The organism is Terribacillus sp. JSM ZJ617, assembly GCF_044383785.1.
In the GTDB taxonomy this organism is placed as follows: Bacteria; Bacillota; Bacilli; order Bacillales; family Amphibacillaceae; genus Terribacillus.
Map to the genome: position 1 here is coordinate 922,745 of NZ_JBISEQ010000001.1, position 57,671 is coordinate 980,415.

The 57,671-nt window shown below is 44.1% G+C and carries 53 protein-coding genes (2 of these 53 running past the window's edge); 44 read left to right on the plus strand and 9 right to left on the minus strand.

The features are described from left to right. Nucleotides 1–660, plus strand: the 3' portion of a protein-coding gene (locus tag ACH6C1_RS04460) for an ABC transporter ATP-binding protein (RefSeq protein WP_374074955.1). It extends 48 nt beyond the left edge of the window; the window shows 660 of its 708 coding nt (coding positions 49–708); the start codon falls outside the window, past its left edge; the stop codon is at nucleotides 658–660. A gap of 149 nt (nucleotides 661–809) precedes the next feature. Here ACH6C1_RS04460 and ACH6C1_RS04465 read toward each other — a convergent pair whose 3' ends face one another. Next, nucleotides 810–1,061, minus strand: a complete 252-nt coding sequence (locus tag ACH6C1_RS04465; protein ID WP_095224170.1) for a hypothetical protein — start codon at nucleotides 1,059–1,061, stop codon at nucleotides 810–812. 313 nt (nucleotides 1,062–1,374) lie between these two features. On the opposite strand from ACH6C1_RS04465, the gene ACH6C1_RS04470 reads away from it, so the two are divergent. Genes ACH6C1_RS04470 through ACH6C1_RS04485 form a run of 4 tightly spaced genes read left to right on the plus strand, consistent with a single transcriptional unit; the run spans nucleotide 1,375 to nucleotide 5,652 of the window. Next, nucleotides 1,375–2,256: a MurR/RpiR family transcriptional regulator gene (locus tag ACH6C1_RS04470; RefSeq protein WP_374074958.1), complete on the plus strand. Its 882-nt coding sequence runs from the start codon at nucleotides 1,375–1,377 to the stop codon at nucleotides 2,254–2,256. A gap of 9 nt (nucleotides 2,257–2,265) precedes the next feature. Further along, on the plus strand, nucleotides 2,266–3,156 hold the full coding sequence (gene murQ, locus ACH6C1_RS04475; protein ID WP_374074960.1) for an N-acetylmuramic acid 6-phosphate etherase: 891 nt from the start codon (nucleotides 2,266–2,268) through the stop codon (nucleotides 3,154–3,156). A 15-nt stretch (nucleotides 3,157–3,171) separates the two neighbouring features. Continuing rightward, nucleotides 3,172–4,548, plus strand: a complete 1,377-nt coding sequence (locus ACH6C1_RS04480) for a PTS transporter subunit EIIC (protein WP_374074962.1) — start codon at nucleotides 3,172–3,174, stop codon at nucleotides 4,546–4,548. Between the two features lie 51 nt (nucleotides 4,549–4,599). Beyond that, nucleotides 4,600–5,652, plus strand: a complete 1,053-nt coding sequence (locus ACH6C1_RS04485) for a DUF871 domain-containing protein (RefSeq protein ID WP_374074964.1) — start codon at nucleotides 4,600–4,602, stop codon at nucleotides 5,650–5,652. Nucleotides 5,653–5,674: 22 nt separating this feature from the next. Here ACH6C1_RS04485 and ACH6C1_RS04490 read toward each other — a convergent pair whose 3' ends face one another. Then, a complete protein-coding gene (locus ACH6C1_RS04490; protein ID WP_374074966.1) occupies nucleotides 5,675–6,952 on the minus strand; it encodes a cation:dicarboxylate symporter family transporter in 1,278 nt (425 codons plus the stop codon). Nucleotides 6,953–7,074: 122 nt separating this feature from the next. Beyond that, on the minus strand, nucleotides 7,075–8,352 hold the full coding sequence (locus ACH6C1_RS04495) for an Nramp family divalent metal transporter (RefSeq protein WP_374074969.1): 1,278 nt from the start codon (nucleotides 8,350–8,352) through the stop codon (nucleotides 7,075–7,077). 233 nt (nucleotides 8,353–8,585) lie between these two features. Here ACH6C1_RS04495 and ACH6C1_RS04500 point away from each other — a divergent pair, with 233 nt between their 5' ends. Together ACH6C1_RS04500 and lhgO are read left to right on the plus strand one after the other, a co-directional pair. After that, entirely contained in the window at nucleotides 8,586–9,281 is a 696-nt protein-coding gene (locus ACH6C1_RS04500; protein WP_374074971.1) for a FadR/GntR family transcriptional regulator, read from the plus strand. Nucleotides 9,282–9,296: 15 nt separating this feature from the next. Further along, the gene (gene lhgO, locus ACH6C1_RS04505; protein WP_374074973.1) at nucleotides 9,297–10,478 is read left to right on the plus strand and encodes an L-2-hydroxyglutarate oxidase; all 1,182 of its coding nucleotides are present in this window, start codon (nucleotides 9,297–9,299) and stop codon (nucleotides 10,476–10,478) included. Between the two features lie 27 nt (nucleotides 10,479–10,505). Here lhgO and ACH6C1_RS04510 read toward each other — a convergent pair whose 3' ends face one another. Next, on the minus strand, nucleotides 10,506–11,102 hold the full coding sequence (locus tag ACH6C1_RS04510) for a class D sortase (RefSeq protein WP_374074975.1): 597 nt from the start codon (nucleotides 11,100–11,102) through the stop codon (nucleotides 10,506–10,508). Between the two features lie 180 nt (nucleotides 11,103–11,282). Between ACH6C1_RS04510 and ACH6C1_RS04515 the strand changes: the two genes are divergently transcribed. Further along, entirely contained in the window at nucleotides 11,283–11,786 is a 504-nt protein-coding gene (locus ACH6C1_RS04515; RefSeq protein ID WP_374074977.1) for a VanZ family protein, read from the plus strand. Between the two features lie 316 nt (nucleotides 11,787–12,102). Here the strand turns inward: ACH6C1_RS04515 and ACH6C1_RS04520 are convergent, their stop codons facing one another. After that, nucleotides 12,103–12,825 (minus strand): GntR family transcriptional regulator, encoded by a 723-nt coding sequence (locus tag ACH6C1_RS04520; protein ID WP_374074979.1) that lies wholly within the window; start codon nucleotides 12,823–12,825, stop codon nucleotides 12,103–12,105. Nucleotides 12,826–12,965: 140 nt separating this feature from the next. On the opposite strand from ACH6C1_RS04520, the gene nagA reads away from it, so the two are divergent. Beyond that, nucleotides 12,966–14,132, plus strand: a complete 1,167-nt coding sequence (gene nagA, locus ACH6C1_RS04525; RefSeq protein WP_374074981.1) for an N-acetylglucosamine-6-phosphate deacetylase — start codon at nucleotides 12,966–12,968, stop codon at nucleotides 14,130–14,132. Continuing rightward, the gene (gene nagB, locus ACH6C1_RS04530; RefSeq protein WP_374074983.1) at nucleotides 14,126–14,881 is read left to right on the plus strand and encodes a glucosamine-6-phosphate deaminase; all 756 of its coding nucleotides are present in this window, start codon (nucleotides 14,126–14,128) and stop codon (nucleotides 14,879–14,881) included. Before nagA ends, nagB begins: the two co-directional genes overlap by 7 nt. Nucleotides 14,882–14,935: 54 nt before the next feature. Here the strand turns inward: nagB and ACH6C1_RS04535 are convergent, their stop codons facing one another. Beyond that, nucleotides 14,936–15,568, minus strand: a complete 633-nt coding sequence (locus ACH6C1_RS04535) for a YigZ family protein (RefSeq protein WP_374074985.1) — start codon at nucleotides 15,566–15,568, stop codon at nucleotides 14,936–14,938. Nucleotides 15,569–15,706: 138 nt separating this feature from the next. Here ACH6C1_RS04535 and ACH6C1_RS04540 point away from each other — a divergent pair, with 138 nt between their 5' ends. The 31 genes from ACH6C1_RS04540 (at nucleotide 15,707) to ACH6C1_RS04690 (ending at nucleotide 48,681) form a co-directional block, all read left to right on the plus strand. After that, nucleotides 15,707–16,846 (plus strand): sensor histidine kinase, encoded by a 1,140-nt coding sequence (locus ACH6C1_RS04540; RefSeq protein ID WP_374074987.1) that lies wholly within the window; start codon nucleotides 15,707–15,709, stop codon nucleotides 16,844–16,846. A gap of 173 nt (nucleotides 16,847–17,019) precedes the next feature. Beyond that, on the plus strand, nucleotides 17,020–17,700 hold the full coding sequence (locus ACH6C1_RS04545) for a response regulator (RefSeq protein WP_038564508.1): 681 nt from the start codon (nucleotides 17,020–17,022) through the stop codon (nucleotides 17,698–17,700). A 213-nt stretch (nucleotides 17,701–17,913) separates the two neighbouring features. Then, on the plus strand, nucleotides 17,914–18,756 hold the full coding sequence (locus tag ACH6C1_RS04550) for a DegV family protein (RefSeq protein WP_374074989.1): 843 nt from the start codon (nucleotides 17,914–17,916) through the stop codon (nucleotides 18,754–18,756). Nucleotides 18,757–18,803: 47 nt separating this feature from the next. Next, nucleotides 18,804–20,198 carry an ATP-dependent helicase ComFA gene (locus tag ACH6C1_RS04555; protein ID WP_374074991.1) on the plus strand — a complete coding sequence of 465 codons (1,395 nt, stop codon included), beginning with the start codon at nucleotides 18,804–18,806 and terminating at the stop codon, nucleotides 20,196–20,198. A gap of 140 nt (nucleotides 20,199–20,338) precedes the next feature. Then, complete coding sequence (locus ACH6C1_RS04560; RefSeq protein WP_374074993.1) at nucleotides 20,339–20,872, plus strand: ComF family protein; 534 nt, start codon at nucleotides 20,339–20,341, stop codon at nucleotides 20,870–20,872. Nucleotides 20,873–20,989: 117 nt separating this feature from the next. Beyond that, nucleotides 20,990–21,409: a TIGR03826 family flagellar region protein gene (locus ACH6C1_RS04565; RefSeq protein WP_095224151.1), complete on the plus strand. Its 420-nt coding sequence runs from the start codon at nucleotides 20,990–20,992 to the stop codon at nucleotides 21,407–21,409. Nucleotides 21,410–21,492: 83 nt separating this feature from the next. Further along, nucleotides 21,493–21,750: a flagellar biosynthesis anti-sigma factor FlgM gene (gene flgM / locus ACH6C1_RS04570; RefSeq protein ID WP_374074996.1), complete on the plus strand. Its 258-nt coding sequence runs from the start codon at nucleotides 21,493–21,495 to the stop codon at nucleotides 21,748–21,750. A gap of 18 nt (nucleotides 21,751–21,768) precedes the next feature. Beyond that, nucleotides 21,769–22,260, plus strand: coding sequence for a flagellar protein FlgN (locus ACH6C1_RS04575; RefSeq protein ID WP_095224149.1), 492 nt, complete (start codon nucleotides 21,769–21,771; stop codon nucleotides 22,258–22,260). 39 nt (nucleotides 22,261–22,299) lie between these two features. Continuing rightward, nucleotides 22,300–23,817, plus strand: coding sequence for a flagellar hook-associated protein FlgK (gene flgK, locus ACH6C1_RS04580; protein WP_374074998.1), 1,518 nt, complete (start codon nucleotides 22,300–22,302; stop codon nucleotides 23,815–23,817). A 7-nt stretch (nucleotides 23,818–23,824) separates the two neighbouring features. After that, nucleotides 23,825–24,709, plus strand: coding sequence for a flagellar hook-associated protein FlgL (flgL, locus tag ACH6C1_RS04585; protein ID WP_095224147.1), 885 nt, complete (start codon nucleotides 23,825–23,827; stop codon nucleotides 24,707–24,709). Between the two features lie 57 nt (nucleotides 24,710–24,766). Next, nucleotides 24,767–25,360 (plus strand): DUF6470 family protein, encoded by a 594-nt coding sequence (locus ACH6C1_RS04590; protein WP_374075000.1) that lies wholly within the window; start codon nucleotides 24,767–24,769, stop codon nucleotides 25,358–25,360. A gap of 11 nt (nucleotides 25,361–25,371) precedes the next feature. After that, the gene (gene fliW, locus ACH6C1_RS04595) at nucleotides 25,372–25,809 is read left to right on the plus strand and encodes a flagellar assembly protein FliW (RefSeq protein WP_374075002.1); all 438 of its coding nucleotides are present in this window, start codon (nucleotides 25,372–25,374) and stop codon (nucleotides 25,807–25,809) included. Further along, on the plus strand, nucleotides 25,809–26,027 hold the full coding sequence (gene csrA / locus ACH6C1_RS04600) for a carbon storage regulator CsrA (RefSeq protein WP_095224144.1): 219 nt from the start codon (nucleotides 25,809–25,811) through the stop codon (nucleotides 26,025–26,027). Before fliW ends, csrA begins: the two co-directional genes overlap by 1 nt. A 135-nt stretch (nucleotides 26,028–26,162) precedes the next feature. Then, a complete protein-coding gene (gene hag / locus ACH6C1_RS04605) occupies nucleotides 26,163–26,999 on the plus strand; it encodes a flagellin Hag (RefSeq protein WP_095224143.1) in 837 nt (278 codons plus the stop codon). A gap of 89 nt (nucleotides 27,000–27,088) precedes the next feature. Next, complete coding sequence (locus tag ACH6C1_RS04610; RefSeq protein WP_374075005.1) at nucleotides 27,089–28,990, plus strand: glycosyltransferase; 1,902 nt, start codon at nucleotides 27,089–27,091, stop codon at nucleotides 28,988–28,990. A 59-nt stretch (nucleotides 28,991–29,049) separates the two neighbouring features. Next, nucleotides 29,050–30,375 (plus strand): glycosyltransferase, encoded by a 1,326-nt coding sequence (locus ACH6C1_RS04615; RefSeq protein ID WP_374075007.1) that lies wholly within the window; start codon nucleotides 29,050–29,052, stop codon nucleotides 30,373–30,375. An 18-nt stretch (nucleotides 30,376–30,393) separates the two neighbouring features. Beyond that, entirely contained in the window at nucleotides 30,394–32,898 is a 2,505-nt protein-coding gene (locus ACH6C1_RS04620) for a CDP-glycerol glycerophosphotransferase family protein (RefSeq protein ID WP_374075009.1), read from the plus strand. A gap of 223 nt (nucleotides 32,899–33,121) precedes the next feature. Next, nucleotides 33,122–33,967, plus strand: a complete 846-nt coding sequence (locus ACH6C1_RS04625; RefSeq protein WP_374075011.1) for an STAS domain-containing protein — start codon at nucleotides 33,122–33,124, stop codon at nucleotides 33,965–33,967. A 297-nt stretch (nucleotides 33,968–34,264) separates the two neighbouring features. Then, nucleotides 34,265–34,621, plus strand: coding sequence for a flagellar protein FlaG (gene flaG, locus ACH6C1_RS04630; RefSeq protein WP_374075013.1), 357 nt, complete (start codon nucleotides 34,265–34,267; stop codon nucleotides 34,619–34,621). Nucleotides 34,622–34,636: 15 nt separating this feature from the next. Then, nucleotides 34,637–36,163 carry a flagellar hook-associated protein 2 gene (locus ACH6C1_RS04635; protein WP_374075014.1) on the plus strand — a complete coding sequence of 509 codons (1,527 nt, stop codon included), beginning with the start codon at nucleotides 34,637–34,639 and terminating at the stop codon, nucleotides 36,161–36,163. A gap of 22 nt (nucleotides 36,164–36,185) precedes the next feature. Continuing rightward, a complete protein-coding gene (gene fliS / locus ACH6C1_RS04640; protein ID WP_095224134.1) occupies nucleotides 36,186–36,584 on the plus strand; it encodes a flagellar export chaperone FliS in 399 nt (132 codons plus the stop codon). Further along, complete coding sequence (gene fliT / locus ACH6C1_RS04645) at nucleotides 36,584–36,937, plus strand: flagellar protein FliT (protein ID WP_374075016.1); 354 nt, start codon at nucleotides 36,584–36,586, stop codon at nucleotides 36,935–36,937. The genes fliS and fliT overlap by 1 nt, the downstream gene beginning before the upstream one ends. Before the next feature lie 174 nt (nucleotides 36,938–37,111). Next, nucleotides 37,112–37,684 (plus strand): ribosome hibernation-promoting factor, HPF/YfiA family, encoded by a 573-nt coding sequence (gene hpf / locus ACH6C1_RS04650; RefSeq protein WP_095224132.1) that lies wholly within the window; start codon nucleotides 37,112–37,114, stop codon nucleotides 37,682–37,684. Nucleotides 37,685–38,406: 722 nt separating this feature from the next. After that, complete coding sequence (gene secA / locus ACH6C1_RS04655; protein ID WP_374075018.1) at nucleotides 38,407–40,923, plus strand: preprotein translocase subunit SecA; 2,517 nt, start codon at nucleotides 38,407–38,409, stop codon at nucleotides 40,921–40,923. Between the two features lie 92 nt (nucleotides 40,924–41,015). Next, nucleotides 41,016–42,114, plus strand: a protein-coding gene (gene prfB, locus ACH6C1_RS04660) for a peptide chain release factor 2 (RefSeq protein ID WP_141234170.1) whose coding sequence is annotated in 2 segments (ribosomal slippage) — nucleotides 41,016–41,078 and nucleotides 41,080–42,114 — 1,098 coding nt in all. Because the reading frame shifts where the segments join, the coding sequence is not laid out codon by codon here. 74 nt (nucleotides 42,115–42,188) lie between these two features. Beyond that, nucleotides 42,189–42,494: a c-type cytochrome gene (locus ACH6C1_RS04665; RefSeq protein ID WP_374075022.1), complete on the plus strand. Its 306-nt coding sequence runs from the start codon at nucleotides 42,189–42,191 to the stop codon at nucleotides 42,492–42,494. Nucleotides 42,495–42,769: 275 nt separating this feature from the next. Continuing rightward, entirely contained in the window at nucleotides 42,770–43,456 is a 687-nt protein-coding gene (ftsE, locus tag ACH6C1_RS04670; protein WP_374075024.1) for a cell division ATP-binding protein FtsE, read from the plus strand. Next, entirely contained in the window at nucleotides 43,446–44,333 is an 888-nt protein-coding gene (gene ftsX / locus ACH6C1_RS04675; protein ID WP_374075033.1) for a permease-like cell division protein FtsX, read from the plus strand. The genes ftsE and ftsX overlap by 11 nt, the downstream gene beginning before the upstream one ends. A 48-nt stretch (nucleotides 44,334–44,381) precedes the next feature. Beyond that, the gene (locus ACH6C1_RS04680; RefSeq protein WP_374075035.1) at nucleotides 44,382–45,797 is read left to right on the plus strand and encodes a murein hydrolase activator EnvC family protein; all 1,416 of its coding nucleotides are present in this window, start codon (nucleotides 44,382–44,384) and stop codon (nucleotides 45,795–45,797) included. A gap of 147 nt (nucleotides 45,798–45,944) precedes the next feature. Further along, the gene (locus ACH6C1_RS04685; protein ID WP_374075567.1) at nucleotides 45,945–47,372 is read left to right on the plus strand and encodes a S41 family peptidase; all 1,428 of its coding nucleotides are present in this window, start codon (nucleotides 45,945–45,947) and stop codon (nucleotides 47,370–47,372) included. A 112-nt stretch (nucleotides 47,373–47,484) separates the two neighbouring features. Then, nucleotides 47,485–48,681 carry a PDZ domain-containing protein gene (locus ACH6C1_RS04690; protein ID WP_374075037.1) on the plus strand — a complete coding sequence of 399 codons (1,197 nt, stop codon included), beginning with the start codon at nucleotides 47,485–47,487 and terminating at the stop codon, nucleotides 48,679–48,681. 82 nt (nucleotides 48,682–48,763) lie between these two features. Here the strand turns inward: ACH6C1_RS04690 and ACH6C1_RS04695 are convergent, their stop codons facing one another. Continuing rightward, nucleotides 48,764–49,579, minus strand: a complete 816-nt coding sequence (locus ACH6C1_RS04695) for a lipid II flippase Amj family protein (protein ID WP_374075039.1) — start codon at nucleotides 49,577–49,579, stop codon at nucleotides 48,764–48,766. Between the two features lie 186 nt (nucleotides 49,580–49,765). On the opposite strand from ACH6C1_RS04695, the gene ACH6C1_RS04700 reads away from it, so the two are divergent. Next, the gene (locus tag ACH6C1_RS04700; protein ID WP_374075042.1) at nucleotides 49,766–50,560 is read left to right on the plus strand and encodes a sporulation protein; all 795 of its coding nucleotides are present in this window, start codon (nucleotides 49,766–49,768) and stop codon (nucleotides 50,558–50,560) included. Between the two features lie 33 nt (nucleotides 50,561–50,593). Here the strand turns inward: ACH6C1_RS04700 and ACH6C1_RS04705 are convergent, their stop codons facing one another. Next, nucleotides 50,594–53,797 carry a DEAD/DEAH box helicase gene (locus ACH6C1_RS04705; protein ID WP_374075044.1) on the minus strand — a complete coding sequence of 1,068 codons (3,204 nt, stop codon included), beginning with the start codon at nucleotides 53,795–53,797 and terminating at the stop codon, nucleotides 50,594–50,596. A 115-nt stretch (nucleotides 53,798–53,912) separates the two neighbouring features. Further along, complete coding sequence (locus ACH6C1_RS04710) at nucleotides 53,913–54,407, minus strand: PTS sugar transporter subunit IIA (protein WP_374075047.1); 495 nt, start codon at nucleotides 54,405–54,407, stop codon at nucleotides 53,913–53,915. A 255-nt stretch (nucleotides 54,408–54,662) separates the two neighbouring features. Between ACH6C1_RS04710 and ACH6C1_RS04715 the strand changes: the two genes are divergently transcribed. Both ACH6C1_RS04715 and uvrB read left to right on the plus strand, forming a co-directional pair. Further along, nucleotides 54,663–56,252: a peptide chain release factor 3 gene (locus tag ACH6C1_RS04715; RefSeq protein ID WP_095224121.1), complete on the plus strand. Its 1,590-nt coding sequence runs from the start codon at nucleotides 54,663–54,665 to the stop codon at nucleotides 56,250–56,252. 171 nt (nucleotides 56,253–56,423) lie between these two features. Further along, nucleotides 56,424–57,671, plus strand: partial view of an excinuclease ABC subunit UvrB gene (gene uvrB / locus ACH6C1_RS04720; RefSeq protein ID WP_374075049.1) — the 5' portion only. 741 nt of this gene lie beyond the right edge of the window; the window shows 1,248 of its 1,989 coding nt (coding positions 1–1,248); it begins with the start codon at nucleotides 56,424–56,426; its stop codon lies beyond the right edge, outside the window.

Here is a 57,671-nt window from a genome sequence, read left to right on the forward strand (position 1 = left end):
CAAGCACTGAAGCAAATTGACCTGACGGTAGAGGAAGGGGAAATCGTTACGCTGATCGGCAGTAACGGAGCCGGAAAATCTACTACTCTGAAAACTATCAGCGGACTCATGCCGATAAAGGAAGGTTCTGTCATGTATAAGGGCCAAGATATCACCTCTCGAAAAGCCCACCAGACGACGAAGCTTGGTGTAGCGCATGTACCGGAAGGAAGAAGGATCTTCCCGAAGCTGACGGTGAAGGAAAATCTGCAGATTGGCGCATTCGGGGTAAGGGATAAAAAGCTGATTGAACAAAGGATGGAGAAGGTATTCGGCTATTTCCCGCGAGTAAAGGAACGGCTTCATCAGCTCGGCGGTACGATGAGCGGCGGCGAGCAGCAAATGCTAGCCATCGGCCGGGCTCTGATGATGGACCCTGACCTGCTCATGCTCGACGAACCATCCATGGGCTTAGCCCCAATCATCGTTGAACAGATATTCGATATTATCAAAGAACTCAATGACGACGGTATGACCATCCTGCTCGTCGAACAAAACGCCTTCCAAGCACTCAAAGTCGCCCACCGCGGCTACGTCCTCCAAACCGGCAGCATCTGGCGCAGCGGCAAAGGCCAGACACTGCTGGCGGATCCGACGATTACGGAAGCGTATTTGGCATAGAAAGGACTCGCCGGGAGGCGGGTCTTTTGTTATGAATTTATTGTCTTTTACACTATTGGATTTAAACTTCACTTTAATGACCACGTAGATTTATACTTCATAAATTATGTAACTATTTATATACTAACCACACAATCTACTGAAGAAAATTATTGTTCCTTATTATTTATCTTCTTCATACTGAAAAATTTTGAACGTACAAATAATGCAATGGCGCAAGTCCCATAAAGATACACAGCCATCATTACGAGGGGTTCAATTAAATAAGGTAAATCTTCCTGTGGAATCACGAAGAAGATAGCGGTTATGAAACAGATAGTACTGGCTAATCCTATTAAAGTACTGTATAGAAGCAATGAAAAGCGTACTGCTTTATTTAAATCTTTCTTATTTAAAGGCATAATTTGAAAGCTCCTGATCTAAAGGGATCCTTTTCTGCAGATATAGTAGATTACAACAGTCTGTCATTCGATGGACCGAACCATACAGAGGAATTTTAACATTACTATAAGGATGGTAACAAATAGTGGACGCTATTATAAACAGGAAAAAGTTACTAAAGATTTAAAATTCTAAATTATGTAAGCGACTTTCAATACCCACATTGTCTATTCCCTTAACCATGCGCAGGAAAAAATATGTAAATAATTCTCACAAAACACTTCATGAAATTTTATTTTAGTAATATAATCTAAATATGAATTAAAATTTTAAATGAAAGCAGGTGATCTGACAGTGAAGGGCGGTTTAACACTGCTTCGAGAAAGCTTACCTTCGATCAAGCCCTCTGAAAAGAATGCAGCCAACTACATACTTGCTCATCCATCTGAAGTGGTAAAGCTTTCAGTGCAGGAGCTGGCAGGGAAAAGCGGGTCCAGTGAGGCGGCCGTTATCCGTCTTTGTAAATCAATCGGTGTGACAGGATACCGGGAACTGAAGCTGAAGATTGCGGGAGATTTGCAAAATGAAAGCGGTAACAAAAATGTATTTGGTGAGATCAAGCCGAATGATTCTGTTGCACACTTAATTGAGGCGATTGCCGAGAAGCATACACAATCGATTAGCCAGACGATGCAGGTAAATGAAGCAGCAGCAATAGAGCAAGCAGTATCTATGATTTCCAGAGCAAGGAAAATTGATTTTTATGGAGTTGGAGCTTCCTATCTTGTCGCACAGGATGGTGAGCAGAAATTTGGCCGGATTGGCAAATGGTGCACGGCTTACAGTGATGCACATCAGCAGTTGGCTTCAGCAGCAAATCTGACGTATGGAGATGTTGCTTTTGCAATCAGTTACTCCGGAGAAACAGAACAGCTGCTACCTGTCTTAAAACAGGCGAAGGAAGCAGGAGCTACGACAATTGTGATGACAAAGTTAGGTCCTAATCGTCTGCAGGAGCTGGCTGACATTCAGCTGTTCACAGTGGCAAAAGAAGCCCGCATCCGCAGTGCGGCTACTAGCTCTCGGATCGTGCAAATGTACTTGATGGATATCATTTACACAGCAGTAGCAGGACAAGATTATGATCATACGATCGAGGCATTGGAAAAATCACGGCAGGCAATTCAGCAAGCATTCCAAACAGAGCAAAAGTGAGGGGAAACAATGCTAGATAAACTGACGACAGAAAAGCGTAACGAAAGTACGATGAAGCTGGATCAGCTTTCCACTAAGGAAGTACTACAGCTGATGAATAAGGAAGATAGAACAGTACCGGACGCGGTCGAGGCAGCGCTGCCGGAAATTGAAGCAGCAGTGAAACAAGTGATCTCTACATTTCAGGCTGGCGGCAGGCTCATTTACACTGGTGCAGGTACAAGCGGCAGGCTTGGTATTTTGGATGCAGTAGAGTGTCCGCCGACTTTCAGTACACCCGATGACATGGTGCAAGGTCTGCTGGCAGGAGGAATGTCCGCTTTTCGAAAGGCAAAAGAGGGAGCGGAGGATAATCCAGAGCTTGGTGCAAGAGAGCTGGAGGAGATTGGATTAACAGCAAAAGATACCGTAATTGGGATTGCTGCAAGCGGCAGAACACCGTATGTGATCGGGGCGCTGGATTATGCTGCCGCCGTAGGTGCAGCAACCGTCAGCATAGCTTGTAATAAAAATGCAGCTATTTCTAAACATGCGAAAATCAGCATTGAGATAGAAACAGGGCCGGAAATACTGACAGGCTCGACAAGACTGAAGGCTGGAACAGCACAAAAGCTAGTGCTCAATATGATTTCCACTGCCAGTATGGTAGGTGTCGGAAAAGTATATAAAAATTTGATGGTCGATGTGAAGCCGACGAATGACAAACTGCAGGAGCGTGCCAAACGTATCATCATGGAAGCAACTGGTGCGAACTATGATGCAGCTGAGAAGATTTTTGATCTAGCAGACGGTCAGGTGAAGACAGCGATTGTCATGCTGCTGCTTGATGTTACAAAAGAGGAGGCAGAGTCGAAGCTTCTTAATGCAGAAGGATTTGTCCGTTCAGCGATAAAAGCGTAAAGGGGAGGAATCAGAATGGCGAAGATGAAGCAATTGGCAGAAGACATTCTCCGCGAAGTTGGCGGAGAGCAGAATGTCGTTTCATTGACACATTGTATGACACGAGTGCGTTTACGGGTTAAGAATGATAACAAGGTGAATTTTGATGCTCTGAAACGAATTGACGGCGTCATGGGCGTAGTGGCAGATGATACGATTCAAATCGTAGTCGGACCTGGTACTGTAAACAAAGTCTCCGATGAAATCAGCCGAATCACTGGTCTCGGTGTCGGGGAAGAAGCAGCCGAAATCGACGACCTTACCTTTGAAGAAAAAGCCCAGCTCAAACGGGAGAACATGAAGGAAAAAAATAAAACGCCGATTAAATTCCTATTAAAGCGTATCGGTAATATATTCATTCCGCTTATCCCTGGGTTGATTGCTTCCGGTATCATCAATGGAGGCGTCAGCTTCGCTGTCAATGCTGGTGCGGATCCTACGCTTAGTATCATCCAGATCCTGCAGCTGATTGGCGGCAGTTTGTTCAGTTTCCTAGCGATACTAGTCGGTTGGAATACAGCGAAGGAATTCGGCGGATCTCCGGTACTAGGTGCCATTGCCGGTATGATTTTGTTCAATCCAGCGCTGGCGAATATTACATTATTCGGTGAAGCGCTCGTTCCGGGCCGAGGCGGATTATTCGGCGTCATCTTTGCAGCTTGGTTGATGAGTTTCATTGAGAAACGTGTAAGAAAATTCATGCCTAATAGCATTGATATTATTTTTACCCCTATCTTAACTGTTCTGTTTGTCGGCATTGCATCTTTGCTAGTCATTATGCCGGTTGCCGGTGTGCTGTCAGATGGCATTACTACCGGAATCAACGCTATTCTTGATGTTGGTGGTGTCGTAGCAGGTGCCTTGCTGGCTGGATTCTTCCTCCCGCTCGTCATGGTTGGTTTGCATCATGGATTGACACCGATTCATATGGAGCTGATCCAGACGTTCACCTTTACAGCATTGCTTCCAGTGCTGGCGATGGCTGGCGGCGGGCAGGTCGGAGCTTCTATTGCTGTCTTCGTCAAAACGCGCAATAAACGTCTGCGGAATATTATCAAAGGGGCCTTGCCAGCCGGATTCCTTGGTATCGGTGAGCCGCTACTGTACGGGGTAACCTTGCCGCTCGGACGTCCGTTCTTAACAGCTTGTCTTGGTGCCGCTGTCGGTGGAGCTACGCAGGCATTGTTTGCGACAGGGGCGACTTCAATCGGTGTTTCCGGACTTTCCTTAACGCCGCTCATCGCAGAAGGAAAGTACCTGCAGTATTTGATTGGTATATTTGTCGCTTATATTGCCGGTTTCGTGTTTACGTACTTCTTCGGGTTTAAGGAAGACATGGCAAAGGATATATAACTATAACAGGGCGTCTTTAGGACGCCTTTTTTGTACATAGGAGGGATAAGGGTGTTAGGGATATCTGTGTATTTGCAGGAACGGATAGAGGAAGAAAAAATCAGGCGATTTCATGCAGCTGGCTTCCGGAGTTTGTTTACATCGCTTCACATCCCGGAGGAAGATGCCTCCGCTTATCGAACAAAACTGCAGCTTCTTGGTTCCATTGCTTCTGCCCTGGATATGGAGTTGATTGCAGATATTTCAACGGCTTCGATGGAAAAGCTCGATTTGGATTGGGATACTGCAGAATCGGTATTGGATTGGGGACTGACAGGTTTGCGGATAGATTACGGGATTGAGGATGATATTATTGTCAGCTTATCTCAAAAGATGAAGGTCGCTTTGAATGCTAGTACACTTACAAAAGACCAGCTAGAGCGACTTATTCAACTGGGGCTGCGTACTACCCGCACAGAAGTTTGGCATAATTTTTATCCTCGGCCGGAAACAGGGCTTGCACTCGGTGATTTTCTGACGAAGAATCAGCTGTTTCAATCATATGGCTTGAAGGTGCAAGCCTTCGTACCAGGCGACCGTAATCTTCGAGGACCGCTTCATCTAGGATTGCCAACATTGGAACAGCATCGTATGTATGGAACGTATGCAGCCTTCACCGAACTGAAAGCGTACAATGTGGACAAAATCCTGATTGGAGATCCAGATGTGACAGATGGGGCTTTGATGCAGCTGAAGGATGCATCAACTACGTTTACCCTTCGTGCGCAACCTTATGGTGAATTAACGGAAGCGCATCATTTACTGGAAAAAGGGACACATAATCGTCCGGATCGGGCTCGGGATGTAATCCGATCAGAGGAGTCCCGGATGAGCGGGATGTTCGAGGATGCAGATGTGACACCTTTCAACTGTATCGAACGAAACGAAGGCAGCATAACCATCGATAACGATCTGTATATGCGTTACAAAGGTGAAATCCAAATCACTAGGAGAAGCTTGCCGCAAGACGATAAAGTCAATGTGATCGGACAGGTTGTATCAGAGGATGTGCCGCTTTTGAATTATATTGAAGGCAGCAGTCATTTTAAGATCATATGGGTATAAAAAAAGTAGGCGAGGAAAATCCTCAGCCTACTTTTACTTCTTCAGAACCGCCATTGTTCAAGTACTCTTTATTCAAATTGAATTTACCTTCCCATTTGGAAACAACGATAACAGCAAGACTGTTACCCACAACGTTTACCACAGTACGGCCCATATCAAGGATACGGTCGATACCAGCGATGAAAGCAAGTCCTTCGACTGGCAATCCTACAGAGCTCAATGTTGCAAGCAATACGACAAAGCTTGTCCCAGGTACCGCTGCGATACCTTTGGATGTAACGATCAGCAATGCCATGATTCCGAGCTGCTCCCAGATAGTCAAATCGATACCATACATCTGTGCGATGAATAGAGACGCAAGTGCCTGGTACATGGTTGATCCATCCAAGTTGAATGTGTAACCAGTCGGCAGTACGAAGGAAACAATGGATTTTGGTGCACCCATGCGTTCCATTTTATACATGACACGAGGCAATACTGTTTCACCACTGGAAGTGGAGAATGCAAGCAATAGCTCATCTTTCAATACTTTCAGCATCTTGAACAAGTTGATGCCTACAATCTTAGCAATGATAGTGAAAATGACAAGGATGAAGAACGCCATCGCACCATATGTTACAAGTGCAAGTTTACCTAATGGAACTAAAGACGAAATACCAAATTTCGAAACGGTAACACCGATAAGTCCGAATACACCGATTGGCGCTAATTTCATAACAAGGTTCGTTACCCAGAACATGGTCTGACTGACGCCTTCGAAGAAGTTCAGTACAGGCTGTCCTTTTTGACCGATGGCTGCTACCCCAAGGCCGAATAGAGCGGAGAAGAATACGATAGCGAGCATATCGCCCTCACCGATTGCTTGGAAGACGTTCGTCGGGATGATTTCAAGAATCGTATCTACAATCGTTCTGTCTTCCTGTGTTTCAGCAGTTTCTTCATATTGGGAGATGCTTGTTGTTTCAAGAGAAGAACGGTCGATGCCTTCACCAGGCTGGAACACATTGGCGAACACAAGGCCGATCGCGAGTGCAATGATCGTAACGATCTCGAAGTAAACTAGTGTTTTAAATCCAAGTCTACCGACCGATTTACCATCACCAGTACCTGCAACACCAACAATGATAGAGGCGATAACGATTGGTATAACAATCATCTTGATCGCGCGTAAGAATAAATCGCCAAGAGGCTGTAGAATACTAACGGCAGTTTCATTGCCGTAGAAGATTGAACCAACAATAACACCTAGCACTAAACCAATTAAAATCTGATAGGCTAGTCCAATTTTAAAACGCTTCATGTTGTACCCCCACGTTGTAAGATTAATAAATCCATAAGTGTAATAATAGCATAGCTTACTAGAATCATGTCAACTTTCCTGACAAGGAAAGCAAGGGCACAGATGTGCCCTCCCCCGGCGAATCAGAATAAATTGATTAATTCGTTGACCATTAATGCACCGAATAACAAAATACTGATCCCCAATACGCCATTTGTGATCCAGCCATTCCTGTAATCTGGTTCAACGCGCTTCGAGTTGAGCAGCCATATGAGTGTAATGGCCAGGAACGGCATGAGCAATGCTCCCAGTGCTCCTTGAATCAATACAAGTCCGACCGGTTCGCCGAAGAATAACAACAGCATTGGCGGAAATGTAAGCCAAACAAGATAAAAACGATAAGCAGGGTCTTTTTCGGAGACAGGTTTGTCATCTGACTGCCCTTTTTTTCGAATGGTACGGATGAAATCCGCAAACAAGTATGGAACACCATTCCATACACCGATTAACGAGGAGAATGCAGCTGACCATGCACCGATCATAAACATCCAGGAAACAACCCCGTTGAATTCCTCTCCCAGCATGCCAGACAGTGTGATTAAGCCTTCTTCTCCATTAATCTGGATATTGGAGCTGTGCAAGAACTCTGCCCCGATGACCATCAAGGAAAGTGTGAAGATGGCAGTTACGATGTAGGCGACGCTGTTGTCGACGCGCATCATGGAGACCCAAGCTTTTCCTTGCCATTTCTTCTCCTGCAGCCAGTAGCCATAGGAAGCCATCGTAATCGTTCCTCCGACGCCGCCTATCAGACCCATGACGAGCAGGAAGCTTCCAGCATCCATTTTCGGTATGACAATACCTTGAACGATATTCCCGATATCAGGAAGCAAGATAACTGCAGTTCCTACTACTGTGACAAACATGATACCGATGAAAACGAGCATCACTTTCTCGAAGAGCATGTATTTACCTGTCCAGATCAAGGCAAATCCTGCCAGAAGATGGACGATGGCCCATGCCCAGAGCGGCATGATCGGAAACATCGAACGCATCATCAATGCACTGGTGGATCCTGCTGCGGCACCATAAAGGATGCCCCAGATAATTGCGTAGACACCGAAATAGCCAGTTGCCCATTTACCAAGTGAGTGCCAGCCTTGCAGGATGGTCTTGCCAGTGGCAAGATGCCATCTGCCGACCCCCTCGGTGAGGAAATATTTGATGATAGAGCCTAAAATGATTGCCCAGCCGAGCATCATGCCGAAGCCTGATCCGGCTACAAGAGCTGCGATAAGATCGCCTGTTCCGACGCCCGTTGCTGCGGTGACGAAGCCAGGTCCGACATTGCGGAGCTTCTGGCCGAAGGTTTTCGGAGGAGTAGGACTGGCGGGCGCCAACGATTTGTTTTCGTTTTCCATACACGTACCCCCTTCGCTACTGTGATTTTAAACATAAAAGACAGGTGTTGGCAAGATAAATTTGTAAGGCAAAAAATACTTGCTGATTACAAAAGGAATGATAGAATAATGATTGAGTCAGAGAAACCTAGATATATCAACAATTTCGAGTCAACAAACAGGATGGAAAAAGAGATTTTGTAATTTTTACAGGTTAGTACTTGTCAGACAAAAAAGGAGAAGAAGTATACAACATGAAAAAGGAGAAGGTGGCGCATCGTATTGCGGCTGAAATATTGGAACAAATAGTGGAAGGAGATATCAAACCGGGACACAAACTGCCAACGGAGAAGAAACTCTGTGAAAAATATGGGGTTAGCCGTGCTTCCATACGGGAAGCATTGAGCGAGTTGAAAGCACAAGGTGCCGTTACATCAAAGCAAGGCGGCGGCACGTATGTGGAGCAAGCATTTCATGGTGAATTCTTCCATCAAGTTATGGTAGATGAATCGAATCTTGCCAGCTTCCGCTATCTTTTCGAAATGCGGAAGATTCTTGAGCCGGAAGCAGCCATGCTGGCAGCAGAACGACGTACGGAGAAAGAATTGGATGAAATGCGCTCTGCACTTGAACTAATGAAGCAAGTCGATGTTGACAGTGTGGGATCACTTAAAGGGAGAAATGCAGATTTTGCTTTCCACCTTGCTGTGATGAAAGCGACACATAACCCGGTCATGATTCAGACCTTTGCCAATCTGGACACTGTCTATAAGAAAGCATTGGCGTTGTCATTTGAAGAAAAACAAGATCTTTTGCGAAATAAGCAAATCATTTACAAGGAACATGAGAATATCTATGAAGCCATCCGGGCAGGGGAAGCAGAGCTAGCGCGTCTGCAGTGCTTGATTCATCTGCGGAATGTCGAGAAGAAGCTAACCCCTGAAGACTAAAAAGGGGCGATACAGATGTATGATATAGCTATTGTTGGAGGCGGTATCGTTGGTTTGGCCACTGCCTATGCGATATTGCAGGAAGCACCTGATAAGAGCATTGCTATCCTGGAAAAGGAGACAGAGCTGGCGATGCATCAAACCGGCCATAACAGCGGCGTGATCCATTCTGGCATCTATTACAAACCTCGTAGCTTCAAGGCCGCTTTTGCGAAGCGGGGAAGTGAGAGCATGCTTAACTTCTGTCGGGAAGCAGGCATTGAAGTTGAGCAATGCGGTAAGGTAATTGTTGCGACCAAAGAAGCAGAGCTGGAACAATTGGATCAGCTGTATCGCCGAGGTCTGGCTAATGGACTTGCTATTGAGAACATAGGTAAGGTTCAGTTACAGCAAATCGAACCTTACGCGAATGGCATTGCGGCTATTCGTGTCCCGCAGGCAGGTATTGTGGATTATAAGCAAGTCTGTCATGTGCTGGCAGAACGAATTCAGTCAAGGGGCGGTACGATCCTGCTTGGCAGTGAAGTGGTGCAGATTGAGGAAAAGCTGCACCAAGCAGTTGTACACACAAAAGCAGGCTCGCTTCAAGCAAGCTATGTCATCAACTGTGCAGGTCTGCACAGTGACCGAATCGCGAAAGCGGCTGGTTACTTGACTGACACGAAAATCGTTCCGTTCCGCGGAGAATATTATGACCTTAAACCGCAAGCTAGGCACTATGTCAAACACTTGATTTACCCTGTGCCGGATCCGGCATTCCCATTTCTAGGTGTCCATTTTACCCGGATGATCGGCGGTGGAGTAGAAGCAGGGCCGAATGCAGTGCTCGGTTTTAAGCGGGAGGCATACCGAAAGACAGATGTCGCCTTTGCAGATGTGGCTGATACACTGCGCTTTCCGGGATTTTGGAAGCTTGCCGGCAAGTATTACCGGCAGGGAGCGGCGGAGTACTTCCGATCTTTCTTTAAAAGTCAGTTCGTCAAAAGTCTTCAGGAGCTTATTCCTGCTATTGAAGCAAATGATCTGGAAGCTGCCCCGGCTGGTGTGCGTGCACAGGCGTTGCAGCATGATGGAGGGTTGGTGGATGATTTTCAGCTGGTCCGCGGAAAGCGTACACTGCATGTATGCAATGCGCCGTCCCCAGCAGCGACAGCTTCGCTGGAAATAGGTAAATATATTTGGAAACAAGTGAAATAGAAAACCGAGCAGTCCAGGCTGCTCGGTTTATTCTGTTTCCACAGGTACTGCTGTCCAGACAAAGCGTTCTGGAGCATCTCCTACATAAGAAAACGGGTAGCATGTTGTTACAGTCAAAACTTCCTCTGGAGCTGTTGGAACGATAACCGTTAAATCATCTTTATCGACGATTTTCGTATTCTCAACTTTATAGGTGAAAGAGCCGTATGGCATTTCAACCACAAAGGTGTCGCCTACTTTTACTTCGCCCATATTGCGAAATACTGTATCGCGGTGGCCGGATAAGACAATTTGGTCATTTTGGAGCGGGTAGGCAGTTCCTTTATAATGGCCAACACCTTTGTCCAGATCATCTGCATCTGTACCTTCGACGATCGGCAAATCTGCATCCAGCTTCGGTACATGCAGCACACCAACAACATCGCCCTGGCCTGGTTCGAAGCTGCTCGCTTCCTCTTTTGCTTGCTCAGGTGTCAGCTTCTCTGCTGCATGGGCTTCATGAAGCATTGATTTCGCATCGGACAGGGAATCTTTCTGTGCCTTTGCGGTCGTATACCATTCAAATCCTCCATATCCTACTAACAAAAGCCCCGCAACAACTAGTATGACAGCGAATCGTTTCATATGTTCTCCTTTATGTACAAGCAGGCTTGTATATTTTCTAAACTATATTATATATAAATATTTTCCAGCGCGGAAGCTGTTTCGTGTAAAGGTTTAGTAAAGTGAAGCAGAGGATGAGCTGCCTTTGTATGTGCTGTTATGATATAATCGAATCTTATCCAGAAAAAGGGAGGGGATAATATGAGTTTGAAAAAATGGGTCTATGGTATGCTGCCGCTGGCTTGCATCATCATCATCTTCCTATTTTCCGCCACCCCTTACCAGGAGCAGGACATTAAGCCGATGCTTGCTTCCCACATTGATATAAGTCCGCTTGAACCATTCCTGTCCCCTATCAAATTCACCTATCATGGACAGGAAGTCAGTGTCCAGGCAGTAGGAGTATACTCTGTCGTGGAATTTTTCATAAGGAAAGCAGCTCATTTTTGTGTCTATTTCTGCCTTGCAATTCTTGCATTTATAGCGCTTTATAAGGGATTTGGTTTGAAATATCGCTTGTCACTGCGAATAGCATTGGTGATTTCGATCCTATACGCCTGCTTCGATGAGTTTCATCAAAGCCTGACACCCGGCAGGACACCATATGTTGGAGATGTAGTCATCGATACTATCGGTGCATGTGTGGGACTGCTTGTGGTAATTATCGGCAGAAATCTGTATCAGATCTACTGGAAACGATCATAACTGCTACAAAATCCTCATTTATGGCAAAAATAGACATCCTTTTGCAAAAAATGTGGTATATTCACTATGATTCACACGATTCAGATTACGTACATAACGTATTGTATCGATTTATCAAACGAGGTGACATAGTGAAAGAGCAGGAAATATACAAGAGCATCCTAGTAAAGCTGATCTCCCAGACAGAAAACAAACAGATCAACAATATGGAAGACATGATGACAAAGCTTATTCAAGAACTACAATCATATCGAACAGTAAGCCAAAGTTAAAAGAGCAGTGTTCCGGAATCCGGCGCTGCTCTTTTTGTGTGCCCTCAACGGTAGAAACTGCTTGTGAACGTGTATTTGTCCGCTCTATACGTACTCGTTACATACTCGAAGGGCCGGCCATCGTCCAGATAGGACAAGCGATGGATGCGCAGGACGGCATCGCCGGGTGTTACTTTCAATAAGTCGGCCAAATACTCGTCCGCTAAATCAGCTTCAATTTCCTGTTCGGCGCGATGAAGTGTCAGACCCATTTCCTTTTCTAAATACGCGTAGAAGCTCTCCTCCAGCTTGTTCTCTGTCAGATCCTTAGCCATTTCCAGTGGGGAAGTTATAGTTTCGACAGCAATCGGTTCCTGATCTGCCGATCGTAAACGTTTGATTCTGATCGCTGAGGAACCAATTTCTTTTTGCAACTTGTCTGCAGCCAGGCTGCTCAATTTTATTTCCTTCCATTCCAATATACTGCTCGAAGCAGTGAGTCCGCGGGCTTGCATATCTTCACTGAAACTTGTCAATTTTGATAAAGATTGATGATAAGGACGAACTTTCACGAAAAGACCTTTGTTTCGCCTTCTTTCCAGCAGTCCATCTTCTATCAGGGCTTGCATTGCATGCCTAACTGTCATTCGGCTTATACTTAAAGACTCGGTATAATGCCTTTCAGGCGGCAGCATCTCCCCAGGAAGCAAGCTGCCCGACTCGATGCGCTCACGGATCGCCTGCTCCAGCTGAAAATAAAGCGGAATGGGTGAATTTTTATCGATCATGTGGGTGCTCCTCTGTCGTTATATTTTGCTTAGTATACCATGCTAATTTTTAATTGTATACACATTGTCTATATGGTTAGACAATGTGTATACCTTGTGCTAAGCTATTGATACTATCAAGGGAAAGAAGGAATCTTGCTATGGGTGACATCTTGCTTCGCAATGTCCGAATATGCATGCCGGAAAAGCTGGTAACGGGTTATATCGGCATAACGAATGGGGAAATAGTAGAAATAGGAGAAGATAAGCCATCTCTGCAGTATGATCAGGAAGTTGATGGGAAATATCAATATGCTCTGCCTGGCTTTATCGATGGGCATATTCATGGGGCTGCAGGAGCAGACACGATGGATGCGACACAGGAAAGTCTGCACAAGATGGCTGCCTGGCTGCCGAATGAAGGAACAACTGCCTTCCTGGCTACTACCATAACCCAGGAAAAAGAGGCAATTGAGACTGCGCTGGAACAAGTGCGTTTGTATATACATCAAGCGGGAGAAGCTGAACTGATCGGTGTACATCTGGAAGGTCCGTTTGTCAATCCGGTAAAAGCAGGAGCACAGCCGCTTGCACACATTTGTAAACCTGATACAGAACTCTTCCGGAAGTGGCAGAAGCTCTCAGGGAATAAAATCAAGGTAGTGACGCTTGCGCCAGAATGCGACAAAGACTATGAGCTGACGCAGCTGCTTGCTTCGGAGCAGATCACAGTATCAGCAGGACATACGGATGCCTCTTTTGAGCAGATAAAGGAAGCAGCTGAACAGGGCATTGCGCAGCTGACTCATTTGTGCAATCAGATGAATGGCATCCACCACCGTGATATAGGAGCTGTCGGTGCTGGTTTTTTACTGCCAGCGCTTATGTCCGAGCTGATAGCGGATGGCATTCATGTAGCACCTGAAATGCTTCGATTGATTTACCAGAATGTTGGTTCTGACCGGTTGATTCTCATTACAGATTCCTTACGCGGAAAAGGGCTGGAAGACGGTACTTATGATCTTGGCGGGCAAGCTGTTACCGTGAAGGATGGTAAAGCTTTGCTTCCGGATGGGACTCTTGCCGGCAGTATGCTGCAAATGAAGGATGCTATACGGAATATGGCTGCATATGCAGATGTCTCTGTTGCTGATATTGCCAAGATGACGGCAGAGAATCCAGCCAAGCAGTATGGTATTTATGACAGAAAAGGTTCACTGGAAATAGGCAAGGACGCCGATATCGTTCTGCTGGATGACCAGCTGACATTGCAAGCAACCTATTGCAGGGGGAACTTGGCTTATCACAAGGAGGAAGAATCATGCTGACAATGGAAAAAGCAAAGGATTATAACGAGCTTAGCAGAATGGCTGCCGAGCGTATTGCTGAGAAGCTTTCTAAAAAACCTGATGCTGTGCTTGGGCTTGCAACCGGATCAACACCGGAGGGCATGTATGACGCACTTATCGAAATGTATAATCAAAAACGTATCTCTTTTGCAAAAGCTGAAACTTTCAATCTGGATGAATATGTAGGACTCCTGTCAAATGACGAGAATAGCTATGCGCATTATATGAACCAGCATCTGTTCCGCCATATTGACCTTTCTCCAGAAAAAGCGCATCTCCCGGATGGTAGAGCAGATGATATGGATGCAGCGTGTCAGGCTTATGAGGAGCTGATTGAAAAAGCAGGCGGTATTGATTTACAGGTGATCGGCATTGGTTTGAATGGACATATCGGTTTCAATGAACCACATACACCATTTGAGCAGCGGACGCATGTGGTGGAGCTGGACAAGACGACCAGAAATGCGAACGCCCGCTTTTTCCAAAGCTTAGAAGCTGTTCCGACACATGCCATCACGATGGGTATCCAAAATATAATGGAAAGTAAAGAATTGCTGCTGCTTGTGGCAGGCGAACAAAAAGCTTCTGTATTGGAAAGGCTAGTATACGGTGATAAAACCGAAGCATTTCCTGCATCCATCATTAAAGAGCATCCCCATGTCACCATCATCGCGGATCAGGGTGCACTAAGCGGTTTGAAGGCAGCGGACTATCATACAGGAGATTGATTTCCCGGGTAATATTTTGTCGAAAAAAAAGATGTGTAGAAGTCGCGCTGACTTTTACACATCTTCTTCTATATATTCTTGACCGCCAAATGTGATTTCTGCCTGTGCATTTGTCATGTCTGTAACATATGCTTGGAACTCCTCTTCCTGCCCAGATTGCAAGGCGACGTGCAACACGACGCGGTCAGCATAATCAATGGTTCGCAATGTATAAGCAGATTGCCGCAGTTCGTTTTCGGCTTTTCCGAGCAGTGTATAGTCGATATGAATCTCTGCAAGCTGCATGAGCTGCCGTTTTACGACACCGATTTCGTCGATCGATTGAGCAGCAGATCCGGAATAAGCGCGAATCAGACCGCCAGCTCCAAGCTTAATGCCGCCAAAATACCTCGTGACGACAACAGCAGTATCCTTCAAGCCCTTCTTTTTCAATACTTCCAAAATCGGCACGCCAGCAGTTCCGCTCGGTTCGCCATCATCACTGGCCTTTTGAATCAGGTCGTGTTCGCCGATCATATAGGCTGAGCAGTTATGGGTGGCGTCTTTATGCTCTTTCTTGATTTTCTGAACGAAGCTGATTGCTTCTTCTTCCGTCTCAACGCGCTTCACGTGACCGATAAAACGGGATTTTTGGATGACAATTTCGTGTGAACCTTCCGATTTTACGGTAAAATAAGTTGTAAGCATCTTGCATTTTACCTCCTTGAGCACTCATTATATAAAGATAGCAGAAAACATGACGAATTACATAGAAAAGTATCCCGCAAACCCCATAAAGCAGTTGGGTAATTCGAATGATATAGCATACAAGATTGGAGAAATGAAATGGGTAAAAAAATCGAAGACAAAGCGCTCGACCGGATCATCAATGAGATGGTGGAAGCTGTCGAGAACAGCAAGGATGAGATTTTTTACATAGGGGAAGAGTCACGCATGGAATATGAGCAGCTTCTTGCTGATCTGCAGCTCACAAAGGAAAAAGTGAGTGATATGATCAAGGAAGGTGATCAGCTGGAGCAGAAAGTCCGCTATTCCAAAATGCGTTTATCTGATGTGAGCCGTGATTTTGATCGCTATTCGGAAGAAGAGATCCGGGAAGTGTACGAGCAGACCCATAAGCTGCAGATTGAGCTGCGCATGTCTCGTGAAAAGGAAAAGCTTCTGCGTGAACGCCGTGATGAGATTCAGCGCCGATTGCAGGGGCTGGAACTGAAGATGAAGCGTGCAGAAGGTCTGGTAGGCAAGATCAGTGTGGTCCTCAATTATTTGAATGACGATTTCAAACAAGTTTCCCAGCTCATTATCGATGCGAAGGAGAAACAGGAATTCGGTTTGAAAATCATTGAAGCGCAAGAGGAAGAACGTCGCAGGCTCTCCAGGGAAATGCATGACGGCCCAGCTCAAATGCTTGCGAATATCCTGCTCAGATCAGAACTTGTTGACCGTACTTTCCGAGAAAGGAGTACAGAGGAAGCGCTGCTCGAGATCCAGAATATGCGTAAGATGGTCCGCAGCTCTCTGTACGAAGTGCGCCGCATCATTTATGACCTTCGCCCGATGGCGCTGGATGATCTCGGTTTGCTGCCTACGATTAGGAAGTACTTGGCCAATATCGAAGAATTCAATAACATCCATATTGATTTCACAGCATTAAAGGCAGAAAAGCGTCTGGATCCGAAGTATGAGGTGGCATTGTTCCGTCTTACCCAGGAAGCAGTCCAGAATGCAGTCAAGCATGCAGAACCAAGTACAATCAAGGTCCGCCTGGAAGTAATGCAGGACTTGGTAGTTATTAGCATCATTGATGATGGAAAGGGCTTCGATGTTACAGTGAAGAAAGAAAACTCATTCGGAATTATCGGGATGCGCGAGCGTGTCGAGATGCTGAATGGTTCCATTGCCTTCCATTCTGAAATCGGAAAAGGGACCCGAGTCCTAATCAAGGTACCGCTTACAGAAGGATAAAAAGAAGGATATAAGTGGCGGTAATCAGGTAATTATGCTTATAATTAGAAGCATGTAATGTCAACCGCTTAGACGGGACTTGTTAACGCACTTATATTGACAACTTACTCATAATTTCTTAGAGCACACAGCAAAAGATGAAAATGACAAGAACTTGTAGGAGGAGCGAACACATGAGTACTGGAATATTATTGATTGACGACCATAAGCTATTTCGAGAGGGTGTCAAACGCATCCTGGAATTTGAACCGGCTTTCCAGGTTGTAGCAGAAGGAGACGACGGGTCAGAGGCACTTGAGCTTGTTGAAAAGTTCAATCCTGACGTCGTACTGATGGACATTAATATGCCGACTACAAACGGTGTACAAGCAACAGCTGACTTGATCAAACACCGTCCAGATATCAACGTTATCATACTTTCCATCCATGATGATGAAAACTACGTAACACATGCTTTGAAAACTGGCGCCCAAGGGTATTTGCTGAAAGAAATGGATGCAGATTCTTTGATAGATGCCATCAAGGTCGTCAGTGAAGGCGGATCCTATTTGCATCCGAAAGTCACTCATAATCTTGTGAAGGAATACCGACGCCTTTCTGAGGAAAGCAACTCATCCATTTCCAGCAAAATCGGCGAACACCGCCGTCCATTGCATCTGCTTACACGCCGGGAGTGTGAAGTTCTGCAGCTGCTTGCTGACGGAAAGAGCAACCGCGGCGTAGCAGAAGCACTGTATATTAGTGAAAAAACAGTCAAGAACCACGTTAGTAATATCTTGCAAAAAATGAATGTCAATGACCGTACACAAGCAGTTGTAACAGCAATCCGCAACGGCTGGGTCGAAGTATTGTAAGGTGGGAGTCCGGGTGATAAAGCCCGGGCTTTTTTTGTTTTACTGATGGAGAGCTAGGACAAAACTGTGATTCCAGACTGGGAACTGTAAATCACTTTAGAATGGCATTATATGAATTCCTAATTGATGGATGCAAAAAGGACAGGCATAGGGTAAGATAGAAGGCAGAAATCGTTAGATAGAAGGCAGAAAAACGTAAGGGAGACCGATAGCATGAATATTGCTGTAATGACAGATAGTACAGCATATCTTACGCCAGAACAGCGAGAAGCATTTGACATACATATGATCCCATTGCAGGTCGTTTTCGACGATGCAACGTATGAGGAAGAAGTGGATATCACTGCTGAGGAATTCTATGACAAGATAAAGCAGCAAAAGGCATTGCCTAAGACATCCCAGCCAGTCGTTGGTAAAGTGATCGAGAAGCTGGAGGAGCTGAGCAAATCCTATGATGCCGTTATCAGTGTGCATCTTTCCAGTGGGATCAGCGGTACGTACCAAAGCATGGTGGCTGCCGACGATATGGTAGAAGGGATCGACGTCCATGCGTATGATTCTGAACTGAGCTGTATGGCCCAAGGCTACTATGCATTGGAAGCAGCACGTATGGTGAAACAAGGCGCAAGCGTTGAAGATATTCTTAAGCGTTTGGATGAAATGAAAGAAACGATGATAGCGTATTTCATCGTGGATGATTTGTCCAATCTGCAACGCGGTGGACGCTTGAATGGAGCGCAAGCCATTATCGGCAGTCTGCTCCAGGTAAAACCGGTTCTTCATTTTGAGGATAAAAAGATCGTGCCGTTTGAAAAGATTCGGACGAAGAAGAAAGCAATCAGCCGAATCAAGGCATTATTCGATGAGCAAGCTGCAGATGGTGCAAAAATGAAGGCCTGCATCATTCACGGCAATCGACCTGAGGAAGCGGAAAGTCTGCGTCAGGCATGGGCGGCCGAATACCCAAATGCAGAAATAGAAGTATCCTATTTCGGCCCGGTTATCGCCACCCATCTTGGCGAAGGTGCCATTGGATTTTTGTGGTACAAAGTGTAAGGGGGGATATTTTTTCTCTCCCTTTTTTTATAGGAAGGAGCAACTAAATGGAACTTGATCCAAAACGCTATGCCGGTAAACGATTATTAAGCCGTGAAATTCCACTCTCAGCTAATGCCCTTCAGGAAGCTCTCCAACAACATCACTTCAAACAGATTCCAACAATCCGAAAAGAAAAAAACAGCTTATATTGTAATCGGTGCAATGCGACACAGCCTCATTTGCAAAGTATTAACTGTCAGATCTGTGGCAGTATCCATCTTTATTGCAGGAACTGCATTCAAATGGGAAGAGTAAGTGCCTGTGAACATCTCTATGAATGGACTGGCCCGGAGCCTGAGTGGTCCTATCATGATAATCCTTGTGCTTGGGAAGGAGAACTGACTAGGTATCAGCAGCTTGCCGCAGATGCAATTGGTTTGGCGATGCAGCAGAATGGGAAGCTGCTGGTACATGCTGTCTGCGGTGCGGGTAAAACGGAGATGCTATTCCAAGGGATTACGATCGCGCTCCAACAGGGCAAACGAATTTGTCTTGCGACACCGCGAGCGGATGTGGTCAGGGAATTGCTGCCGCGATTCCAACAGGCATTCCCAACTGTCACTGTTCAAGCACTATATGGCAGCAGTCCGGATAAAACGGGTGACGGTCAGCTCATCCTGGCGACCACGCATCAGCTGCTGCGTTTTTATCAAGCTTTTGATGTACTCATCATTGACGAGATCGATGCTTTTCCATATCATGCTGACCCGATGCTCCATATCGCCTCTGAAAAAGCCAGGAAATCGACATGTGCCTCCATTTTCCTCACTGCAACACCACGGCAAAAAGAAAAGCGGCAAATCGCTGCCAAAACCCTCCCTCATGTTTTCGTTCCCGTACGCTTTCATGGGCAGCCTCTTCCAGTACCTGCATCAAAGCTTTGCTTTGGTTTGCAGAAACAATTACGAAAAGGGAATTTTCCGAAAGGGCTGCTGCATTGGATCAACAATCGCAGTAATCCGACAAGGCAGGTACTGATTTTTCTTCCTACCGTCGTACTTGCTGATAGACTGCAAGAAGAAGCAAAGGAAGTGCTTCGTCCATCCGCACAAAAAATCCTGCCAAAAAGAGATGCGGAAACACTAATAAGAACTGTCCATGCTGCCGATAAAGACAGAGAGGCAAAAGTGCAGGCATTCCGAAATCGTGATATAGCCATTATCCTAACGACAACCATTCTTGAACGAGGTGTGACGTTTCCTTCTGTGGATGTGGCAATTTTGGATGCTGGTCATGATGTTTTTGATGAGGCAGCGTTGGTGCAGATTGCAGGCCGTGCCGGCAGAAGTCCAGCTGATCCGACAGGAGAGGTTGTCTTCTTTCATGAAGGAAGAAGCGATGCTATGGATAAGGCAGTGCGGTCCATCACCGACATGAATCGAAGGGCAAAGCGGCTATGAGTCTATGTGTAGGATGCGGAGAATCGTACGCTTCCCGTCCCAGCTGGTCCACTTTCTTTTGGCCGGAGCGGATATCACTCCTTTGTTGGGATTGTGAAGTGTCTTTTCACAGACTGGAAGAGCCAGGTTGCACAAGTTGCATGAAACAGACGACTTCTAGTACTTGTTCAGATTGTCTCGAGTGGGAGAAAACGAGCTATCAGGCTAAGCTGGAGAGGAATGTTTCTTTGTACTGCTATGAGCCATTTATGCAGGATTATATAGCAAGATGGAAATATCGCGGCGATTATGTGCTGGGAAAAGTGTTTGAAGCCGAATTTCGTAAACTCTATCTTCAGCATTTCAGGGAGTCCAAGTATGAGGTAGTTCCTATTCCATTAAGCGCAGAGCGGATGGCAGAGAGAGGCTTCAATCAAGCGGAAGAGCTGGCAGCTTTTACACGGGCCAAGCGGAAGAATGCACTAGGAAGAAAGCATGGAGAAAAGCAATCCAAGCGTAGCCGATTGCACAGAGTGACAGCTGATAATCCGTTTTATTTACTATCGGAACCACCCCAATTCGCTGTTTTGATCGATGATATTTATACAACAGGAACAACGCTTCGGCATGCTGCGCAGGTTTTGAAGGAAAATGGTACCGAATTTGTAGCGGCCTGTACGTTAATCAGGGGGTAACTTTCCCATATGCCAAATGTCGTGTGAACCGCGGGTTTATTATATTATCATGCTATAATTATACTAATCAGGTCACTTACGAGTGTACCTATTATACTAGGAGGAGGGCGTTAGCCTATGTTAGAACTAGCAAATTGCGTCCGCTGCGGAAGCGTATTCGCGCGAGATTACCGAGATATTTGTCCGAATTGCCATCGAGAGGAAGAGCGTTCCTTCCAAATGGTCTACCAGTATCTCCGCAAACGTGAAAATCGCCAAGCAACCATCCAGCAAATTACGGAAGTCACAACCGTACCAGAATCACTGATCATCAAATTTGTCCGTGAAAAACGATTGCAGCCAAGTCAATTCCCGATGCTGTCATATTCTTGCCGCAACTGTTCCAATCAAATTACAGAAGGCGAAATTTGCACAGATTGCAAAGATCAAATGCGCAAAGATCTGGACGTTGCTCGCGAATTGGATGAGAAACGTGTAGCTGCTGCCGGTGTTAAAGAGCAGCGAGTCTATTACAATGCAAATCGTTCTGTGAAATAATTCATTAAATCGCTTAACATTTCCCCGATGTTGACCGATACTATCTGTAAGAGTGTTAAGAAGTTGGAAAGGGGTGTAGATCTTTGAAAATTCAAGGTCCGAACCAATCCGGTTTCAATCCGTACACAAAACAGCTCAAGCAGCAGGCAGATTTGCAAAAAGCAAGTCAGCGCCAGGATAAATTGGAGATCTCCTCAGAGGCGAAACGCCTTCAGGAAGGCGACAAAATCCAGGCGAGCCGCCAGAGCCATGTGGAACAGATAAAAGCCGCAGTACAAAATGGCGAATATAAAGTCGATGCAGAGATAACCGCTAAGAAAATGATGGATTTTTGGTCATAAGACCAAGGAGGAGCAACCATGGCTTTACAAGCTTTATTAGAAACGATTGAAAAACTGCATAAATTGCATCGGAGTCTTCTTGAAATCAGCCGGCTGAAAACAGATCATCTGAAATCAAACGACATGGAGAGCCTGCAGAAGCAGCTGCTTGCAGAAAAGAAGCATGTGCAAGCTGTCGCCCAGATTGAGAAATTGCGAATTCAGCAAACGGAATCATGGGCTGTTGCTTCTGGACTTCCGGTGCCGTCTACTGTTTCGGAGCTTTTGGAACTGATTACAGATCAGAAGTCAGCTCTTCAGTTTGAACAACAACTGATCGGCCTTACGGAGACGGTGACAGAGCTCAAGAAGCAGGAAGCGCTCAATCAGCAGCTGCTGGAGCAGTCGATGCAATTCTTGCAGATTTCACTGGATATGCTTGCTCCCTCCATCCAATCATTGAATTATGGTACACCTAACCAGGATCAGCAGCGACCGCAGAATCGCGCCTTGTTTGACTCCAAAGCATAACACAGATACGGAAAAGCTATCGGTAAAAGGGGAATATACATGGGATCAACATTCCAAGGATTAGAAATCGCCCGCTCTGCGCTTTTTGCGCAGCAGACGGCGTTATATACGACAAGCAATAATATTGCGAATGCAAATACAGAAGGATATACAAGACAGCGCGTTAACTTCGAACAAATCTCCCCATATCCTGCCGCAGGACTAAATCGTCCACAAATAGCCGGACAACAGGGAACAGGGGTCCAAGCAGGCTCTATTGAACGTATCCGCAACAGCTACCTGGATGCGCAATACCGTTCGCAGACTGGAACTTCTGCTTACTGGAGCATGAAATCCGAAGCATTGAACCGAATGGAAGGGATTATTAACGAGCCGTCTGATTCGGGCTTATCTGCTGTTTTGGATGATTTTTGGAGCTCCTTACAGGATCTTTCGGCTACACCAGATGAATCAGGAGCCCGTTCTGTTGCCTTAGAAAAAGGTAAGGCAGTAGCAGATACGTTCAATTATATCTCTGACAGCCTTACGAATGTTCGCGGTGACCTGCGTGATCAAATTGATAATGTGTCCGTGAAGAGCATCAACTCTTATATGAACCAAATCAATGAATTGAACAAACAGATCGCCGAAATGGAACCGCACGGTATGGTGACAAATGATTTGTATGATAAACGAGATGTACTCATCGATGAGCTTTCCTCGATGGTCAACATCAAAGTGGAATACCAGGAATCAGGCGGCTTAGCTCCAACAGCAGCTCAAGGTATTGCTAAAATCACATTGGTTGATGAACAGGGTGCAGCACAAGCAGTATTGGTTGATCCTGACACGAAAACCTATCAGCCTTTGTCAGTCCAGTATGGTCAAGATGAGAACGGCATGCAGGCTGTTGAAAGTATTACTTTCGGAGATACAGAGATTTCTGTAGAGGATTTTACTTCCAAAGGGGAGCTTAAGGGCCTGATGGATTCATACGGATATCTGGAAGATGGTTCTATTAAAGGTACATATCCGGAAATGATGCAAAACCTTGATAAAATGGCGTTCAACTTTGCACAGGCAATCAATGCAGTGCAGCAGACTGGCTATACAAAAGGTGGCACCCTCTCTGGAATTGATTTCTTTGACGCAGGCGGATCGCAGTACGGAGCTGCAGCAAATATCAGCTTGTCCGATGAGATAGATGGCAATCCTGATCTAATAGCAGTAAGTGCAGACGGTACTTCGGGTAATGGCGAAAATGCGAAGAAGCTCTCCGAAGCGATGCGTTCCCCATTAGAAGGACTAGGTAACACTTCCGTCAGCAGTTTCTATGAAGGTATGATCGGTACATTGGGCGTGAACGCACAAGAAGCAAAGAGACAAGCAACTAACTCTACTTCGTTAGTCGATCAAGCAGATTTGCAGCGTCAATCTGTTTCCAGTGTGTCACTAGATGAAGAAATGACCAACATGATCAAGTTCCAGCACGCTTATAATGCTGCTGCCCGCAGCATGACAGCTGTAGACGAAATGCTCGATACAATCATCAACAACATGGGATTAGTAGGGAGGTAAGTGAAACATGCGTATAACACAAAGTATGATGTCCAACAGTATGCTGCGTAATCTGAGCAACAGTTACAGCGACTTGAATAAGTATTCTGAACAGCTTTCATCAGGTAAGAAAATCACAAGGCCTTCTGATGATCCCGTTGTTGCGACAAAGGGTATGAGTTATCGAACTGAAGTACGTGATGTAGCACAGTACAAGCGAAACCTATCAGAGGCGCAGACTTGGATTGATAACTCTGATTCTGCTCTGAGCAACGCTACAAGTGCGCTGCAGCGACTTCGCGAATTGGCTGTTCAAGCGAGCAATGGTACATATGAAGAGGGACAGCGAAGTAATATTGCAGAGGAAGTTGATCAGCTAAAAGAACAGCTGGCAACAATTGCAAATACACAAGTAAATGAGAAATATATTTTTAATGGATCCGCCACTAATACTGCTCCAGTTACGATTAATGAGGATGGCAGTACTACTGTAGATTTTAATTCTAATGCAGTTAATCTGACTTTATCCAAAGGTGTTGATGTTAAAATCAATGTCGATGGAGGTGCAGTATTCGGGAATAAATTATTCGATGACTTGAGTAATTTCTCTGCAGCACTCCGCTCAGATGGTTCTGATGAAGACTTAGATCAGTATATTGGACTAATAGACGAGAATATCAATAATCTTGTCAACGAACGAGCAGATATAGGTGCACGGATGAATCGGATGGATCTTGTAGAATCCCGCTTGGGTGATCAGGAGCTGTCAGCCACAGAATTGATGTCCAATAACGAGGATGCCGAAATGGAAGAAGTTATAATGAATCTTACTTCCCAGGAAGCAGTTCATCGAGCGGCGATGTCAGCAGGTGCGCGAATTATTCAACCAACCCTTATGGACTTTCTACGATAAAAATAGATAAAGCTCTGCCAGTAGGCGGGGCTTTTTGTATAGAAAGGAGTAATACTTATGCAAATGCCTCAAGTGCGATTACAATCTCAGCAGGCTAAGATCAGTATTAATACAACCGATGCGACAGTGAATATCCAACAGCCTGAAGCAGAACAAACGATTCGTCAGCCACAAGCTGAAATTACGATGCATACAACACCATCCAAGCTTACGATTGATCAGACACAAGCGTGGCATGATATGGACTTGAAGTCTGTCTTTAAACGGATAGAGGATTTTGCGGAGCTTGGCAAGAAATCTAACTTGGAAGGCATCGCGCGCCGTGTCCAGGAAGGTAAGGAAATGATGGAAATTGAAAAAGGCGGAGATCCGATTGTGGCCCAAGCAAAACGGATAGATGATCGGAAACTGAAGGATTTCGCAATTGGGTGGATACCTTCCCGATTTTCTGTAAAGATCGATTATCAGCCTTCTGATTTGAATATCGATGTGAAGATCCACTCTCCGGAAATAAAGAATACGCCGAATAAACCGCAGTTTGCCTATGAGCGGGGCCAGGTGGATACAGGTATCATGCAATACCAGTCGCTTAAGGTAGACTTCGAAAACTTAAAATTCTATGGTGTTAATGGGTTCGAGATAAACATATAAGGAGTTTAGAAATGAATATTGAAACAAAATATTTTGGAAGTATGTCAGTAGATGAAAATAAAGTGATTCACTTCGAGAAAGGTTTACCCGGATTCCAGGATGAAAAGATGTTTGTATTGATTGATTTTCCTGACAACCCTGTATTTCAGATCCTGCAAAGTACTGAAACAGCCCATGTTGCATTTGTAGTGGCTAGTCCATACCATTTCCGTAAGGAATATACATTTGACTTAGGAAATCAAACGAAAGACGAGCTGGCAATCACAACTCCGGATCAAGTAAAGGTTTTATCTATACTCACATTACGGAAGCCTTTTGAAAAGAGCACGATTAATCTATTAGCACCGATTATTATCAATGTAGATGCATTGAAAGGGCAGCAAATCATTCTTACGGATGATTTCTCCTCCCGTACACCTTTGCAATCTAAGAAAGCGAGGGCGGAATAATGCTTGTTCTGACAAGAAAAGTTGGAGAGTCTGTTAAGATTGGTGACGATATTGAAATAAAAGTCCTGAGTATCGATGGAGAACAGATCAAGCTTGGTATAGATGCTCCTAGAGAGATAGCTATACATCGTAAAGAAGTTTATCTATCGATTGAACAAGAAAATAGTGCTGCTGCAGACACTTCTGTCGATTTACTTAAATTCTTAAAAAAAGAATAAAGAAAAAGCTAAACATATGCTGAAATCCTCCGATATAAATAGTACAGCAAAGGTAAGCACGGGCGGCCGACCGCTGCGAACCAATAAAACCACAAGGATGTGGGCTGTACTTACACTCAAGGAGGAATTTTTAAAATGAGAATCAATCATAATATCGCTGCTCTTAACACTTACAACAAACTAAGTGCTAACTCTGCTGCAACACAAGGATCTTTGGAAAAACTATCTTCAGGTCTTAAAATCAACAAAGCTGGAGACGATGCTGCAGGTCTAGCAATCTCCGAAAAAATGCGCGGACAGATCCGTGGTCTTGACATGGCTTCCAAAAACGCACAAGACGGTATCTCTTTGATCCAAACTGCTGAGGGTGCTTTGAACGAAACTCACTCTATCCTACAGCGTATGCGTGAATTGGCTACACAGTCTGCCAACGACACTAACACTGATACAGACCGTGCAGAGCTTCAAAAAGAAGTGGATCAGTTGGCTCAAGAGATCACTCGTATCTCTACAGACACTGAATTCAACACGAAGAAACTAATCAACGGTGATGTAGCTGCAACTGCAATGACATTCCATATCGGTGCTAACCAAGATCAAAACATTGAACTTACAATTGCTGACATGGGTGCTTCTGCACTAGGCGTAGAAGGTGATTCTGCTACTGCTGGTATCAACATCTCTTCTCAAAGTGATGCTAACGCTGCGATTTCTACAATCAACGCTGCAATCGAAACAGTTTCTGCTGAGCGCTCTAAACTTGGTGCTTACCAAAACCGTTTGGATCACACAATCAACAACTTGCAAACATCTTCAGAAAACCTAACAGCTTCTGAATCTCGTATTCGTGACGTTGACATGGCTTCTGAAATGATGGAATTCACTAAAAACAATATCCTTTCTCAAGCTGCACAGTCTATGCTTGCACAAGCTAACCAGCAGCCACAAGGTGTATTGCAACTTCTTCAGTAATTTCATTATAGGCGAATCTTTTTTCGCCTATAAAAATACTGGTCCAATTTTTTGGACCAGTATTTTTATAGATTGAGGTGGTGTTTATTTTGAAAAAACCAATTGTTTCTCTTTGTATGATTGTAAAGAATGAAGAGAAAGTGATAAAACGTTGTTTAGATTCAGTTGTGGATTTAGTAGAAGATATTGTTATTGTCGATACGGGCTCTACTGACAGTACAATCGAAATTATTAAAGAGTATGAAAATGTACGTCTATTTTACTTTGAGTGGAATAATAGCTTTGCTGATGCAAGGAATTTTGCTGCTAGTCATGCTCTAGGTGAATGGATTCTTGTATTAGACGCAGATGAATTTCTTGAGGCAACAAATGCTCGCGCTGTAATCGAAGATTTGAAAAATAGTAAAGACGATGTGTATGCAATAAATATAGTTAATTTCGTGGGTGACAATGGGAATCGAATTGTTGAAAATAAACATGTGAGATTGTATAAGAATTCCGGTGCTTATGAATATACCAGAGCTATACATGAACAAATAACACATAAAGAAAATAAGAATATCACTGTTAAATTATCTGATCTAATCGCGTATCACTCTGGTTACATGGAAGAAGTAGTGAAAACAAAGCAAAAGACAAATAGAAACAAGAAATTAATAAATCTACAACTTAAGAGAGAAAAAAGTGGTTTCGACTATTATAATCTTGGTAACGAGTTGAAGATAGAAAAGAAATACGAACAAGCACTTGATGCTTTTGTAACTGCATACAAGAAAAAAGAAGATCCTTTTATAAATTGGGTTCCTATATGTTTGCTTAATATTACAGAAACATTGATTTTGTTGGATAGACATAATGATGCGCTTAATGTACTTCAAGATGCGATAAGAATATATCAAGATGCAGCAGATTTCCTATATATTAAAGGTTCTATTTATATAGCCCAAGGTAGACTTGAAGATGCAAAGCAGGTTTTCACGCTAATATTAAGTGAAAAATCAACGTTTAAAACTGTTGTGAAGAGTTCGGATGCAATTGAATATCTACCATCTTTAAGGTTAGGTAAAATTTACGAACTCGAAAAAGATATGGAGAAGGCTGTAGCTTATTATTCCAAAGCCTTGAATATAAATAACCGCTGCTTTGACTCACTCACAAGCCTTTTGAAGATACTTGCAATTCATACTTCTGCAAAAGAAACATTTAAGATCACAAAACCCTATTTAGAATTCCATCTATACGATGTCATACGTTTTCTTCTAAATGAAGGTCTATATGAACTTGTCAGGGAAATTGCAAACAATGTAAAAATGGATAAAGACGTTTTAGACATTTTAGAAGTGAAAATATCTGCAATTAGATTTTCTGGACTTGAAAATGATTGGCTGAAAAACGACGAACCAAAACTTGCTAAGGCTTTACAACTTAGATTTATCGATGCAGGGGATATCTATTTATTGCATCGCTTAGAACCTTCCCAAAACTTAAAACATGTATATAGAAATATCATACTAAATTCAGTATTAGGTTTCATGATCGATGATGATTTTAATAAAGACGAACTGAAAAAAGAAGATTATACTTTAGAATTTAGTTATATGATTAAGAAATTAATCAAGTACCAAAATTACGAAATTGCTAATGAGTTGCTGGAACAAATTTCTTTATTCTCTCCATCAATATATGCAAAGCTTGGAGGAATATTGTTTGAATTATCACAGCAAGATCTCGCTATGATTTTATATGAAAAATCGGAAGAACATACTTTAGAAAGACAAGACTATCTAAATATAATTACATGGTTAAAGGCGCACGATAATTTGGAAGAAGCTAATAGAATAGCTAAAGAAGCGTTAAACAAATATAATGATGATTACCTGTTTTATAAGCAGTTAATTGAAACTGACGCGGATCCTGAGCCATATGTGATGAAAGCTTTAGATTTATTCAAGGATAGTATGTGGCTTGAAGAGAAACTATTAGGAATTTAAAAAAGCGCACCTTATATAAGGTGTCTTTTTTATGATTTAAAAGAGAGAAAGAGGCGAATATGATGCTAATTGATATCGTTTTAGGATATGCAGAAGGAAAAGGCGGTTTAGAGGACGTATTGACTACTGTTGTAAATGGTCTTGTGAGAAAAGGGAATAGAGTGCGTGTATTACAAACACATTCCCCGCAATTCAAAGCTTGGGCAGATACAATACCCGAAATATATTATTATGGCCAGGGTGGAAAGGTCGAGGAAGAGACTGTCTCTTCTATGCAAGCTGGTTATACAAACTTCTTGAAGAGCGCGGAACTTCCGGATGTAATCATAGCCACACATGCTCCCATATTAAGCTACATTTGCAGGTCGGCTATTGCCCGCTTTAAACCTGATACTCCTGTAGTATCTTGGCTTCATGGACCCCCGGCTTATTTCGGAGGAGGAAGATTTCTGAAGTATAGCGATACGCATTTTGCTATTTCTTCAAGTATTGGACGCACAATAAAAGACATTACTGAGGAACAGCCGATCTATTTAGTGAACAACCCTGTAGACATAGAACAAAAAGAAATAATTCGTCCTGATGAATTGAAGATTATATTCATAGGTAGATTGAGTAATAAGGAAAAAAGACTAGATTTATTATTAGGGGCGCTAGCGGGTGTTCGTGATGAATGGGATCTAACTTGTATTGGAGATGGTCCTGATAAGAATATGCTTTATAATTTAGCAGATGAATTGCATATTAATGGAAAGATAACATGGTTAGGGTGGAAGGATGCTCCCTGGGACGAGATAGATGAAGCCTCGGTTTTGGTTTTGCCATCTGATTTTGAGGGGTTTGGATTAGTGTTGGTAGAAGCGCTCTCCCGCGGCGTGGCGGTTATCTCAACTGATTGTGATGGGCCCATGGATATAGTTAAGAATGGTATTAACGGATGGATTGTTCCCAAAGGGGATAAAAATAAAATAAAAGACCTTCTTAACGATATACAATCTGGAAAAGTTAAGCTGCCTGATCCACAGGTGTGTATCGATTCAGTTATAGAATACGAAGCTGAGAGAGTGGTAGAGAGAATGGATGATATTCTCCAAAGTCTAACAACTAATGATTTTATTGTAAATGAAAAAATTGTTAGTGAGAGTCATGTAGAAGATGAAGTTACTTGTAAATTCATAACTGCGGATATTTATCCTGCTCTAGAAGAACATTTATCAGGGAATAGCATCCATTGGTATGACTTGAAAATCAATGCTATTAATTATTCTTACACAAGAGCAATCGTTCGTTTTAGCTATCAAAAAGACAGGCATGATAATATAGAAGAAGTCAGAGTGAAAATTGTGAACGATAATGGAACTTGGCAGGTAAAACGAATCTTTTAATATAAAGGAGTATTTACCATGATCATTGATTTTGCCTTTATATACGCTGATGGCAACGGCCACCTGGAACAGATTATAACCAAGACTGCAAGTCTGCTGACTAAACGTGGTCACCACGTGCGTGTGTTCCAATCCTATCGACCAGAGGATACACAATGGGAGTCAACATTGCCGGAAATCCACTATTATGGAGAGAAGAGCGGTCTGGAATATGAGAATCCAGATTCTTTAATCGAAGGGTATACAAATAGCTTGCGGCATCATGGCAAGCCGGACGTGATAGTAGCAGTACGTGCACCGCTGATGAATTATGTATGCCGAACAGCAGTAGCGCAGTTGTATGGTCCGTTACCGAGAATCTATTCTTGGCTGCAGGGAGCACCAGAGGAATATGGATATGAAGAGGCGCTGAAATTTAGTGATCGTCACTTAGTGATGAATGAGCAGCTGGAGGAAGCTGTGCAACGCTATTCTTTTCAGGATCAGTGGCTGCATTTGATCGGAGAGCCAATTATACAGGGTAAGCCTGCTGTGATACCTCGTCCAGAAGATAAAGTCCATTTCTTTTTTGTCGGAGAGTTAATTTTGTTTGATAATTATTTCGAACAGGTTTTTACCACTTTCAGGAGCATACAGGACAATGTGGGCCTAACGATAATCGGTGATGGACCTGATAAGGCAGCTATACAGCAATTGGCTCAGCAGATTGGGGTAGAGGAAATAATTGTTTGGAAAGATAGTGCTGCGGACTTTTGGTCACTCCTAGAATCTGCGACAGCTCTAATTTTAAATGGCAGCTATCCCGAATCGAATCAGATGAAAATAGAAGCGCTGGCAAGAGGCGTTGTTCCTATCAACCTGGGTTCTCATGGGTCGATGCCTACACTTGAAGATGTGCCAGCCATTGCAGAAGGTAAATATGAACTGCCTACTCCTGAAGCTTGTCAGGCTATGGTTCAGCCGTACTACATTGAATCGGTAATTGATCAATTGGAAACTGCCCTGAAAGAGGAGAGCTCTGCAGAAATTCCGATGCAGGCGATACATGACCCGCAATATCTTTATTATAAAGTGCTTAATGATATCCTGGCTTGTGCGATTGAAGGGACAGAGTTGGTTGTTCAATCAGAGGAAGAGGTTGACTACTTAGCCAGCTTTTTTACCCAGCGATATATAAGCGAGGAGTTCAAGCCTGTAGATGCAGATGTAACAAGGCAGGTTGCATATCCAAAAGTAGAATCTGTCGATTATCATTATAAAAGGGCCTCGGTACGTTTACTTCTCATCCAAATGTGGAAGGAGCAAAATCGGTCCGAGAAAATCTATTGCCGGCTTGAGTTAATAAATAAAGCTGGAACGTGGAAAATTGATCAGCTGCATCGGGAGGCGCCTTTCCGTACAGAGGAACAATCCGTATCTACAACTGGTCGTAAAAAGCTAGTCATGGTAGCGCGTAATAGCAGTGGTTCGAACACGTACGCTTTAGCCAAGCATATTCCGGAATCCATTCATGATACATTTGATGTCGAACTGCTGCAGCAGCAGGAGACACAGGAGTTTCAGGAAAAAGTCAAGGCTGCCGAAGTGCTGGTTATTACCGAGGCGAATATCAAGCATAATAAAAAGCTATACAATCCTAATCAGCTGATCATAGACACTTGGCATGGCTTCCCGCTTAAAGCAATGGGATTTCAGGACAAAAATGAACAGAGCAAGCATGTGTTGGCAGATCGTTGGGGAAGCATCAATTATGTGTGTTCGTATTCTGAGTTCTTCAGTAACTTAATGATTCGCTGTTTTAAATTGAATCCAGAGCATATCCAGCTGACGGGTGCACCACGTAATGATCTGATGCTGCAACGGCCTGATATGCACTTTCTAAGAGAAGAATTCGATATAGACCCAAGTGAAAGCCGGATGATTTTCTTCATGCCGACGTATCGGCAAGTGGCGCACAATGACCGAGCCGATACAAACCTTAATCGAGATAATCTTTTTGGGATGGAAAGTTTCGATAATGATCAGTTTTACGATTTCTTAGAGAGAGAAAATTTGGAGCTGATTGTAAAGCTGCATCCAGCTGAAGAAAAGCTATTCTTGAATCATTTCGAGATGCAGACACGTGTTCATTTGCTTACTGATGAGATGCTGACTCGTTATGGAATGGATTTATATGAAATTATGCCGCTCGCAGATATGCTGATTACGGATTATTCCTCCATTTATTTTGATTATCTATTATTGGATAAGCCAATTATCTTTTCACCTGTTGATCTTCAATCGTATCAGCAGAATCGTGGATTCATTCTCGATTCCTATACGAACTGGACACCTGGACCAAAGGTGACGACGCAGGAGGCACTGCAGGATGCTTTGTCGACCTTCTTAGAGAACCCTTCTTGGTACAGCGCTGAACGGAAACAGATTCGAGACCAAGTGCATCACTACCAAGACAGCAAGTCTTCTGAAAGAGTATGGCAATTTATCCAGGAGAAAATTTCATCTTATACCCAGCCAGTATAAAACCGCCTTTTCAGGGGCGGTTTTTTATTGTTATAAAAAAGATACATTTTTTTAAAAAAAGATGTTTTGAAACTCAGCTATATGGGTATAGGGAGGGGTCTATTCTTCCTAGTACAAGAGAATGGTCAGTTTCCAGAAATTTTCTTATAAATTTACAAAAAAGCCGAAATTACGTATATTTAACAGGAATGATGTCAAATGAATCCCTAGGAGGAGCAGGAATATGCATAGGAATAAGGACTTATATATGTTTTTAAAGGAAAAAGCGAAGGAACTTAACGACAGATGGTATGAGCAGCTTGATAAATCTAAAAGTTCAGGCGTTTACGCATCCACTGATCCAGAGACCATTCAAAACCTCAAAAAGCAAAACTACGATTTTCATCTTCATTTCTTCCGTATTTTCATTGAGGATAAGGAGACCTTCAATAAGAGCTTTGAAGAGTGGATTATTTCTATAGCTCGTGATGAGAATCACTTGAGTACGCCGACTCATCAAATAATCCGTGAATTTGTTGTAACTCGGGGACAGCATCTAGACTTAATAAATGAATTTTATACTTTACATAAAGACACTATTAAACCTGAAATGCTCGATCTTTGGAATCGTGAAATTATTACAGCTTTTGATCAGGTAATCCTTAAAGTTACCGAAGAGATGCATCATTACTCAAACCGGAAACTTCAGGCTCAGCAGGAAATGATCAATGAACTTAGTTCGCCAGTAATCCTTTTAAATGATACGACAGCACTTCTGCCATTGGTAGGGGATATTGACACAAACCGTGCAAAACTTATTTTGGAGAATACCCTCCGAGATTGTACTGAGCAGGATGTGGATCTATTATTCATTGATCTTTCTGGTGTCATCATCATCGACACAATGGTAGCACAGCAAATCTTTTATTTAGTAGAAGCATTGAAGCTAGTCGGTGTCGAAACGGTAATCTCAGGAATGCGTCCGGAAATAGCGCAAACTGCGGTTCAGCTTGGTGTTAGCTTCAACGCTAGAACAACGGCAACATTGACGCAGGCAATCCGTACAAGTAATCGTATCTCGATCAAATAATATGTGTGAAACTACTGACAAGTTGATTGCCTGCTGCCCTGGGGGCGTCCGAGCTAGTATGAAACGAAGATTACCACAATCAAAATTGCGCTTGACCTCATTGAGAAACCTGAAGATTATTCCTGCATGATAGATTAAGTTATCCTAATCAATGGCGGTATTCTCTAATTGATTTTCAGGTAAGGCGGGTACAGCTGCTGTACCCGTTTTTTTTGTGCTTTTTTATTTACATCTCTACACATCCTGCCTATCCTGCCGATATAAAAAGAAACGCATGTGCAAGGAGTTGGCTTTTTGATGATAGACAAATTATCTTCTTCTGCTTCACAGCATATTACACACACCTCGGGCGGAAGCCGTCCAGTAGCAAACACAGTATTACATAATCAGGAGACGGCTTCAGATGCCTCCAAACCGTATATCGATTATGACAAATCCGATATCGAAAAAGTGATCGAAACAATGAATCAATTCCTGGAACCAACACACACAAACATGAAATTTGAACTTCATGAAGAATTGGATCGCTATTTTGTGACAGTAGTTGATTCAGATACGCAAGAAGTCATAAAGGAAATTCCGCCGAAGAAGCTTTTGGATGCATATGCCAAAATGGCAGAATTCATGGGACTTCTCGTTGATAAGAAAATATAAGGAGCAGGTGATCATATGGTAGATAGTATTTCAGGCAGCAACTCCATGCGAGTCGGGGGTCTTGCGTCCGGAATGGATACGGATTCTCTTGTTGAGCAGTTAATGAATGCTGAACGTCAGAAATTATATAAAATGCAGCAGGAACAGACTAAACTGACATGGCAGCAGGACTCTTTACGTGAAGTGAACGCATCACTGAAAAGCTTTGATACTAGTGCATTTAACATGAAATTGTCTACTACTTATAATGTAAAGACTACTTCATCAACAAGTTCTGCAATTACTGCAACAGCAGACTCCAGTGCATCTAATGGATCTTATTCCATTCAAGTAAGTCAAATTGCATCTTCAGCAATTAACGTAAGTACAGGCAGTGTTGCTGGTGCGGGGTTTGATCCTGATGCAGCGATTGGTGAGCAAACATTCGCTAATGGGCAAGTTACAGCAGATGATTTGAAATTCTCTTTCACAACTTATGATGAGAATGGTACTGCTAAAGAACATAGCTTTGAATTCAAAACAACAGACAGCTTGAACAGCATATTAAAGCAAATTACAAACTCAGATGCAGGTGTACGTGCTTTCTATGATAAGCAGTCTGGCCAAGTTGTAATGGAAAAGAAAGATACCGGTAAATTCAACGAAAATGTAGATGGTAAAGAGATTGAATTTGATACAAATAACTTTCTTGGTTCATTTCTAAAGCTCGATCCAAATAATGAAAAAGGTGCACAAGATGCAAAATTCACCTACAATGGAGCACTCGAAATTACCTCGAATAAAAATAGCTACACCCTTAGTGGTGTAACGTTCAACTTTAATGAAGTAACAGAAAGTGCAGTTAAGATTACAGTCGATAACGATGTCGATGCTGCCTACAATAAAATCAAGGATTTTGTGGACTCCTACAATAAAATTATAGAAGATACAAACGCAAAACTGAGCGAAAAAGTATACCGAGATTATCCCCCTCTAACAGATGATCAGAAAAAAGAAATGTCGGAAGATGAAATCAAGCTTTGGGAAGAAAAAGCGAAGAGCGGAATGCTTAAGGGGGAAACAGCAATTCAAAACGGTCTTTATTCATTGCGTTCGGCTTGGTATGACAATGTTGAAACTGGCGGGGAGTTTACTCAGCTTGCACAGATTGGTATCCAGACATCTAATAACTACTTGGACAATGGGAAGCTTGTTATTAATGAAGATAAGCTGAAAGCTGCCCTTAGGGAAAATCCGGATGGTGTGTATAAACTGTTCTCAAATGATGTCAAAGGATCAGGACGCGGCATCATTAACCGGATTGAAGATACGCTGGATGCAACAATGGATACTATTACAGAGCGTGCAGGTAGTACAGACAAAACAAACCAGCAGTTTACGCTTGGCAGACGACTTGATGACATCGAGGACCGCATAGACAGCTTCCAAGACTATCTCACCCAAGTAGAAGACCGCTACTGGCGCCAATTCTCTGCTATGGAACAGGCCATTAGTCAAATGAACCAACAATCCGCTTATCTAACATCCAATTTCGGAGGATAAGCGCTAAAGGAGTAATACAATCATGTCGGTACAAAATTACCAGGCGTATCAGCAAAATTCTGTCCAGACCGCTTCTCCAGGTGAGCTGACGCTCATGCTTTACAACGGCTGTATCAAGTTCATCAAATTTGCCCAGCAAGCCATTGAGAAGAAGGATATTGAAGCGAAGAACACAAATATTCAGAAAGCCCAGAACATCGTGCGGGAGCTGATGATCACTCTTGACCCGGAGGTACCAATTTCAAAAGAGATCATGCCTTTGTATGATTTCATCAATCACCAGCTTATCCAAGCTAATACCCACAACGATCAGCGAGCACTCAGCAGTGCATTGGATTTGATTACCGATTTCCGCGACACATGGAAAGAAGTCGTAAAACAAACCCGCAAACAGCAATTCGGTACAGGAGCAACTGTCTGATGAATCGGGTGCAGGCACTGTTTGATACGACTGCCCAGCTAGACACACTCGTCAGCCAGCCGGTAACAGCTGAGAATCGGGAAGAAATCGTCCAATCTCTTACAGCACTTTTAGAAGTCCGCTCTGGACAGCTGGAGGAGCTGAAGCCGCCTTTTTCGACGGAGGAAAATCTTTTAGGGAAAGAGCTTCTGCCGATGAATGAAAGAATCAGCAAGCAGGTCCAAAATATTTTCGACCAGTTAAAGACTGATATTCGTACAATTAAGAAGCAGAAGCAGTCCGGCAAGAAATATATAAACCCGTATGGCAGCATGCATACGCTTGACGGCAGGTTCCTCGATAAACGTAAATAAAAAGTGCCTGAACCGATTTGGTTCAGGCACTTTTCTTATGTAAAGTTTTGTTGAGCGATTCGTGACAATTTTCGATTAAACTTCTTATTTTTCTGACTCTTTTCTGTGTTTATGAAGGTATTGTAAAGGGAATGTAGAAAGTATCCTCATAAGGATGAAAGGAGGACACTTGTTATGAAGTACAATATTCGTGGCGAGAATGTCGAGGCTACAGAAGCGATCAAGGACTACATCGAGAAGAAGGTAGGCAAACTGGAGAGATATTTTGATTCCCCGGTGGATTCCGAGGCTCACGTAAACTTGAGTGTGCATAACAATGAGTCAAAGATTGAAGTGACGATTCCGATGAAGAACCTGCTGTTGCGGGCAGAGGAAAGTCATTCAGATCTATATGCTGCAATTGATCTGGTTGTTACGAAGCTGGAACGTCAGGTCAAAAAGCATAAGACGAAAGTGAATCGACGCTCCCGTCAAAGCGGAGATGCACCGAAGCATGCATTCGCTGCCATGGAGAATGAAAGTGCAGCAAGTGCTGTCGTCGCAACGGAGGAAGAAGAAGATCTGAGTCCGTACGAGATTGTGCGAAACAAGCGTTTTGACTTGAAACCGATGGATTCCGAGGAAGCGATTTTGCAGATGGATCTGCTGGGTCACAGCTTCTTCGTATATACGAATGCGACGAGTGGAGACACAAATGTCGTTTACAAGCGTAAAGATGGAAGATATGGGCTTATCGAGCCTACCTAAAGAAAACTGGAACGAGGCAGACGCATTTGCGTCTGCCTTTTAATTAGGTCCGTTTTGCAAAAACGCAGAAGGAATATTTCAAAATCACTTAAAAATTGGGATGAAAGCTGTCGGATGATGGCGAATTCTAGTGTTTTATGGAGGAAGTCCTTCATCGTTTTACGAAAACGGTCGTTTTTCCTTTCGAAAGTCCCATGATATAAATAAGTCAGCTACAACAAAAGGAGGTACTGACCATCAGAGATTCAGATTATGCTGTCCACCGAGTCTCCCATTCCCAACTCACACAGCATGAGCATACGATCACACAGCTGCTCGAGATCATCGCGGCGACCAATCGAAGGCTGGCGGAACTTCAATGGAAGCAAGAGCAGCTCGAACGCTGGTGCATCGAACAAATGCAGCGTGATCTGTCCTCCAGATCACGTGTCTTCTGAGGGGCAGTCTTCCTTTTCCCCCGCAAGACTCCACCAGGATATCGCAGCCTCCTCCCTTGGGGCTGCGCATTCCAACTGATGGTGGCTCATGCGGCTGGAGTAGCGGTTACAATATTGCGAATGTCTGACATGGCACTCCTTCCATGTAAAGCGGCGTCCCGGGACTGGGCGCCGCTGTTTTTTTGTTTTTGGAAGGAGCTGGTTTCCCTTTCTTGTAAACCGCTAAACCTAGTGTTATTATTATTTTTGGACTATACTTTTTTGATTTAAAAGAGGAGCGTTATTATGCGTGGACTACTTAAACGGGTGTTTGGAGACGGTACGCAGAAGCAAGTCAGCCGTGCTGAGAAAACAGCCGAACAAATAGAAACATTAGCAGATGAATATCGAGCATATACAGATGAACAATTAAAAGAAAAGACAAATGAATTCAAAAAGCGCTATAAGGATGGCGAGTCCTTGGATGACTTGCTGCCAGAAGCATTTGCAACCGTAAGAGAAGCAGCTGACCGTGTACTCGGCATGCGTCCTTTCCATGTCCAGTTGCTAGGCGGTATCGCCATTCATGGCGGAAACATTGCCGAAATGAAAACAGGGGAAGGTAAAACACTTGCAAGTACGCTGCCTGCATACTTGAACGCTTTATCTGGCGAAGGTGTGCATGTTGTCACAGTCAATGACTATCTTGCAGGACGTGATGCGGAGAATAACCGTCCGCTATTCGAATTCCTTGGGTTGACTGTCGGACAGAACAGCTCGGGCATGACACGTGAACAGAAGCAGGAAGCATATGCGGCAGATATCACATATAGCACGAATAACGAGCTTGGCTTCGATTATTTGCGTGACAACATGGTGCTGTATAAGAACCAGATGGTACAGCGTCCGCTCAATTTTGCCATCATCGATGAGGTCGATTCCATCTTGATCGATGAAGCGCGGACGCCATTGATCATTTCCGGTTCAGCTGCTAAATCAGCAAGCTTGTATACACAAGCTAATTCTTTTGTTCGTGTGTTGAAGAAGGAAGAAGATTATACGAATGATATCAAGACTAAGTCCGTTCTTCTGACTGAGGAAGGTATCAACAAGGCAGAGAAATTCTTCGGGCTGGAAAACTTGTTCGATTTGAAGAATGTATCCATCACGCATCATATCAACCAGGCATTGAAAGCCCATGTGACGATGCAGCGAGATACGGACTACGTTGTAGAAGACGATGAAGTCATCATCGTTGATAGCTTTACAGGACGTCTGATGAAAGGACGCCGCTACAGCGACGGTCTTCACCAGGCAATCGAGGCGAAGGAAGGTTTGCAGATCCAGAATGAAAGCATGACGCTGGCATCGATCACTTTCCAGAACTACTTCCGTATGTATAAAAAGCTTGCTGGTATGACCGGTACAGCGAAGACAGAGGAAGAAGAATTCCGTAACATTTACAATATGGACGTGCTTGTGATTCCGACGAATAGAGATATCACGCGTCAGGATAAAGCTGATTACATCTTTAAATCCATGGAAGGCAAGTTCCGTGCGGTTGTAGAGGAAATCAAGGCTCGTCATGAAACTGGCCAGCCTGTGCTTGTCGGTACAGTAGCTGTCGAAACTTCCGAGCTGATCAGCAAGCTGCTGAAACGTGCTGGTGTGCCGCATAATGTATTGAATGCGAAGAACCACCACCGTGAAGCGGAGATCATTGAGGATGCCGGTCAAAAAGGTGCGGTGACCATCGCAACGAACATGGCTGGCCGTGGTACAGACATCAAGCTGGGTGAAGGTGTACGAGAGCTTGGCGGACTTGCTGTTATCGGGACAGAGCGTCATGAATCCCGCCGTATTGATAACCAGCTTCGCGGTCGTGCCGGACGTCAAGGTGACCCAGGTGTGACACAGTTCTACTTGTCTATGGAAGATGAACTGATGCGCCGCTTCGGTTCTGATAACATGCGCAGCATGATGGATCGTCTAGGCATGGATGACAACACGCCGATTGAAAGCAAGATGGTATCGCGTGCTGTAGAATCAGCTCAGAAACGAGTCGAAGGGAATAACTTCGACTCACGTAAAACAGTTCTTTCTTACGATGATGTCCTACGCGAACAGCGGGAAATCATTTATAAACAGCGCTTCGAGGTAATCGATAGTGATGACCTGAATGCTATCATCGATGAAATGGTCCGCGATACGGTTCATATGGTTGTTCAGGCACATACTGCTGACGATTCAGAGGAAACTTGGGAGCTGGATGCATTGGTGGAATATGTACATGCCAACCTGCTGCCACAGGACAAGCTGACAGTCGATGAGCTAAAGAACAAAGACGAAGAAGAAATTGAAGAATTGCTGCTTAAGAAAATCGGTGAGCATTTGAAACAGAAGGAAGAAGAAATGACTCCAGATCAAATGCGCGAATTCGAAAAAGTTATCCTGCTTCGTACAGTTGATACGAAATGGATGGATCATATCGATCAGATGGATCAGCTTCGCCAAGGTATCCACCTGCGCGCGTATGGTCAGAACGATCCGCTTCGTGAATACCAGCTGGAAGGGTACAACATGTTCGAAGCGATGATTAGTTCCATCAAGGAAGAAGTTACGCGTTACGTACTGAAAGCAGAAATCCGTGATAACCTGCAGCGTGAACAAGTTGCCAAAGGTGTCCAAGCTGTAAGTGGCGATGATACACAAGCCGATAAGAAAAAGAAAAAAGCTCCAGTTGTCAAAGGTGACACAATAGGGCGAAATGATCCGTGCCCATGCGGCAGCGGCAAGAAATACAAAAACTGCCATGGTCAGTGATTTTGACAAACCCGTGCAAGTGGTTGCACGGGTTCTGTCCCAGTCATAGAGTATGATGGTGTGTGTTATAGACTTATATGAGGTGAGAGAAAATGGAATTGGCAGAAATTAGAAATGAACTTGATCGAATGGAAAAACAACTAACTGACTTTAGGGGGTCTCTTTGACTTAGATCAGAAGAAAGCCCGTATTGCCGAGTTAGAAGATTTGATGCTTGAGCCGTCATTCTGGGATGACCAGCAAGGAGCACAGAAGATCATCAATGAATCCAATGGCCTGAAGGAATCAGTGGAAGGCTATGAAAAGCTAGTATCCCAGCATGAGGATTTGGATGTTAGTTTCGAATTGGTGAAGGAAGAAGACGATGAAGATCTTCGCAATGAGCTGGAGGAAGAAATCGTCTCCATGCGTGAAGCAATGGATGAATTCGAACTGCTTATGCTTTTGAGTGAGCCGTATGATAAGAATAATGCGATTCTGGAGCTGCATCCAGGTGCCGGCGGAACGGAATCTCAGGACTGGGCGAGCATGCTGCTTCGTATGTACACGCGTTGGGCTGAAAAGCATAACTTCAAAGTGGAGACGCTTGATTATCTTCCTGGTGAGGAAGCTGGCGTGAAAAGTGTAACGCTGTTGATCAAAGGTTTGAATGCGTATGGCTATCTGAAGGCTGAAAAAGGAGTGCACCGTCTTGTGCGTATTTCCCCATTTGATAGCTCAGGTCGTCGTCATACATCATTCGTATCCTGTGATGTGATGCCAGAATTCGACGATGATATCGATGTGGACATTCGGACAGAGGATTTGAAAATCGATACGTACCGTTCCAGCGGTGCCGGCGGACAGCACGTCAATACGACGGATTCTGCCGTAAGGATTACACATCTTCCTACTAATACTGTCGTGACATGTCAATCCGAGCGTTCACAGATCAAAAACCGTGAGCACGCAATGAAGATGCTGAAAGCGAAGCTGTATCAGCTTGAAATTGAGAAGCAGCAGCAAGAGCTGAACGAAATTCGCGGGGAACAAAAGGAAATTGGCTGGGGAAGCCAAATTCGTTCCTATGTATTCCATCCATATTCCATGGTAAAAGATCATCGGACGAATGAAGAATCCGGAAATACACAAGCTGTAATGGATGGACAGCTGGACCCATTCATCAATGCATACTTGCGTTCCACAATTTAAGAGCTTTTTGTAAAACTCCTGTAACAAAACAAGCTGAACCGTTATTCCATCTCAAAGAAAAGGATGCGATTCTCTTGAAGAAACTAGTTTTAACTGGCTGCAGTTTGATGTTCATGCTCTTCCTTGCTGCTTGCGGGAGTAGTGATGACACGGCCGGAACACCGCAAGAAGCGTATGAAAACAACTGTGCCATGTGCCATGGTCAGGACTTGAGCGGCGGCAATGGCGGTCCTCCGCTTGATAATCTTGGTTCTACGTATACAAAAGAAGAACTCGTGGATATCATGGAAAACGGTAAAGGCGGTATGCCTGCCGGACAGGCTGAAGGTGAAGAGGCGGAAAAAATCGCCGAATGGCTACTGGAACAGCAGAAGCAATAAACGACGAATACCCATACAGAAGCTGTATGGGTATTTTGGTGTGTTTTTTTCCTTGACAGCGAGTGGAAGCGACAAGATACTACGCAATATATTTCAAAAACCAAGCCTATTGTCATATATTGAAACACAAATGTAATATTATTTTGTCTAAAAAAAGAGGAATAAGATGTTATAATGGTTTCAGGTTTGAGAGCTTTTTCGATTGCTTTCGCCATTGTTCGACATACTTAGTTGATAAATTAGCAGATTAGAATAAAAACAAAGGTGAGTATAACATGATAGAAATGAAGGGTGTGCATAAGACGTATTCCAATGGCGTTACAGCGCTGAATGGTGTCGACGTGCATATCGACAGTGGGGAATTCGTGTATTTAGTAGGACCGAGCGGAGCCGGTAAATCAACCTTCGTGAAGATGATCTTCCGAGGTGAGAAACCGAGCACCGGTGTCGTGAAAGTAGATAACAAAGATTTGAGCACGTATAAAGAACGCCATATTCCAAGAGTCAGAAGGAAAATCGGTGTTGTGTACCAGGATTTCAAATTGCTTCCTAAACTGACAATCTATGAGAATGTTGCCTTCGCCCTGGAAGTAATAGAAGAGTCTCCTAAAGTGATCCGAGATCGTGTGATGGAAGTACTCGATCTTGTTGGAATAAAAGATAAAGCTAGATCGTTACCTGATGAGCTTTCCGGAGGGGAGCAGCAGCGTGTGGCAATTGCCCGGGCAATTGCGAATAACCCGAAGGTCGTAATCGCTGACGAGCCGACAGGGAACTTGGATCCAGAAACATCCTGGGGCATCATGAAGGTGCTGGAGGATATCAACAACAAAGGAACAACCATCATCATGGCTACACACAGTAAAGAAATCGTTAATACGATCAAAAAACGTGTCATCGCCATCGAAAACGGCCGTATCGTCCGTGACGAAGCAGGAGGTGACTACGGGTATGAAATTTAATACCGCGAAACGCCATCTGCGGGAAGGATCAAAGAACATCTTCCGTAACGGCTGGATGACCATCGCCTCGATCGGGGCAGTAACGGTAACATTGATCCTGGTCGGTGTCTTCCTGGCTGTAGTATTCAACTTAAATAAATTCGCTACCAATATTGAGTCAGATGTTGAAATGAGCGTTTATCTGGATCCTACACTTGCTGAAGACCAGGTGCAGTCAATCCAAGGTCAGCTTGAATCGATTGATAAAGTTGGTTCTGTAAAGTATTCCTCAAAAGAAGAACAGTTAAACCAGCTCATGGAAGATATGGGGCAAACAGAATGGGATTTGTTTGAACAAGACAACCCATTAAGTGACACGTATATTGTCAAAACATCTGATCCGCATGACATAGCTTCTGTATCGGAAGAAATTTCGAAACTGGATGGAGTCGACAAAGTGGATTATGGTAAGGGGACAGTAGAGAATCTCTTTACTGTAAACAAGTACGCCCGGATTATCGGTGCGGTCTTGATCGTTGGTCTTGTGTTCACGGCCATCTTCCTGATTTCAAATACAATTAAAATAACAATCATTGCCAGAAGCAGAGAAATCGGCATCATGAAACTGGTTGGAGCAACCAACTCCTTCATCCGCTGGCCTTTCTTTATCGAAGGTCTGCTGCTCGGAGTATTGGGCGCCATAATACCAGTTGCACTAGTTCTTGGCGGGTACTACTACCTGTCGAACAACTTGACGGATAACATCAGCATCGGTTTCGTCGAAATTCTCCCTTATGCACCATTCGCATTCCAGCTTGCAGGTATACTGCTGGCAATCGGCGCGATCATCGGTGTTTGGGGAAGTGTCATGAGTGTCCGCAAGTTTCTTAAAGTCTAATAAACCTACCATATACGCTTTTAAAGGAAGAAAGGGAATGAGAGAAGAATGAAGAAGATGATCAAGCCTGTTCTTGTAGCTGTTCTAGCTACGGGAGCAATCCTACATACTCCAATTCACACGTTCGCGAAATCCTCATCTGATGTACAGAGTGAGATAGAGGATCTGCAAAAGCAGCAAGAGGAAAACAGCAATAAACAAAGCGAACTTGAAGGTCAAATCAATAACGCAGAATCTGAGCAGTCTGATAACCTTGCAGAGCAGGACAATCTGCTGGCGAAACTGGATGATTTGAACAACCAGATCGATAAAAATGAAAATGCTTTGAATGACAAAGAAGACGAAATCACTGAGACGAACGAAAAGATCGAAAAAATCTCTGGTGAAATTGTAGAAACGGAAGAAGACATCTACAAACGCGAAGATAAATTGTCTGACCGTTTAGTCAGCATTCAGCAAAACGGCGGAGACGTCCAGTACTTGCAAGTATTGATGGGCTCTAAAAACTTCGGTGACATGGTAAACCGTTTGAACGCAGTAACGACTATCATGGATTCTGATAAGGAGCTTTTGAACGGATACATCCAAGCGAAGCAGAAGCTTGAGGATCAAAAGCAGCAGCGCGAAGATGAAAAGCAAAACCTGCAGGATCAAAAAGATAAATTGGAAGATATCAAATCCGATTTGAAATCCCAAGCAAGCGAGCAAGAAGACTTGAAAAAGCAGCTTGAAGATGAATACGAAAGATTGGGTGAGCAAATTCTTTCTGCTGAAGAAGAGAAAGAGCTTGCAGCTAACCAAGCCGAAGCACTTCGTCTGGCACAGGAAAGTGCAGAATCAGAACAAGCTGATTTAGCAGCACAAGAGAAAGCAGCAGCAGAAGCGAAAGCAGCAGCGGCTGCTGCTAAGAAAGCGGCGGAGAGCAAGCAGGAGGCTTCTTCATCCAGCTCTAGCTCCAGCAGTTCTTCTAAGAGCAGCAGTTCAAGCAAATCCAGCAGTTCTAGCAGTTCTTCAAGTTCCAGCAGTTCATCCAGTTCTAAATCAGCACAAGCTGGCATCTTCTCTTGGCCTGCTGAAGGTCGCCTAAGCTCTGGCTTCGGTGTACGTAAAGATCCATTCGGTAGCGGTTCTACAGGCAACCACTACGGACAGGATATCGCTAATGCAACTGGCACGCCAGTTCATGCGGCAGCAAGCGGAGTAGTTTCTTTCAGTGCTACGATGAATGGCTATGGTAATGTTATTATCGTTACACATTCCATCAATGGACGCACGTACGACACACTTTATGCTCACCTAGACAGCCGAGGCGTATCGGTTGGTGAAAAAGTCTCCAGAGGACAGGAAATTGCGAAAATGGGTAACACTGGCGGATCAACTGGTTCCCACCTTCATTTCGAAATTCATGAAGGCAGATGGAACGGTGCGAAGAGTAACGCAGTGGACCCAATGAAATATTTCTAATACCAGAATTAAAAAAGGCATTCTCCATTAATGGAGGTGCCTTTTTCACATCAATTGCTTCTTTTAGTGATAAGATAGAGGGAGCTTAGCATAATAGTAGGATTAACGGATTGGACAAGTAAGAAAGGATGAGAGGCGAACGTGCAGATTAGAAAAGCGACATTCGTAATAGCGATTATTGTGGCATTGATTGTCGGGGCAGGCGGCAGCTATGCTTTTACATCATATGCAGGTAAGGAAGAGTCTGGTATCCAATCAGCTTCAGATGATTCGGGCAGTCTGACAGAGGTGGAAAATGCGTACGAGCTCATCAAAGATAATGCGTTGGCGAAACCAGATGCGCAGCAGCTGCAGGAGGGTGCAATCCAGGGGATGCTGGAAACATTGGATGATCCGTACAGTTCCTTCTTGGATGAAGAATCTTCTACACAGCTGAATCAGCAGCTGGAGTCTTCGTTTGAAGGTATTGGAGCTGAAGTTAGCATGGTGGATAAACAGGTGACAATTGTGGCGCCTATCAAGGATTCACCTGCAGAGGATGCTGGATTACGGCCGAACGACCAAGTGCTGGAAGTGGATGGAGATTCCTTACAGGGGCTTGATCTCCAGGAAGCAGTTAATAAAATTCGTGGTGAAAAAGGAACAACTGTAACGTTATCCGTTAAGAGACCTGGCGTTTCTGAAGAACTGAAAATTGATGTAACTCGGGATGAAATTCCAGTCGAAACGGTCTATGCGGATACAAAAGAAGTGAATGGCAAAAAAGCTGGTGTTTTAGAAATTACATCTTTCTCCGAGAGTACAGCAGATGAATTCAAAACGGCGCTGGATAAACTTGAGAAGGAAAATATCGATGGTTTGATCATCGATGTCCGCGGTAATCCAGGCGGAATTCTTACGACTGTAGAAGATATTCTGAAGAACTTTGTTCCAAGCGATAAGCCGTATTTACAGATTGAAGATAAGAATGGTGAAAAGCAAGAGTTTTATACCGATTTGAAAGAGAAGAAGGATTACCCAATCAATATTCTGATTGATGAAGGCAGTGCTTCTGCATCCGAAATACTTGCCGGTGCGATGAATCAAGCTGGCGGTTATGAGTTAATCGGAAAAACGACATTTGGTAAAGGTACTGTACAGCAAACTGTACCACTGGAAAATCAGTCTATGCTCAAACTGACTCTATACAAATGGCTGACGCCTAACGGAGATTGGATTCATGAAAAAGGTATCAAACCAACTCTTGAAGTTAATCAGCCAGAGTATTTCTACAGTTCACCAATCCAGTTGGATGAAAATGAAAAGCTGAAATTTAATGATAATAATGACAAGATCAAGAATCTGCAAATCATGCTGGACGGCCTCGGATTTGACCCGAGTCGTAAGGACGGTTATTTCAACGAAAAAACAGAAACAGCAGTCAAGCAATTCCAGCAGGATAATGATTTGCAGGCAACGGGAGAAGTGGATCAGGAAACAGCAGATCTGCTTCAAACGAAGATCATCGAGCAAGTTCGCGATGGCAAGCATGATAACCAAATGGACAAAGCGCTGCAGCAGCTCTTTAGTAATTGATACGAGGCCTCCCTTCATATGGGAGGCTTTTTCTATTGTCATAGGAAAACAAGAAATATCGTGTTAGAATAGACAATATACATAAGAGTTGGTTTATAGGGAGAGACACATAATGGTGAATGATTGGTTGACCGAACTGCTTTATGGGATCGGAAACTTCTTTTTGAATCCGCTGCTTTATTGGGCAGTGCTGCTGACTCTGTTCGTTTCCAACCGCAGAATCAGAAAAGAGCGGAACAATTTCGGTACGAAGGTATTTGGTTTTGGAAAAGAGTGGACAGGCACATGGGGTCTGTCGCTTGTTTTCGGACTATTGCTTACGGCTGTGAGTGTTGGAACAGGAATCGTAGTTGCGCCAGCAGTCGTTTTATTGATCAGCGCCGTAACGATTCTGCTGACGTTACTGCTTCGTTTCACATGGCTGTCATCCGCTTATATTTTCGGATTCAGTTTTCTGCTCGCTTTGGGCGCAGCGCCATATGCCGCTGACTATTTGCCGGCTGGATGGGCAGATGACCTTACAGGTCTTAATTGGATCAGCTTTGCGCTGATCATGAGTATCGTTATGGTTGCAGAAGCTGTGCTGCTGCTTACAATCAAAAGAGAGGATACGTTGCCCGAGCTTGTCAAGGGTCCTCGGGGACGCTGGATCGGCCAGCATCGTTTCCGTAAGCTATTGTTCATCCCTTTCTTCTTGTTAGTGCCAGCTGGCGCAATTGAACCGTTCGCTCCATGGTGGCCTTTCTTCCATCTAAACGGAACAAGCTACGGCCTGCTGTTAGTGCCGCTGCTGACTGGTATAGACGGTTTTGCCAAAGGCCGTCCAGCATTTATTGAGGCACGTAAGCAAGGGAAAATGGTCTTGCTGCTTGCGTTGCTTACCTTGGCAGTGAGTTTGACAAGTATATATTCCTATTACTTCGCGATCGCAGCTTTTGTCATCGCACTTATCGGCAGAGAGGCCATCACACTCTCCTTCCGGAACAAAGATCGCAAGCGCGCCATGTATTATACGGAGAGCAGCAATGGGATGTTTGTTCTTGGTGTCATTCCGGAAAGCCCAGCTGACAGACTCGGTCTGCTGCCGGGAGAGCGAATCGAAAAAGTGAACGGCGTTCGTGTAACGACCGAACGGGCATTTTATGAAGCAGTGCAATCCAACAGTCAATATTGCAAAATGGAAATCCGGGATGAACAAGGTGAAATACGGATTAAACAACGAGCGATGTATGAAGGCGAGCCGCATGAGCTTGGTATTATCTTTGTACAGGAACAGCATAAGAAGAAAGCTGTGCCTATCAGCAGTTAATGTCAAATTCGTCAATTAAAAAAGCCTACTTAACTGATTACAGTTAAGTAGGCTTTTTATTAGATTCAGATATGGATTACGCCTAGGCAATGAATTTAGTGAACCAAGCTATGTATTCTGCTCCCCATATAAAGAATACTTGAGCTAGTAACGTCCCCAACAGCCTGGACGTTACCATCATGAGCGACATACTTTTTAGTTTGTTATAGCTTCCTCTTTGATTCACGATATCGTCCGCCATGACAGATAACTTCGGATCAATAAAAACTACCAAAAGTATGGTTGCTAGTCCATTTATCAATCCTGATGCCATGATTGCTGTAGTCCCTCTATCTGGAACTAATAAAGCCGCATATAATGCAGCTAGCACCCCGATTGTATAGATTGCAGTAATAAGCATATTTACGAGGAAGAGCCTTATTGGAATATCTTTCACCTTCGTACCCCGTAAATAAGAAAACTTTGGAAGACTAAAATGCGTTATGCTGCGCTTTATGTAATGTAATGAAAAAATCCTTTTCATTAAAGAAGGGACAGATCCTTTTTCTTCTGATAAATGAATGATCGCTCTTGAAAATAGTGCGATGAACGTAGGAAGTAAGAGAATGCCTAATGCTGTTCCAACTGTTGATGCGCCAATAAGGAAACGGAATTGGGTCTCTACAAACTCCAGCGTATTTTCTTTTGGAGCAGAATCGATTAGACTTCCTAAGAATGGCTGCTGCATCGTATTCGACAATCTTGATACAATAACCATTATGTTAAAGAGAGACAGTGCCGAAGCAATCATTTTGACTCTTGCACCGGATAATCTTACAGCATAAGCGAGTGTTTCTATCGAGTGAATGATAAAAATGAACAAAGCGATAAACAGTAATTTTTCTGTGATGATCTCCATTTTGTTACCTTCTTTTTGTAAATTGGCTTTGTACTTGTATTAAACTATCAAGCCTTTAGATATAAGTACTAGTTTTGATAGTACCATAAAAAGTAAATTATTCCTTTTATTTTTTGATAAAGGAATAATTGAAACTATTTTCCACTCCGCGCGTATACAGTCTAACCAATAATATGAGGTGATTAGATGTCTATTTTCAATAAATTGATTGCTAGTGTTGGAATTGGTTCTGCTAAGGTGGATACAAAGATCAGGAATAATTATTTCGTTCAAGGAGAGATTCTGGATGGTATCGTTGAAATAAAGGGCGGCGTAACTGACCAAGAGATCGACTCTATCAATCTGAAGCTGATGACGGTGTATGGACATGAGGATAGCGATCGTCTGGCGCAGGCAGTTGTCTACACGCATAAGGTTAATGAGCCGTTCATTATCTCAAAAGGGGAAAGAAAGGAGATTCCATTTTCTTTTCGAATTCCTTTGGATACACCGATTACGATGCAGGATCCTAAGACATTCAAGAATGTACCGCCGGTTTGGATCGATACGGATGTGGATGTGAAGAATGCAGTCGATTTAAGTGACATAGATCATATATCCATTGAGCCGACAGAAGTACATGAAAATATCATCGATGCAATAAAGGTAATTGGATTCAGATTCAGACAGATGGAGAATCAGAAGCCCCCATACGGAATCAAGATAGCCAGACCGTATATCCAGCAGTACGAATTCATTCCTACCCATGGAAGATACTTAAAGAAACTCGATGAACTAGAGGTTTATATCCTGCAGGGTGAGTATGAGACGACGATTTACTTTGAAATAGATAAGCGAAGCAGAGGCGTATTTTCTTCATTAATGGAGAACTTGAATTTAGACGAGCATAGGGGAAGTGTTTCGTTTAAGAATGAAGAAATCTTAAATAACAGAAGTCTGGTAAGTGATAAGTTCGATGAGATAATCGAATCTGTATTATAAAAAAAGGAGCAAGCCACATGGCTTGCTCCTTCCTTATTCTACCTGCATGGATAGCAGGCTGCGTATTTCTTCTTCTGAAAGTGTGTTAAGCATCGTTTCACCAGGCTGGATGATTTGATCGACAAGCGCTCGTTTACGCTGCTGTAACTCAAATATTCGTTCCTCGATCGTTCCGCGTGTAAGCAGGCGAATCACCTGAACGACATTTTTCTGTCCGATACGGTGTGCCCTTCCAGCAGCTTGCTCTTCCACAGCTGGATTCCACCATAAGTCAAAGAGGATAACGGTGTCAGCACCTGTCAGATTCAGTCCTGTTCCCCCGGCTTTCAAGCTGATCAGGAAGCCGTCTTTTTCTCCTTCGTTGAACGCTTCTGCCATCTGCATTCTTTCCTTGGCGGGTGTACTGCCATCCAGATAGAAGACGTCCGTTTCATCCAGTGCCTGCTGGATAATTCCCAGCATGCTGGCGAACTGGGAGAAAATCAAGAATCGTTTATTGCTTTGCTTCAGTTCTTGGATAACCTCGAGCAGCTGCTCCAGTTTACCTGATTGGCCGCTGTAGTTCTCAATGAACAAAGATGGGTGACAGCAGATTTGGCGCAGTCGTGTCAGTCCTGCAAGTATTTCGAGTTTACCGCGATCGAAACCTTTCTCTGCAATCGTCTGATCGATCTTCCTGCGTATCCGCTCCAGATAGGCGACATACACTTCTTTTTGTTCCTGCGTAAGATCTGAATAGTTCGTTGTCTCGATCTTTTCAGGAAGCTCGTGCAGTACGTCCGTTTTTACTCGTCTTAGGATGAATGGGCGCGTCATCCGGGCGATCTTTTCCGGTTCCAAATCTGTGAATGACCTCCGGCTTCGGAATAGACCAGGTGAGATTGTGTGGAAAATCGACCACAGCTCCTCAAGCCTATTTTCGATTGGGGTGCCACTCAGTGCAAATCGTTTACCAGCTTGGATCAGTCCGACGGCTTTGGCAGTTTGCGTTGCATGGTTTTTGATTGCCTGCGCTTCATCCAGGATCAGACTATCGAATACATGCCCAGCATACACATGATGATCAATCCGCAATAAAGGATAAGACGTGATGATAATATCATGCTCTTCCAGCTGGGAAAGCTGTTCCTGCCGTTCTGCTGCCGAGCCTGAAATAACTAGTGTACGCATGCTTGGAGCAAATTTCTCAAATTCCTTCTGCCAGTTATAGAGCAGAGAGGAAGGTACGACGATCAGAGCAGGACGTGCAGCTGGGTTAGCTTCTCGTTCTGATGTGAGATAGGTAATCGTCTGCAGTGTTTTCCCAAGTCCCATATCATCTGCCAGAATACCGCCGAGTCCGTAATAAGCTAGTGTTTTCATCCATTTGAAGCCAGTCAGCTGATAATCCCGCAGTGTTGCCTGCAGTCCAGATGGCAAGTCAAACTCGATTTGTTCCGGATGGCGAAGCCGCTCAATCAGTGTCTGGAATGCGGCTTCCATTTCAGCTCCGCGTAAGGACTCTTCTACTTGCATACTTTGAGCAATCGGTACGAAAATATGCTGATTATTCAGCTGGTTCTTTTTGATTTGCATCTGTTCAAGGAAGTCCTGGAAGTTCTCCATGGATTCCTGCTCCAGATCGAGCAATGCACCATCTGGGATACGGTAATATCTTTTCTTCTCTACCATTGCCTGCAGGACATTGCTAATATGTGCCTCTGATAAACCGGACACATCAAAGCTGATTTCAAGCATCCCTTTTTCCTGCTGCAGTCTGACGGAAGAGGAAACCTCATGCTGATCATCGGCTTGCATCGCTTGCACCCGGCTGGAAATATACACTTCAGCCACTTCTTGTAAAGCGGGCAGATGCTCATGAAGGAACACATACATATACTCTACATTGAGCAAGTGGAAACGGCCTTTGGAAAAGCGGAATCCAGCAGCATGCAATTGCTGCAGGACTTTATCTTCCTTAGCGGGCTGACGTTTGATGACAGGCATGTCTGCCTGCTGTTCTCCTGGCTGGATGACGTGATCTCCATAATGGAAAGATACACTGGCATGCAGTACATCATCCGTCTCATCCAAAAAGACTTTTGCAACAAGGGGAGCCATTTCGACTTTGCTCCGGACTGTTTCAGCAACATGCACATGTCCGATCTGTTCCAGCTTGCCAACAACCTGCGACACAAAACGGTCAACGTTCTTATCCGATACAGTCTGAGGTGTATCATGGCGATAAGGAAGGATGGCGAACAGTTCCTTGACCAATTCCCGCTGGTCGGGAGGTACAGGATATAGCGTGTCATCCTTGACTAGGTAATGGTAGTTTTTGATATATTCATATGCTGCGATATCCTGTACTCCTAGCTGCAGCATGTCGTCTTCATCCGTTGAAAGATAGAAGTCCAACCGTGCTGGCTGACTGCTCACCTGAAATGTATCCATCGGTTCAGTATGCAGCAAATGGAGTGAGGCACCTGCATCTGCAAGCTGTGGCAGCAAAGTCTTGGCTAGTGAAGGCGTCAGCTTGATCGCACGTTTTTCCGACTGAAGGGAAGAAGCTGTGAAATCATGAATCATACTGTTCTCACAAGCTTCCAGCAATCGCTCCAGGATAGCTTTGTCCTCGGGTGTAACAATATGTACACCAGGATCGAATGCAAAACTCGGCGTCAGCTGATAGCGGGTTTGATGCAGCACACTTCGGAGAAAGTCCTCAGCTAGGCGCACGATGTAGGTGCGGGCTGTACCTGCCTTCAGTTCGACCTCGAAGACCGTGTTACCGTTGGTTTGCATAAAGCGCTGTTCGACCTTATATTCCAGCTTCAAAGTTTCCGGAGGCTTTGATGTCAGTCGTTCGGAAGGAGATACGAATGCTTGTACAAGCCGATCCGTGAAATCAGTTTGACGGGCAGCTGTCGGTGCAGCTGTTTCTTCGGTAACTGTGTATCCATTGCTGTCAAACCGGTTTCGGCTGACCGCGATCAAAACAGCAGCGATATGCTTGCATGTATAATGGGTGTGATAGGCGGGGCAGCTGCACACACCATCAAGATCGTCGTCCTCAAAGAAGAAAATCCGTACAGGATAGTTTTCGGTGCCGCGGACAACAGCCTTCCATTGGTTGATGGATGGCGTGAAGCTCAGACCTTGCACACGCCCTTTATTGACATACTCCAATCCTCTTCGGTAGAATCGATCGCCTGTCACTTTGATGATATCTTGTTTGTCGAGAAAATAAGATTGCATGAAAGCCCAGTCTCCAGTCTAAAAAAATCATTATCTTATCATTATAACAGATATAGCTATAGCCTTCCCTAATAGGGCAAAATAAAAAACGACAGCACATGGCTGCCGTTTCAATTTATTTCTTCTTGACTTGGAATATCTGAGTTTCTCCAGCGATAGCTTGTTCCGGGTAGAGTGCTTCCAATGTGTACTCGCTTGCTTCGTAGTTGGTGACGATCACCGGGGTGATGCTGCTTTTCGCATTTGCCTCGATGTATGCTTTTTCGAAGGTGACGAGCTTATCGCCAGCAGAGACTTTATCGCCTGCTTTGACAAAAGTCTCAAAGCCTTCTCCCTTCAGATTGACAGTATCCAGACCGATATGAAGGAGCAGTTCCAACCCCATTTGTGTTTTCAAGCCGATGGCATGCTTTGTTTCAAACACTTGAACGACTTCTGCATCAATAGGACTGACAATTGTCTCATCTGTCGGTTCAATAGCGATACCGTCTCCCATCATCTTTTCGGCAAACACTGGATCAGGTACTTCCTCAAGCGGGACCACTCTGCCATTGACAGGGCTTACAAAACTTTCTTCCGTAATATTCTTACCGAATAGTTTCTTTAGCATATTATGTCTCTCCTCGGGATAGATCGATATTTTGATGAAAATCTTATTACTATCATATTAAAGCGTTTTCTCCTTGTGGGTCAATGAAAAACATCCAGTCAGTTGGATATTGCCTAAAAGCGCTAACATTAGGTATAGTAGAGAAAGACTGATTTTTGGAGCGGAAATGAGGTTTGACGCAGTGTGATATAAGAAATCAAATCACAAAGACAATCAGGCTATACGAATGATAATAGAACGGTAGGTAATGAACCGATGCAAATAAAACAAGAAGTACAGAAGCGTAAGACTTTCGCCATCATCTCCCACCCGGATGCCGGGAAGACGACAATGACTGAGAAATTGCTCGTATTCGGGAATTTGATTCGTACTGCAGGTACGGTAAAAGGAAAGAAATCAGGCAAATTCGCAACATCTGACTGGATGGAAATCGAAAAGCAGCGTGGAATTTCTGTTACATCATCTGTAATGAATTTCCCATATAAAGATTATCAAGTGAATATCCTGGATACACCAGGACACGAAGATTTCAGTGAAGATACGTACCGGACGCTGACGGCTGTGGATAGTGTTGTCATGATCATCGATGCGACAAAAGGGATTGAAGCACAGACATTGAAGCTTTTCAAAGTGTGTCGTATGCGCGGTATTCCAATCTTCACTTTCATTAACAAGCTTGACCGGGAAGGACGGGAGCCGCTGGAGCTATTGGAGGAAATTGAAAGTGTATTGGATATCGAGACATATCCAATGAACTGGCCAGCAGGAATGGGCAAGCGTTTCCTAGGTATTTTCGATAGATACAACAAGCAATTTGTCCGCTTTAATGGAAATGAAGAAGAATCATTCATTCCTTACGATGAGCTGGACGATCCGGCGTATGCCGATTTAACAGGCAATTCCACTTTTGAGGATACGAAAGGTGAACTGGAGCTTTTAGAGGAAGCCGGCGACCAATTCTCATTGGATCGTGTGCTTGCTGGTAAGCAGACACCAGTTTTCTTTGGGAGTGCACTTGCACCATTCGGGGTACAGACTTTCTTTGATACATTCGTTAATCTTGCACCTGCGCCAGGCAGCCGTCGCACGACAGAAGGTATCGTGTCTCCCGAGAAAGAAGAGTTCTCTGGATTCATCTTCAAGATTCAGGCAAACATGAACCCGGCTCACCGTGACCGGATTGCTTTCCTGCGGGTCTGCTCAGGTAAATTCGAGCGTGGTATGAGCGTCAATTTAGCTCGTTCAGCTAAGCCGATCAAGCTTTCCCAGTCACAGCAATTCGTCGCGTCATCACGTGATACAGTCGAAGAAGCTTATGCCGGCGATATTATCGGTATTTACGATCCGAACATCTACCGAATCGGGGACACACTCGTCGAAGGCAAAGCGAATTTTGAATTTGATGAGCTGCCGCAATTCCCGCCGGAAGTGTTCAAGAAAGTTACCGCCAAAAACGTTATGAAAGCCAAGCAGTTCCAGAAAGGAATCGAGCAGCTTGTTCAAGAAGGAGCAATCCAGCTGTTCCGCGGTAAACGCGACAACAGCTATATCTTAGGTGCAGTCGGAGAGCTTCAGTACGAAGTATTCGAATATCGAATGAAAAACGAGTATAATGTAGAAGTGGTATTGGAATCGATGGGAGAACGCATTCCTCGCTGGCTGAAAGCCGAGCAAGTGGATGAACGCCTATTCGACGAGCGCAGTCTGCTCGCACAGGATCGCGAAGGGGATTACTTGGCATTGTTCAAGAACGATTTCGCCCTCCGCTGGTTCACGGATAAAAATCCGAAAGTCGATTTGATTGATCTATTCGAGGTCAACCAATACGACCAAGCTTCTAACTAATAATAAAGCCGTCAAATTTTGGCGGCTTTTTGCTATCTATTTGTTTATGTTTCGTATATTAGGTAAACATCTATACTAGCAGGTATGTGGAATTTTAAACGAATGTTTGTTCGTATTTTTATATATTTTATGCTATGATAAAAATAGCAAACAGAACGGAGGAATTTGGCATTGAAGGAAAAGGAAACGTTTGAATTAGTATCTAAATACAGCCCTCAAGGTGACCAGCCGAGAGCAATTGACCGTCTTGTGGACGGTATCCATCAGAAAAAGCGGCATCAGACATTGCTAGGTGCGACGGGTACCGGTAAGACGTTCACTATTTCAAATATGGTGAAGGAAATTAATCGCCCAACCCTTGTCATTGCCCATAACAAGACATTGGCGGGTCAGCTGTACAGTGAGTTCAAGGAATTTTTCCCGAACAATGCAGTTGAATATTTCGTCAGTTATTATGATTATTATCAGCCAGAAGCATACGTACCGCAAACTGATACCTTCATCGAGAAGGACGCAAGCATCAATGATGAAATCGATAAACTGCGCCACTCTGCTACATCTGCTCTTTTCGAACGCAATGATGTGCTGATTGTGGCAAGTGTGTCCTGTATCTATGGTTTAGGTTCCCCGGAGGAATATAAGAGCCAGGTGCTGTCTGTTCGCGTCGGCATGGAGAAAGATCGGGATGAGCTGCTTCGTAATCTAGTTGACATCCAGTATGCACGAAATGATATCGACTTCCAGCGCGGAACCTTCCGAGTACGCGGCGATTCTGTCGAGGTCATCCCGGCTTCCAAAGAAGAGCATTGTATCCGTTTTGAGTTCTTTGGTGACGAAATCGACCGGATCCGTGAAGTAGATGCGCTGACAGGCGAAATCATCGGCGACCGTGAACATGTCGCGATTTTCCCTGCATCCCACTTCGTAACCCGCGAAGAAAATCTTAAAAAAGCTATCGTTAATATAGAGAAAGAGCTCAAGGATCAGCTGGCTGTATTCAAGGAGCAAGGCAAACTGCTGGAAGCGCAGCGTCTTGAGCAGCGTACAAACTACGATTTGGAAATGATGCGGGAAATGGGCTTTTGTTCGGGTATTGAAAACTACTCAGCTCAGCTTACCTTCCGTGAACGTGGTGCTACGCCGTATACACTATTGGACTTCTTCCCGGACGACTTCCTTGTCGTCGTCGATGAGTCCCATGTTACGCTGCCGCAGATAAGGGGAATGTTCAATGGAGACCAAGCGCGTAAAAAGGTGCTTGTAGACCACGGCTTCCGTCTGCCATCTGCAATGGATAACCGGCCGCTCACATTCGATGAATTCGAGAAGAAGACAGAACAGCTCGTCTATGTCTCCGCAACACCGGGACCTTATGAAATCGAACATACACCGGAGATGGTCGAGCAGATCATCCGGCCG

Bases quoted from the DNA above. Each gene is read 5' to 3' on its own strand.
- ACH6C1_RS04465 (WP_095224170.1), bottom strand. From the start codon at position 1,061: ATGCCTTTAAATAAGAAAGATTTAAATAAAGCAGTACGCTTTTCATTG.
- ACH6C1_RS04545 (WP_038564508.1), top strand. From the start codon at position 17,020: ATGAGTACTGGAATATTATTGATTGACGACCATAAGCTATTTCGAGAG.
- ACH6C1_RS04515 (WP_374074977.1), top strand. From the start codon at position 11,283: ATGAGTTTGAAAAAATGGGTCTATGGTATGCTGCCGCTGGCTTGCATC.
- hpf (WP_095224132.1), top strand. From the start codon at position 37,112: ATGAAGTACAATATTCGTGGCGAGAATGTCGAGGCTACAGAAGCGATC.
- ACH6C1_RS04715 (WP_095224121.1), top strand. From the start codon at position 54,663: ATGCAAATAAAACAAGAAGTACAGAAGCGTAAGACTTTCGCCATCATC.
- ACH6C1_RS04480 (WP_374074962.1), top strand. From the start codon at position 3,172: ATGGCGAAGATGAAGCAATTGGCAGAAGACATTCTCCGCGAAGTTGGC.
- ACH6C1_RS04625 (WP_374075011.1), top strand. From the start codon at position 33,122: ATGCATAGGAATAAGGACTTATATATGTTTTTAAAGGAAAAAGCGAAG.
- csrA (WP_095224144.1), top strand. From the start codon at position 25,809: ATGCTTGTTCTGACAAGAAAAGTTGGAGAGTCTGTTAAGATTGGTGAC.
- ACH6C1_RS04620 (WP_374075009.1), top strand. From the start codon at position 30,394: ATGATCATTGATTTTGCCTTTATATACGCTGATGGCAACGGCCACCTG.
- flgK (WP_374074998.1), top strand. From the start codon at position 22,300: ATGGGATCAACATTCCAAGGATTAGAAATCGCCCGCTCTGCGCTTTTT.
- hag (WP_095224143.1), top strand. From the start codon at position 26,163: ATGAGAATCAATCATAATATCGCTGCTCTTAACACTTACAACAAACTA.
- ACH6C1_RS04705 (WP_374075044.1), bottom strand. From the start codon at position 53,797: ATGCAATCTTATTTTCTCGACAAACAAGATATCATCAAAGTGACAGGC.
- ACH6C1_RS04700 (WP_374075042.1), top strand. From the start codon at position 49,766: ATGTCTATTTTCAATAAATTGATTGCTAGTGTTGGAATTGGTTCTGCT.
- ACH6C1_RS04690 (WP_374075037.1), top strand. From the start codon at position 47,485: ATGGTGAATGATTGGTTGACCGAACTGCTTTATGGGATCGGAAACTTC.
- ftsX (WP_374075033.1), top strand. From the start codon at position 43,446: ATGAAATTTAATACCGCGAAACGCCATCTGCGGGAAGGATCAAAGAAC.
- ACH6C1_RS04510 (WP_374074975.1), bottom strand. From the start codon at position 11,102: ATGAAACGATTCGCTGTCATACTAGTTGTTGCGGGGCTTTTGTTAGTA.
- flgL (WP_095224147.1), top strand. From the start codon at position 23,825: ATGCGTATAACACAAAGTATGATGTCCAACAGTATGCTGCGTAATCTG.
- ACH6C1_RS04710 (WP_374075047.1), bottom strand. From the start codon at position 54,407: ATGCTAAAGAAACTATTCGGTAAGAATATTACGGAAGAAAGTTTTGTA.
- lhgO (WP_374074973.1), top strand. From the start codon at position 9,297: ATGTATGATATAGCTATTGTTGGAGGCGGTATCGTTGGTTTGGCCACT.
- ACH6C1_RS04550 (WP_374074989.1), top strand. From the start codon at position 17,914: ATGAATATTGCTGTAATGACAGATAGTACAGCATATCTTACGCCAGAA.
- ACH6C1_RS04470 (WP_374074958.1), top strand. From the start codon at position 1,375: ATGAAAGCAGGTGATCTGACAGTGAAGGGCGGTTTAACACTGCTTCGA.
- ACH6C1_RS04490 (WP_374074966.1), bottom strand. From the start codon at position 6,952: ATGAAGCGTTTTAAAATTGGACTAGCCTATCAGATTTTAATTGGTTTA.
- flaG (WP_374075013.1), top strand. From the start codon at position 34,265: ATGATAGACAAATTATCTTCTTCTGCTTCACAGCATATTACACACACC.
- ACH6C1_RS04695 (WP_374075039.1), bottom strand. From the start codon at position 49,579: ATGGAGATCATCACAGAAAAATTACTGTTTATCGCTTTGTTCATTTTT.
- nagA (WP_374074981.1), top strand. From the start codon at position 12,966: ATGGGTGACATCTTGCTTCGCAATGTCCGAATATGCATGCCGGAAAAG.
- ACH6C1_RS04590 (WP_374075000.1), top strand. From the start codon at position 24,767: ATGCAAATGCCTCAAGTGCGATTACAATCTCAGCAGGCTAAGATCAGT.
- fliW (WP_374075002.1), top strand. From the start codon at position 25,372: ATGAATATTGAAACAAAATATTTTGGAAGTATGTCAGTAGATGAAAAT.
- fliS (WP_095224134.1), top strand. From the start codon at position 36,186: ATGTCGGTACAAAATTACCAGGCGTATCAGCAAAATTCTGTCCAGACC.
- nagB (WP_374074983.1), top strand. From the start codon at position 14,126: ATGCTGACAATGGAAAAAGCAAAGGATTATAACGAGCTTAGCAGAATG.
- ftsE (WP_374075024.1), top strand. From the start codon at position 42,770: ATGATAGAAATGAAGGGTGTGCATAAGACGTATTCCAATGGCGTTACA.
- ACH6C1_RS04500 (WP_374074971.1), top strand. From the start codon at position 8,586: ATGAAAAAGGAGAAGGTGGCGCATCGTATTGCGGCTGAAATATTGGAA.
- ACH6C1_RS04615 (WP_374075007.1), top strand. From the start codon at position 29,050: ATGATGCTAATTGATATCGTTTTAGGATATGCAGAAGGAAAAGGCGGT.
- ACH6C1_RS04560 (WP_374074993.1), top strand. From the start codon at position 20,339: ATGAAACAGACGACTTCTAGTACTTGTTCAGATTGTCTCGAGTGGGAG.
- murQ (WP_374074960.1), top strand. From the start codon at position 2,266: ATGCTAGATAAACTGACGACAGAAAAGCGTAACGAAAGTACGATGAAG.
- ACH6C1_RS04565 (WP_095224151.1), top strand. From the start codon at position 20,990: ATGTTAGAACTAGCAAATTGCGTCCGCTGCGGAAGCGTATTCGCGCGA.
- fliT (WP_374075016.1), top strand. From the start codon at position 36,584: ATGAATCGGGTGCAGGCACTGTTTGATACGACTGCCCAGCTAGACACA.
- ACH6C1_RS04575 (WP_095224149.1), top strand. From the start codon at position 21,769: ATGGCTTTACAAGCTTTATTAGAAACGATTGAAAAACTGCATAAATTG.
- ACH6C1_RS04540 (WP_374074987.1), top strand. From the start codon at position 15,707: ATGGGTAAAAAAATCGAAGACAAAGCGCTCGACCGGATCATCAATGAG.
- secA (WP_374075018.1), top strand. From the start codon at position 38,407: ATGCGTGGACTACTTAAACGGGTGTTTGGAGACGGTACGCAGAAGCAA.
- ACH6C1_RS04635 (WP_374075014.1), top strand. From the start codon at position 34,637: ATGGTAGATAGTATTTCAGGCAGCAACTCCATGCGAGTCGGGGGTCTT.
- ACH6C1_RS04535 (WP_374074985.1), bottom strand. From the start codon at position 15,568: ATGCTTACAACTTATTTTACCGTAAAATCGGAAGGTTCACACGAAATT.
- ACH6C1_RS04680 (WP_374075035.1), top strand. From the start codon at position 44,382: ATGAAGAAGATGATCAAGCCTGTTCTTGTAGCTGTTCTAGCTACGGGA.
- ACH6C1_RS04555 (WP_374074991.1), top strand. From the start codon at position 18,804: ATGGAACTTGATCCAAAACGCTATGCCGGTAAACGATTATTAAGCCGT.
- ACH6C1_RS04520 (WP_374074979.1), bottom strand. From the start codon at position 12,825: ATGATCGATAAAAATTCACCCATTCCGCTTTATTTTCAGCTGGAGCAG.
- ACH6C1_RS04495 (WP_374074969.1), bottom strand. From the start codon at position 8,352: ATGGAAAACGAAAACAAATCGTTGGCGCCCGCCAGTCCTACTCCTCCG.